Raw genomic sequence first — 55478 nt, 5'->3', positions numbered from 1 at the left:
CCGCTGCATCCAGCCATCCGCCTCCTGCGCCGGACGCCCGGTCAGGCGGGACAGTTCGTCCACCGCCACCGACAGCGATCCTTCCGCCATCGCCGTCTGGGCCCGGCTGACAATCGTCGCCACGCTGTCCCCTTCGGTCGGGCCATCAAGCCGCCGGATCGAGATCAGTCCGGCAATCTGCTCCAGCGCCTGACTCCACCATGCGGTGGTGTCTTCCGGCAGGGCCGCGGCCCGGACGATATCCGCCGCCTGTTCCGACAGGGACTGTTCCAGCACCGACTGGGTGGTCAGCCCATCTTCGGCAAATACCGCGAAGTCTGCGGTCAGGGTCTTCACGTCCAGCGTCGCCGGGGCCACCGCCTGCACCGTCTTCAGCGCCACCGCATAGGGGCGCCCGGCATCCAGCGCCTCGCGCAGCTGCACCACCGCCAGCAACAGGGCCAGCGCCCGGTCCTGACGGCTGACCGCCTTGCGGGCCAGCGCCTCCACCTCCGTCACCCGGTCACCCAGCGTCAGCAGCGCCGAGGCCGGGGCCCGGCTGGCCGCCAGCTCCTCCACCCGGGCTGACAGGGCCTGAAGCTCGCCCGCCATCGCGCCGGGAGCCTTATCGGCCAGATCGGCGACCATGGCTTCCAGCGCCGTCAGCCGTTCCCCGCCGACAGGAGCCGGAGCCGGGGCAGCCGCCGCCGCCCGCAGGGCCGCCTGCATCTGCTCCTGCTGCGCCTGCAACCGGGCCACCACGGCGGACAGGCTCTCGACCTGCCCCGTCAGGGCGGCGACCTGCGGATCCACCGGGCGTGGCGGCATCAGCCGCAGCGCCACCGTGCCCAGCGGGCCCGGCAACGATGGCGCCCACCACGGCAGGGACGCCCATCCGCCCAGCAGCACAAAGGCCCCGGCGACCGTGCTGATCACAATGGTCCGCCCGCGCCGGGACGGTTTCGCAGCGGCGGCGGCCTCAGCCACCGACGGATCCGGGGTCGTGACGGCGGGGTCCTTGCCCCCGGCGGCGGCGGTGCTGTCGCTCATGTGCTCCCCTTTTTCATCTGCGCCACGTCTTCCAGCAGGGCCAGAAGCGCGTCCTGCCGGGGCTGTCCGGCCACGCGGACCGCCTGAAACGGCAGGCCATCCAAGGATTTTGCCACAGTATGACTAAGACAGGCGGCTGTGACGACCCTCAAATGGTCTCTCCCCCCGCAGGCGTCAATCAGGGTGGCAAAGGTCACCGCCGTCCGTGGCGAATACAGCAGCACCGCGTCCACCGCCCCACCGGACAGCGCCTGCTGAAAAGCCGGGCTGAATACCGTTGCGGTCTCGGCCCGGTACAGCACCACCCGCTGCACCGGATATTCCGGGGCCAGCAGGGCGGTCAGATCCCCGGCGCGGTCGCTGCCTGCCACATGCAGCAGCGGCAGGCCGTCCGCCGGATGCACACGGCGGACCAGAGCGGCCAGCACCCCGACATCCCCATCGGCGGAAAGAACAGTATGGAACCCGCATTCCCGCAGGGCACGCGCGGTCTGATCCCCCACCGCATAGGCGGGCAGGCTGCGCAGGGCCTGTGCCTGCGGCGGCGGCAGAGCCCCGGCGGCGCGGTCCAGCATCCTGACCCCGTTGGCACTGGTCAGCAGCAGCCCCCCCACCGCCTGCGGCGGCGGCAGGGGCACCTCCAGCGGCTGAACGGTCAGCAGCGGCTCAATCAGAACCTCATGCCCCATCCCGCGCAGGACCGCCGCCGTGCGGGCGGCATCCTCCTGCGGGCGGGTCACGACGATCCGCAGCGGGATCACCCCCGTCCCCCTCAGGCCGAGGGGGTGGTCAGGAAGCCGTCTCCGGCCCGGGCCAGCAGCCGTTCCGCCACCTGCACGCCCAGCTGCCCGGCATCGGCGCGCGCGCCTTCTCCGGCATCGCTCAGCACTTCCGACCCATCCGGACGGGCCATCAGCCCCCGGAACGCCAGCCGGGTGCCATCCGCCGACAGCTCGGCCAGACCGGCGATCGGGGTGCGGCACGACCCGTCAAGCCGGGCGAGGAAGGCCCGCTCGCAGGTGACGCGGTCGAAGGTGTCCGGGTGATTCAGCGGGGCGAGCAGCGCCTGCGACGCCGCATCATCGGCCCGGCAGGTGATGCCGATCGCCCCCTGCGCCACGGCAGGCAGCATGTCATCCACCGACAGGGTGCCGGTGATGCGGTCGGCCATGCCCAGCCGGTTGAGCCCGGCCTGCGCCAGCAGGGTGGCATCAACCACGCCCTCTTCCAGCTTGCGCAGCCGGGTCTGGACGTTGCCGCGCAGCACCTCCACCCGCAGGTGCGGATAGCGGGCCCGGATCTGGGCCTGACGGCGCAGCGAGGCGGAACCGATCACCGCCCCCGGCGGCAGATCGGCCAGCGACGCCGCCTTCAGGCAGATGAAGGCATCGCGCGGGTCCTCCCGCTCCAGCATGCACGGCAGGATGATGCCGTCCGGCAGCCACGTCGGCACGTCCTTCATGGAATGGACGGCGATATGGATCTCGCCCGCCAGCATGGCGTCGTCGATCTCACGGGTGAACAGCCCCTTGCCGCCGATTTCCGACAGCGGACGGTCCTGCACGGTATCGCCGGTGGTTTTGATGATGACGATCTCAATCGCCCCGTCCACCGCCAGATGCGGGTGGGCGGCGATCAGCCGGTCACGGGTCTCGTGGGCCTGCGCCAGCGCCAAGGGGCTGCCGCGGGTGCCGATGCGCACTTTCGCTGTGGTGTTCATGGTTCCGGTGTTGTAAGGGCTGTAGACTGAAAAACCGGACACACAATACGGAAAGGACCGCCCCGGGTCATGCTGATTCTCGGCATCGAAACCAGTTGCGACGAAACCGCCGCCGCCGTCGTGCGGGCTGACGCCCCAAAAGGCGGGCGGGTGGTGTCGGAAGCGATCCTCAGCCAGCTTGATGAACACCGCCCCTATGGCGGGGTGGTGCCGGAAATCGCCGCCCGTTCCCACCTTGACCATATCGATGCGCTGGTCGCGCAGGCGATGGAGCAGGCCGGGATCGGATTTGCCGATCTCGATGCCCTTGCCGTCACCGCCGGACCCGGCCTGATCGGCGGGGTAATCGTCGGCGTGATGACCGCCAAGGCCATCGCCGCCGTCCACCGCAAGCCGCTGGTGGCGGTCAACCATCTGGAAGGCCACGCCCTGACGCCGCGCCTGTCCGATGATGTGCCGTTCCCCTATCTGCTGCTGCTGGTCTCCGGCGGGCACTGCCAGATTCTGGCTGTGGAGGATGTCGGGCGTTACCGCCGCCTTGGCACCACCATCGACGATGCGGCGGGTGAAGCGTTTGATAAGGTCGCCAAGATGCTGGGCCTCGGCTATCCCGGCGGCCCGGCCCTGCAGAAAGCGGCGGAACGGGGCGACCCGCGCCGGTTTGACCTGCCCCGCCCGATGAAGGGGCGGCCCGGCTGTGATTTCAGCTTTTCCGGGCTGAAGACCAGCGTCCGCCAGACCGTGGAAAAAATGCCGCCCGGCCCGCTGAGTGAACAGGACAAGGCCGATCTGGCCGCCGGTTTTCAGGCGGCGCTGGTCGATTCGGTGCGGGACCGGGTAAAAAAGGCGATTATCCTGTTCAAGGAACTGTACCCCCATGGCACCGCGCTGGTGACCGCCGGGGGGGTGGCCGCCAACGTGCCGCTGCGGGCCAGCCTGAAGGCCTTGGCCGCACAGGCGGATCTGGACTTTGTCGCCCCGCCGCTGAAGTGGTGCACCGACAATGCGGCGATGATCGCCTGGGCCGGGGCCGAGCACCTGCGTCGCGGCGCGGTTTCGTCGCTGGACTTCAAACCCCGCCCGCGCTGGCCGCTGGATCCTGACGCCCCGAAATCCACCGGGGCCGGAGCGGTGAAGGCATAAGAAAACCCCCGGAGAGAAAGCTCTCCGGGGGTTTCGTCTGACCGCCGCCGATCAGCGCGGCTCAAGGCGCAGGGCACCATCCAGACGGATACATTCGCCGTTCAGCATCGGATTGGCGGCAATCTGCACCACCATGCGGCCATATTCCGAGGCCTTGCCGAGGCGGCCCGGGAACAGGGTCTTGGCGATCAGGCTGTCGTACACATCCGGCGGCAGGCCGGTCATCATCGGGGTTTCAAACAGGCCGGGGGCAATGCACATCACCCGGATCCCCTTGGGGGCGAATTCCCGCGCCGCCGGCAGGCTGAGGGAAGCAACCCCGCCCTTGGAGGCCGAATAGGCCGCCTGCCCGATCTGGCCGTCAAACGCGGCGATGGAGGCGGTGTTGACCACCAGACCGCGCTCGTTATCCGCGTTCAGCACGTCCTGCGTCATCATTTCGGCGGCACACTGGCTCATGACGTTGAAGGTGCCGACCAGATTGATCTGGATGGTCCGGGCAAACCCGGCCAGATCCATCGGGCCGTTCTTGCCGACGATGCGCCCGCCATGCACCACCCCGGCGCAGTTGACGTTGATGCGCACCGGGCCGTTGGCCTCCCGCGCCACCGCCAGCGCCGCCTGCACCGACTCCGGGCTGGTGACATCGCAGACAGCCGCGACCGCGCCGATTTCGGCAGCGGTGGCCTTCAGCTTTTCTTCCTGCACGTCGAGGAGGGTGACCTTGGCCCCGGCAGCGATCAACGCTTCCGCCGTGGCGCGGCCCAGACCGGACGCCCCGCCGGTGACGATTGCAGCAAGCCCTTTAACGTCCATGATTGTCTCGCTCCCATACTCGGCTGCCCCGGGAAAAGGCCGCAGCAACAGGCCTCTGGCGGGGATTTTTTTGATGACGGGGTCCCGATGGCCCCATCCGCCGACTGTATGCAGATCAGCGGGGAATGTACACGGTGACGCCACGGAAAGCCGGACCGCTTTTTTGTGGTTTGGCCCCTCCCGGCCCGCCGCGTCATTTTTGAAGCGCATGAACGGTTTTGCCGCAATAAAGGTGCAAAAACGGGGCAAGAAATAAAATTGCGTCGCGTAATTTTATTACCGATAGTCAAGACCTGCAACGCTTGCCCCGCCCCACAGAAATCCCCCCGGCAGAGGCGGACAGAGGGCGGACGGCCAACCCCTGAGGACGATCCAAAAATGGACATCACCACGCTCCGAGACTTTGACGACCACGAACTGGTTCTGTTGGCCCGCGATGCCGACTCCGGCCTGACCGCCGTGATTGCCGTGCACTCCACCGTTGCCGGTCCGGCCTGCGGCGGCACCCGGATGTGGGCCTACGCCACCCATGAGGAGGCGGTGATTGATGCCCTGCGCCTGTCGCGCGGCATGACGTATAAGAACATCATGGCCGGTCTGCCGCTGGGCGGCGGCAAGTCGGTGATCATCGGCAATGCCCGCACCGATAAGTCGGACGCCCTGCTGCGCGCCTTTGGCCGCAAGGTGGAAGCGCTCAGCGGCCGGTACATCGCTGCCGAGGATGTCGGGACCTCTCCCGCCGACATGGCTCTGGTCGGGCAGGAAACCCGCCACGTTGCCGGGCTGACCGGTGGTGCCGGGGACCCGTCACCGTTCACCGCCTTCGGCGTCTACCATGGCATCAAGGCGACGGCGCGGGAACTGACCGGTACCGCGGACCTGAAGGGCCTGAAGATTGCCGTGCAGGGCCTTGGTCACGTCGGCCAGTACCTGTGCCAGCATCTGGCGGCGGAAGGGGCGCAGCTGATCGTCGCCGATCTGGACAGCGACAAGGTTGCCGAACAGATCCGCCTGCACGGGGCCACCGCCGTTGATGCCGGGGCGATCCATGCCGCCGACTGCGACATCTATGCCCCCTGCGCCCTCGGGGCCACCGTCAATGCCCGCAGCATCCCCGAAATCCGCGCCAAGGCGATTGCCGGGGCCGCCAACAACCAGCTCAGCGTTCCCGAAATGGCCGCCGAACTGGCCAGGCGTGGCATCCTTTATGCCCCGGATTACGTGATCAACGCCGGGGGGATCATTTCGGTCTCCGCCGAAGTGACCGGCACCTTCGATCATGCCGCGATCATGGCGCGGTCCGCCGCCATCGGCGACACCGTCAGCAGCATTTTTGCCCGTGCCAAGGCCACCGGTGCCACCACGGCGGATGTCGCCGACATGCTGGCGCAGGAAAAACTGGCGGCCCTGAAGGCAGCGGGTCCGGCACAGGGCACCAAGGCCGCATAAGCAGTTTTTTTGCGCAACAATGGTGCAGCAAAAACAAACCGGGCGGGAGATCACTCCCGCCCGGTTTTCTGTTCAGGGGACCTGCGCCGGATCAGGTCCGGCAGGTCTTGATCCCCAGCGGCAGATAGGCCGGGCACCAGCCGATCAGGCCGGTCAGCAGCGGCACTGCCCCCAGATAGCCCCACCAGCCGACCGTTCCGGTAACCGCCAGTCCGATCAGCACCAGACCGACCACAATCCGCAGCACCCGGTCAATTCCGCCCACATTCTTGCTCATCGATCCCTCCGAAGACTGAACGCCCGGCATCGGGGCGTCCGTTCATGACGGGGCCAGTATCGCGCCCGGCAGGGCCGCTGTCGGTAACTTGATCACACAGCCGGAGAAAACAGGGTGTTACCCCGTCCGGGTCAGGGCAGACAATTCGTCAGGATGCAGAACGGTCAGACGCCCCCGGTGCAGGGCAATCCAGCCCCGCCGTTCAAACTCTTTCAACTGGCGGGAAATCACCTCGCGGGCGCTGCCCAGTTCCGCCGCCAGATCCTGATGGGTGGCCACCACAACGCCATCGGCACCGCAGCGGTTGACCAGCAACGCCGCCAGACGGCTGTCAATGCGGCCAAAGGCCACATCCTCGATCAGCATCAGCAGATCGGAGACCCGGGTGGCATAGGCGGTGAAGGCAAACTCGCGGAACCCTGCCGAGGAGGCCAGAAGCTGGGTAAACACTGGGGCCGGAAGCAGGCCACCGTCAATGTCCTGCTCGGCAATGCCTTCCGCCCCATAATCGCGGTGTGCCATCAGGCAGACGGTGGTCAGAACACAGGTCTGCCCGCCTTCAACCCGGTACAGCACGATTTCCCGGCCGTTTTCCCCCACCTTCTGCACCCGGACGCAGCCATCCCGCACCAGCAGGAAGGCCTGACAGGGATCCCCGTCCGCGAACAGCCGGGTCCCGGCGGGAATCCGCACCGGCCGCACCGACTGGCGCAGCAGGGACTGCGCCGCCGGATCAAGCGCCTGTAAGGCCGGAAACGCCGAAAGAAGGGCAGAAAAATCCATCATGCACCGAAATCCGTCCGCTCAGGGCAGGGGGAGGGGGACCGCAGTGTGCCACAGCCCTCCTCCCGACCTGAAGCCGGATCAGATCGGCCCGCTGTATTTGCTGTCGTAAATCGGCGTCGAGTCGAGTCGTCCGCTCGACAGGATCCGCTTCTGCTCCACGCTGGCGGTCAGGATCGGCTGGGTTTCCGGCGCGACTGCCGGGGTCTTCTCCAGCCGCATATCGACCGCACCGATATCCCGGCCGGAATAGGTCACCCGCAGGGCTCCCTGCTGCTTGGGGTCGGCACTGGTGGTGAACTCAATCCGCAGCCGGGTATTGTCCTGCCCGACCAGCGTGAAGACCTGCTTGCCGTCCTTGGCATTGGCCCGCTGCGCCACGATATCGCCCTGAATATCCCGGGTCGGGTTATTCATGCGCATGATAAGGCCCTGCAAACGGTCCTGAATGTACTGGCCTTCCTTCGACTGGGCCCCGTCGAAATATTTGGCGATATACTGGTTCAGGGCCTTGCCGTCCGGACCGGTCTTTTCCAGCAGCTTGGTGTTGTATTTGACCTTATCCGCCAGCGGCGCATCATCCTTCGGACGCGGCGTCTCCGCCGTCGCGGCGGTGTTCCGGGTCTGGCGGGTCGCGGTGGTGCGGATTCCGGCACGGCTGAGCGCGGCATTGGCCCGTTGCAGGGCTTCCGCCTTCAGTGTCTCTTTTTCAGCATCGCTGAGCTGGGTCTTCGCCGTATTCGACAGCGAAACCGAGCTGGCACTGCCGAACCGACTGGCGCTGGGATCATCGATCCCGGTTTCTTTCGAATACCGGTTGATTGATGCCTGCGGCACCGAAACCGTCTGGGTCTGCCGGTTGCGCAGGGTTTCATAAAGATCATCCGAAGATGTCTGATTCATATAGGTCAGAAGTGATGTGATGGCCATGGCTGTCCCCGGACGCAAGGCTGAACCGACGCACCCGGCAGGCCCCACAACCGGCTGAGCACGTATTACGGATCACACATGCAAGAAGCGAACCACTCCGCTGAAAGTCTTAGAGTCGCAGCACATCGTAACCCAATCATCTCCAGCACCCGGTAAAATCTGCCCACCCCTTCAAACAGAACGGGCGGACGCAATCGCGCCCGCCCGTTATACGACTGCTCCGGCGTGGCCGGGACAGGGTCGGTTTTAGTAACGGTACATGTCCGGCTTGAACGGACCGGCCAGCGGAACACCGATGTAATCGGCCTGCGCCTGCGACAGGGTGGTCAGCTTCACGCCCAGCTTGGCGAGGTGCAGCAGGGCCACCTTTTCGTCGAGGTGCTTCGGCAGCACGTAGACCTGATTTTCGTACTTGTCAGCGTGGTTCCACAGCTCGATCTGCGCCAGCACCTGATTGGTGAAGGACGCCGACATCACGAAGCTCGGGTGGCCGGTGGCGCAGCCGAGGTTCACCAGACGGCCTTCGGCCAGCAGGATGATGCGCTTGCCATCGGCGAATTCGACTTCGTCGACCTGCGGCTTCACATTGTGCCACTTCAGGTTCTTCAGGCCAGCGACCTGAATTTCGTTGTCGAAGTGACCGATGTTGCAGACGATCGCCCGGTCCTTCATCGCCCGCATGTGGTCAACGGTGATGATGTCGATGTTGCCGGTGGTGGTGACGAAGATGTCCCCACGGGCGGCAGCGTCGTCCATGGTGGTGACTTCGTAGCCTTCCATCGCCGCCTGCAGGGCGCAGATCGGATCGATTTCGGTGACGATCACGCGGCAGCCGGACGCACGCAGCGACTCGGCAGAGCCCTTGCCCACGTCGCCGTACCCGGCAACGACGGCAACCTTACCGGCCAGCATGACGTCGGTGGCGCGGCGGATACCGTCAACCAGCGATTCACGGCAGCCGTACTTGTTGTCGAACTTCGACTTGGTGACGCTGTCGTTGACGTTGAAGGCCGGGACCTTGAGGGCACCCTTCTTGGCCATTTCATACAGACGGTGCACGCCGGTGGTGGTCTCTTCCGAGATACCCTTCACGTCGGCCAGCAGCTGCGGGTACTTGTCGTGCATGATCTGGGTCAGGTCGCCGCCGTCATCCAGAATCATGTTCGGGCGCCAGCCGTCCGGGCCTTCGATGGTGGCTTCAATGCACCACCAGAACTCTTCCTCGTTCATGCCCTTCCAGGCGAACACCGGAATGTTGGCAGCGGCAATGGCAGCGGCGGCCTGATCCTGCGTCGAGAAAATGTTGCAGGAGGACCAGCGCACTTCCGCGCCCAGCGCCACCAGCGTCTCGATCAGGACGGCGGTCTGGATGGTCATGTGCAGGCAGCCGGCGATGCGGGCCCCCTTCAGCGGCTGGCTGGCACCGTATTCCTCGCGCAGGGCCATCAGGCCCGGCATTTCGGTTTCGGCGATGACGATTTCTTTCCGGCCCCAGTCGGCCAGGGACATGTCTTTTACCTTGTAGTCGGTAAAGGTCATTGCTGTGCTCCCGCAGCGATAAAAGTCCAGCCTCATGTACCAGAGGCCGGACCACATTGCAAGATCGATATAAGGATATCTTTATATCTTCAATTCAGGACACCGACCCCACCGGGCCAGCCAGTCCCTCAGGCAGCATCGTCCTCGGCCGCCACGGCAGCGATAAAGCGGGCGATCAGCTCCGGGTCCTTCTCGCCGGGTGCCGACTCCACCCCCGAGGACACATCAACCCCGGGTGCACAGGACTGCCGCATCGCCTCGCCCACCGTGTCGGGCGTCAGCCCCCCGGCGAGAAACCACAGTGTGTCCGACGGATCGGACCACTTCAGCATCAGATCCCACGGGAAGCTGACGGCATTACCGCCGGGCCGGTCCGCCCCGGCAGGCGGCTTGGCATCAAACAGCAGGTAATCGGCAATCCCGGCATAGGCCTTCGCCCCGTCCAGATCGGCCGCGGTGGCAACACCGATCGCCTTGATCACCTCCACCCCGTATTCCAGCCGGATATGCTCCACCCGCTCCGGGGTTTCATCGCCATGCAGCTGCACCACATCCAGCCGCAGGATCCGGAACACCGCATCCAGATCCGCATCGGTGGGATCCACGAACAGGCCGACGGTTTTCACCTCGTCCCAGATCTCCGGCGGCAGGTCGGCCACCATTTCCACCACCCGCTCCGGCGTCACCGCCCGCGGGCTTTTCGGGAAAAACACAAAGCCAAGGAAATCGGCTCCGGCCTCGACGGCGGTTTCCACCGCCTCTTCATCGGTCAGGCCACAGATTTTGATCAGAGTCTGGGATCCGGCCATGGTCAGAGGCTCCCGCTCTGGGCATGGCGGATTTCCTGCGCCACCCGGTGAGCGGCCGCCGTCGGCTCCACCGCCGCCGTGATCGGGCGACCGACCACCAGAATATCGGCCCCGGCGTGCAGGGCCTCCGCCGGGGTCATGATCCGTTTCTGGTCATTGGTGGCCGACCACGCCGGGCGCACCCCCGGCACGATCAGCTTAAAGTTCGGCCCGCAGGCCTCGCGCAGCATCGCCGCCTCGTGGGCGGAGCAGACCACGCCGTCAATGCCGCACTCCCGCGCCAGCAGGGCCAGTTCCAGCACCTGATCGGACACGCTGCGCGACACCCCGGTCTCGGACAGATCGGTCTGATCCATGCTGGTCAGCACCGTCACCGCCAGCACCAGCGGCCGGGTGACCAGATGCCGGGCCGCGCCATCGTGCGAAGCATCGACGGCGGCCTTCATCATGTCGCGGCCCCCGGCCCCATGGACGTTGACGATGGCGGGGCGGGCGGCACAGGCCGACCGGATCGCCCCGGCCACGGTGTTGGGGATGTCGTGGAACTTCAGGTCCAGAAACACCGGCACGTCATCACTGGCCTTTGACACCTCCCGCACCCCTTTCGGGCCGTTGGCGACAAAGAATTCCAGACCCAGCTTCACGCCCCCGGCCGCCTCGGCAACCTTGGCGGCCATCGTGGTGGCTTCAGCCACATCGGGCGTGTCGAGGGCAACGAACAGCGGATTGGGGAATGCGGTCATCACGGTCTTCCGGAAAAATCAGTCAACCGTGCCGTTATACCATCCTCCGCCGCGACTGCCAGCCGCCTATGCGGGCACCGCCACCCGCTCCAGCATATCCAGCAGCCGTTCGGTGGCACCGCGCCCGAACCACTGGTCGAGGTCATCCCCTTCCTTCGGGTTCTGCAACATCACCATCAGCTCGCCGAACAGACCATCGCAGAGGGCGACAAAATGCTGCGGCGTCGGCCGGAACACGTTGGGCCACGCCTCGGACCGGACTGTTTCCATAAAGATCGCCCGCACGTCCTCGGTATGCTCAAAGGCACTGACCAGACGGATCAGCGTCTTCAGCAGCAGCAGCCGTGACGGCGGATGCCCCAGCAGGGCCCGCCGCAGTTCGCCGTCCTGCACATTGGGAAACCGGCTGAGCAGACGGCTGGCATCGGCGTTCAGGTCGGAATAGGGCAGGGTGCCCAGCACTTCCCGCAGGAAGACCGCCATCCGGCCCAGACAGTGGCGGGGAAACGACGGGGATCCCTCTTTCCGCTCCGTCACCAGACCATGCGGATAAAATGCCATCACCAGACGCAGCAGAAAATCGGTCCGGCGATCCCACGCCGGGCGCTCGATCGGTTCCGCCCGCAGGGCATCCGCCGCCGCATCCTTGACCATGCGGGTGGCACAGGAGCCACAGGTCACCCGCATCCGGCTGATCTGCCCCTTCAGGTAGTGCTCCGTCTCAGCCTTCAGCCGTTCGCCGCCTTTGGCCTCGGCAACCCGGACGGCCAGCGTCCCGATATCCTCTGCCAGACGGATCATCTCCGGTCCGCCGACGCCTAAGCGGATACGTTCATTTTCCAAGGTCAACACAGGCTCCCCGACAAAGGCCCACCGTCAAAGGTTTCAGGTCTTTTTGATGCTGTCCGTCTGCCGCCTGCCCCGTCGGCCGTACGGACCCTTCCAATTGGTTGAGAACATCACAGGCTTATACAGCTTGGCAATAGAACTTCTGTCTGGGCAGACATGGCACAGACCGGTATTCCCCGGAAGACAACGACCTTGGGTCGCGCCACGCCGGTAAACCCGGCTGTGAAAGCGGTTTTCCCCACTGGCCGGATCGACTACTCTGGCCCCGGTGGCCGGACCTGTTCCCGGCCTCCCTATGCCTTAATCAGGCCCCTTCAGCCGCATCTCCGGAGAGTCCGATGCCCCTGTTCGCGATCCACTGCTTCGACAAGCCCGGCCATCAGCAGGTCCGCCTCGATACCCGCAACGCCCATCTGGACTATGCCAAGGCGTGGGAAGAGCACATGGTTGTCGGCGGCCCGCTGCTGACCCCGGACGGGCAGGGCATGGTCGGATCGATGATCATCATGGACCTGCCGGACCTACAGGCCGCCTATGACTGGTGCGCCAACGACCCCTACGGCAAGGCCGGGCTGTTTGAAAGCGTCACCGTCCGCCCGTACCGCGCCCTGCTCGGCAAGGCCAAACAGGCCTGATCCGGGCCACCTGATCCGGGCTAATCGCGCCCCCGGCACCCCCGCAGGAGCCTGCCATGCCCTTGTGGCTGATGAAATCCGAACCCGAAACATGGTCGTGGGACCAGCAGGTGTCAAAAGGCACCGAGGCCTGGACCGGGGTCCGCAATCATCAGGCGGCAGGCTTCCTGAAGGCAATGCGCTGCGGGGATCAGGCGTTCTTTTACCATTCCAATACCGGCCGGGCAGTGGTGGGGATTGTGACCGTGGTGCGGGAAGCGTACCCCGACCCCACCGATCCCACCGGACGGTTTGTCTGTGTTGATGTGACGGCGGACCGCGCCCTGCCACACCCGGTCACACTGGCGGAGATCAAAACCCGCCCGGATCTGGCCGCCATGGCTCTGCTGAAGCAGGCCCGGCTGTCGGTGATGCCGGTGACGGAAGCCGAATGGGCCGCCGTCTGCCGGATGGGGGGCCTGTGAGTCCCGCGTCCGTCCTGCCCCACCCCCAGCCCGGAGGTTTCAATGCCTGATCCGCTGCCTGATCCGCTGACGGCCCCCCGCCCCCTGTTTCCGCTCGATTCGCTGCGCGATCCGGGATGCCGGGAAGTGGTGGTGGAAACCGCCGGGGACCGCTCCGGCTTTTTCGTGGTGCGGCAGGGGCAGACAGTTCATGCCTATGTCAACGCCTGCCCGCATCAGCGGGTGCCGCTGAACTGGAAGCCCGACACTTTCCTGACCCCGGAGCTGGACGCCATCCAGTGCTCCCTGCACCGGGCCCTGTTCCGGATTGAGGACGGCTACTGTACCGAAGGCCCCTGCGCCGGACGGTCGCTGACCCCGGTGCCGGTGCAGGTTGAGAACGGGATGGTCGTGGTGACTGCCCCGGCCCCATCATCCGTGCCCTGATTCTGCCGTATCCGCCTGTCTATAAAAGGCGGCTCTGTTGACCCCAAGACCATACAGGTTCCGACTGCCATGCCGTCCCTGCTTTCCCTTTTCCCCCGCACCGGCCCCGGCCTGCCCCGGTTTGCGGTGCTGCTGCTGGCCTTTGGCCTTCTGCTCAGCGCCGCCGGAGCCCACGCCGCCGGCACCCCGGACAAACGCCCGGCCGCCGATCTGTTCAAGGCGGCCGGAGCCCTGTTTGAGGGGGCAGAAAAGCGGATCGTTGATGCCGAAACCGGGCGGATCAAAGTAGACGATCAGTCCCTTCAGGACCTGCGCAACCAGTTGCAGGACCAGACCCACGCCTTCACCCCCCTGATCACCGACCTGAACACGGAAAAGCAGGGCGTGACTTCGGAAATGGAGGCCCTCGGCCCCCCGCCGGAGGATAAGAGCACCGAAGCCAAGGATGTGGCGACGGTCCGCCAGCGGCTTGCCGCACAGGCAGCCCAGATTGATGCCGAAATCAAACAGGCCCAGCTGCTGCGGGTTCAGGCCCAGTCGCTGGCCCAGCGCGTGTCCTCGGTGCTGCGCGTCCGGTTTGCCAACCAGCTGTTCAGCCGCGCCCCGCTGCCGCTGAATCCCGGCACCTGGACTCTGGCGGCGCAGGAACTGGACGAACAGTCCTCCGGCCTTGGCAAGTCCGTCGCCACCGCCCAGTCGGTCAACTGGAGCGACCCCGGTGTCCAGTCCACCATCCGCAAGCTGGCGGCGACCCTGATCGTCGGCCTGATGCTGGTGTGGCCGGTGCGGCGCTGGCTGAACCGCCGCCTGCTGCCGTCGTGGAGCGATGACCGTGACCTCGGGTTTTCCGAACGGGTGTGGGTGGCCGGTCGCCGGGCGGTGATCCGGCTGGTGCCGTTTGCCCTGTCTCTGGGCATGGTCAACGCGGTGATTTTCAGTGCCTCCATCCTCAGCCCCAGCAATGCGCAGGTGTTCGGGGTGCTGTCCGGGGCGCTGGTCGGGTTTATCGTCAACTCCAGTCTGGTGTGGGCGGCATTTTCCCCGACCAAACCCGGCTGGCGGGTGGTGCCGCTGCCGGATAAGTCGGCACGGTCGGTCAGCCATCTGATCACCGCCCTGCTGCTGATCCTGATCCTCGACGCCGTTCTGTCCGTCGCCCTGACCCTGTATGACGTGTCGGTTGAAGCGGCCAGCGTGACGCTGTTTGCCGTCACCGTTGCCCTGATGGTGCCGCTGCTGCTGCTGTGCCGGGCCCGCCCGTGGCATGACGACATGGATTCCCGGCTGGTCGGCTACAGCCGCTGGCTGCGCTGGCCGGTTTCGGCCACCGCCATTGCCGCCTTCATCGCCGGGGCGGTCGGCTATGTCGAATTCGGGCATTATCTGGTCACCAATCTGGTGCAGACCCTGGTGGTCAGCGCCATCGCCGTGGTGGTCTACGTCGTCCTGCGCGAACTGCTGAACAGTGCCCTGCGCCGCACCGGCGTCTTCACCGCCGATACCCCGGAACAGGCCGCCGATGAAGACCATGCCCGTGGCGATGCCATGGTGCGGTTCTGGGTCAATGTCCTGATCGGGTCCGCCGTCATCATCCCGGCCTCAATCGTCCTGCTGCTGATCTGGGGCGTCGGGCAGGAAGCGCTGGAATCGGCGTGGCGGCTGTTTGTCGACGGCATCACCATCGGCGGGATCAACCTGTCGGTGATCAACCTGTTCTCGGCGCTGGTAGTGTTCGCGGTCCTGCTGTTTGCCACCCGTCTGGTGAAAAACGTGCTGGAAACCCGGGTCCTGCCGATGACCCGGCTGGATATCGGCCTGCAACACTCCTTCTCCACCTCGGTCGGCTACATCGGCACGGTGGTCGCGGTGCTGGGGGCGGCCTCCACCCTTGGCTTCGGCCTGTCCAATCTGGCGATCGTCGCCGGTGCCCTGTCCGTCGGTATCGGTTTCGGGTTGCAGACCATCGTCAACAACTTTGTCTCCGGTCTGATCCTGCTGTTTGAACGGCCGATCAAGGTCGGGGACCGCGTGGTGGCAGGGGGAGCCGAAGGCTACGTCCGCAAGATCAAGGTGCGTGCCACCGAAATTGAAACCTTCGACCGCTCCACCGTCATCATCCCGAACTCGGCCCTGATCACCGCCCCGGTCACCAACTGGTTCCTCAACAACCGCTTCGGGCGCGGCGTCATCAATATCGGTGTCGATTACACCGCCGATCCGGAGCAGGTCCGCGAGATCCTGCTGGACTGCGCCCGGGCCCATCCGCGGGTGATCCAGTCCCCGGCGTCGCCCAGCGCCTTCCTGATGAACTTCGGCGACAGCGCGCTGGAATTTTCCCTGCGCTTCCAGCTGGATGACGTGGAAGTCGCCACCTCCGCCGCCAGCGAAATCCGCATCAATATCCTGAAGCGGCTGCGGGCGGAGAACATCGGCATCCCCTTTCCGCAGCGGGAAGTCCGGGTCCTGAACGAGGGTGACAAGGCCCTCTGAACCAATCCCTTTTCCCCATAAGCAACGGGCGGCCCCGACAGGAGCCGCCCGCTTTTTTTTTCTCTGGCCTCAGATCAGCCCGCCAGCGCGGCCCGGAAGCGCAGCCGCATGTAATCGGCCCACCAGCCGCCCGACGAATCGCGCAGGGCCGGGGCCATCGCCGCCTCGGCCTCTTGCAGGATCGCCTGCTGTTCAGCCCCCTCCAGACCGGCGACAAACGGCCCGGCGAAGGTTTCCAGCCAGCCGGTCATTCCGGTCGGCAGCGGCGTCGGCCGGGGGACCAGTGCAATTTCCTCAATCCGGAAGCCATGCTGTTCCAGCAGGGCCGAATATTCCTGCACGGTCGGGAAGTACCACGGATTGCGCGGGGCCGGATCAATGCCCCGGCGGTTCAGGGCTGCGGTCATGGCGGTCACCACCGCTGCCACATTGCCGAAACCGCCAAACTCGGCGACGAACCGCCCGCCGGGCACCAGCGCCCGCGCCACACCGGCCACCACCGCTTCGGGGCGGGTCATCCAGTGCAGGGCGGCATTGGAAAACACCGCTTCGAAGCAGGCGGAGAAGGTCAGGGCGTGCCCATCCATCACCTCCGCCGTCAGGCCCCGGGCCCGGGCGGCGTCAATCATCGCGGCGGATCCGTCCACCCCGGTCACCACCGCCCCGCAGGCCGCCAGCTTTTCCGTCAACGCCCCGTCACCACAGCCGAGATCAAGGATCCGCTCCCCCTCCGCCGGGGCCAGCAGGGTCAGGACCGGAGCCCCGAGGACCGGCACAAATCCGGCATTGGTCTGATACCGCCCGGCGTCCCAGATCTGGCCTTTGCCGGTCTGCGGTGATGCTGCGCTCATGGGGGGACTCTCCTGCGTATGGTCCATGCTGCCTTCTGCATACAGGAACGGGGGTGGATTGCTCCACCCCCGTTCTGCTGTTTTTTTCAGGACGGCCGTTATTTGCGGCGGGCCAGCGGCTCGTTCGGCTGCAACTCGGCATCCCACGGGAACTGCAGCCAGGTGGTCTGTTCGATCGGCACCACGAAGGTATCGACCGCGTCCTGCCCCTGCGGCTTGGCATAGACGGTGGCGACATGCGCCTTCGGCAGCAGCTTCTTCACCAGACGGGCGGTGACGCCGGAGTCGACCAGATCGTCCACCACCAGCCAGCCTTCACCATCGCCGACCAGATCCTTCTGGACGTCTTTGATGACAGTGGGGTCGCCCTGCACCCGGTCGTCGTAGGAGACGATGGAGATACAGTCGATCAGACGGATATCCAGCTCGCGGGCCAGAATCGACGATGGAATCAGGCCGCCACGGGTGATGGCGACAATGCCCTTGAACGGGGCCATCTGCACCAGCTTGTGGGCCAGCATGCGGGTATCGCGGTGAAACAGTTCCCACGCGATCGGGAGGTAACGGCTGGCGGTATAGTCTTTCATCTCAGGGCTTCCGGGTTGAAGGAGGTCGGGGAAACGCCGGTCAGCCCCCCGTCAGCGGGGATCTGTGGGCGGAAAGTCCGGCCTGCGAAATTTTCGTGCTTTACCAGAAGCGCGTCATTTTAAACAATGGCGCCAAATTCGGAAGCCCCCTCAACGGGCAGGGATGCCCAAAAATGCATCCCTGCACCCGATCCGGGGACTCCGGAGCTTTTGGGCCTTGCCCAAAAACCAGACTGAGCGAACGGGACCGTCGATGCTGCATACCGCCTCTGCCCTGCGTGGCCTGATCGCCGCCCCCCACCATCTGGCCGCCCAGAGTGGCCTTGCCGTCCTGCGCGACGGCGGCAATGCCATCGAAGCGATGGTGGCGGCAGCGGCGACTATTGCCGTGGTCTATCCGCATATGAACAGTCTGGGCGGGGACGGATTCTGGCTGATTCATGAACCCGGCCGCCCTCCGGTCTCCATTGACGGCTCCGGGGCGGCGGCCCGGCAGGCCGATCCGGCGCTGTACCGGGGCAAGGGTTTTTCCGCCATGCCGCTGCACGGCCCGCTGGCCGCCTGTACCGTGGCGGGTACGGTGTCCGGCTGGCAGTCGGCGCTGGAAATTTCCAGCGGGCGCTGGGGCGGGACCCTGCCGCTGGACCGCCTGCTGGAAGACGCGATTCACTATGCCCGCCACGGCTTCCCGGTGGCGTCGGCGCTGCATCAGATGGCCCGGCGGCAACGCCCGGTGCTGGAAGCGGTGCCGGGCTTCCGCGATTTCATGCTGATCGGCGGATCGGTCCCGGCGGAAGGGGCGATCCTGCGCACCCCGGCGCTGGCCACCACGCTGGAGCTGCTGGCCCGCAACGGCCTTGATGATTTTTACCGGGGCGAAATTGCCCGGCGGATTGCCGCCGATCTGGCCCGTTGTGGCAGCCCGCTGAAGGCCGAGGATCTGGCCCGCCACCGCCCGGTGCGCCGCCGCCCGCTGGCAACGCAGGTTGACGGCGGCATTTCACTGTTTAACGCCCCGCCGCCGACGCAGGGCCTGACCGCCCTGATGATTCTGGCGCTGGTTGACCGCCTGAACCCGACCGAGGCCGAGGGCTTCGACCATGTCCATGCCATCGTCGAAGCCACCAAGGTGGCCCTGAAGGTCCGCAACGCCCACATCACCGACCCGCTGAGCATGGAAGTCCACCCCACCACCTACCTGCACGACTCGGTACTGGACCGGCTGGCAGACGGCATTGACCGCCACAGGGCGGCCCCATGGCCGGCCCGGCTGGGGGACGGCGATACGGTCTACCTGTGCGCCGCCGACGGCGAAGGGCGGATGGTCAGCTTCATCCAGAGCGTCTACCACGGCTTCGGCTCCGGCGTCGTTCTGCCCGAGACCGGCATCCTGTGGCACAACCGTGGTGCCGGATTCACGCTGGAACAGAATCATCCCAATTGCCTGAAGCCGGGCCGCAAACCGATGCACACGCTGGCCCCGGCGATGGCCAAGTTCCGCGATGGCCGGGTGATGGCCTTTGGCACCATGGGCGGAGACGGGCAGCCACAGACACAGGCCGCCCTGTTCACCCGCTACGCCCGCTTCGGGCAGTCGCTGCAACAGGCGGTGTCCGCCCCGCGCTGGGTCTTGGGAAAAAGCTATGGCGACTCCAAGCCCCATGACCTGAAGCTGGAAAACCGTTTCTCCCCGGCGCTGTACGCCGCGCTGGAACGGGCCGGACATGAGAATACCGTTCTGGGAGCATTCGAGGACATCATGGGGCATGCCGCCGCCGTGGTCCGTCATCCCGATGGCCTGCTGGAAGGGGCGGCCGACCCGCGCAGCAACGGGGTGGTCGCTGCCTTCTGATCCGGGAGGCACATCCATCCCGGTCCCGGCGGTCAGGGGCTGTGGGAAATCACCCCGCCCCGGGTCAGGGAGGCCGCCTTGATCAGGGCAAACACCGGCAGGCCGGGGGTTAAGCCCAGATCCTGCACCGCCGCCCGGGTGATGCGGGCGGTCAGGCATCCGTCCCCGGCCACCGACAGGGTGGCATCGACCGTGCCGCCACTGCCGGTTTCCAGACCGGTCAGGGTGGCCGGAACGATATTGCGGGTGCTGATCGCCTGTGGCCGTTCCAGTGCCAGCGCCACATCGCGGGCAAAAATCCGCACCCGGACCGACTGACCGGGCACCATGGCTGTCTGCGGGGCCTCCACCCCGATCCACAGCGGCCCGGCTGCCGTCCGCACGCGGACACTGTCGGCGCCGACCTCCTCGACCGCAGCGGACAGGACGGTTGCCGGATCCTGCACACCGGTCAACGGCCACAGATCCCGCCGGTTGAGCAGGGTTTCCACCGGCCCCTGTGCCGCCACCTGCCCCCGGCTGATCAGCACCAGCTCATCCGCCAGCCGCAGCACCTCGTCCATGGCGTGGGTGACGTAGAGGACCGGGATCCCGAAATCCTGCGGCAGACGCGCCAGAAACGGCAGGATATCCGCTTTGCGGGCGGCATCCAGCGCCGCCAGCGGCTCGTCCATCAGCATCAGATGGGGCGAGGACAGCAGGGCCCGCCCGACGGCCACCCGCTGCCGCTCCCCCCCCGACAGCGAGGCCGGGCGGCGGTCCAGCAGGGCGGTCAGCCCCAGCATCTCCGCCACCGGCTCCAGGGTCAGCCGCCGTTCGGCTGGTCGGCACAGCCGCCAGCCAAACAGCAGATTGCTGCGCACCGACAGATGCGGAAACAGCCGGGCATCCTGAAACACCATCCCCAGCCGCCGCTGCTTCGGCGGCAGATTGACGGTGGCAGCCTGCCCGGGCTGGCGGGAAAACAGGGTCTTTTCCCCCAGCCGGATCAGGCCCCGGTCCGGGGTCTGCAATCCGGAAATCAAAGACAGCAGACTGCTTTTCCCGGCCCCGGAGGGACCGAAGACCGCCGTGATCCCCGGTGCGCCACCCCCAACCGACAGAGCCAGCGACAAAGCCAGATCCCCTTGTTGCCGGGCAACATCAACGGTGAGCATCAGCAGACTCCTTCCTGATCGGGGGACCGGTCTTTCCGATCCCCCGCAGCCTGCCCTTAAATCAGCGGCACGCCAAGGGCCCCCGGCTGATCAATCCCGATCGGGCTGCCATCACTGCTGACCAGCGCCCCGGAAGCCCCGGTTTTCCCGACATCGAGCTGGAACGACGCGTTCTGGACATTTTCCGCAGCCCGCTCCGCCCACTTCTCGATTTCCTTTTCCTTGGCCGGATAGGCTTTCTTCCAGCGGCGGGCGGCTTCCGCCACCTTGGACAGGGAATCCGCCTTAGCGATGGCACTGGTCTTATCGTAATTTTCCGAGAAGGTCGGATCTTCGTTGATCGCCTTTTCGATCAGTTCCTTCATCCGCGGCTCGCCCCGCACCTTCAGCGTCCCATCCTGCGCCTTATAGACGCTGATGTTTCCGTCCACCGGAATCCGGCTGCGCGACAGGATGCTGTTAAGCTGATCGCCCAGCGCCCGCACCGACTGCCGCAGCGATCCGGTGAAATCGTAATTGCCGTCCTTATCCGGGGTCAGGTGCAGCGCCTGTCCGGCAAGGGCAACCTTGGCCTCGATTCCTTTCAGGGTCGCTTCCGTCTGCGCGCTGTCGGACAGGGTGGTGACACTGGCCGCCCCGGATCCGGACACCGCAGACGCCCCGGCCTGCGACGTCAGCAACGGATCCTCGTCCGACGACCCGGCTTTGGCGGCGTAGGGGGTGCGGGACATCGCCTTGGTCCAGATATCCCGCGATGAGGTGATGGCTTCAGCCATGATTCTTATGCTCCGGCACAGTATCAGACCATCGGCTGATGGTCTGGGGGAAGACCGGAACATTAGCAATAACAAAGCCATACCGGCCGGAGACCGGAAAAACCCTAATAATCAAGGGAGCCCTTTGGATTTCTACGCCTGAAATCAGGTGCAAACATGCAAACCTCTCAGGCACCACCTTCCCGCACCCGGCATATTCTGCCGCCGGAAGGGAACAGGTAGGCAATTCATTCACCCTAAGGTTTTCTCAGTCAACCGGGATTTCCTCCGGGCTGACCCGGCGGCGGCACCCCCAGTCCCCCAGCGCGGTGTTCAGGTCATCGACCACAAAAAACCGGGCGGCATCGCGGTCGTAGCCGGAGGCGATCAGGTCGTCATACTCGGTGTAAACATGGCGGGCATGGGCCACCAGAGACAGCCATGCCGCCGCCTCCGCCGAGGCCATCCGCAGCCCGCGGCTGTGCAGAGCATGGTCCAGCACCGCCCCTTCATCATAGCGGGGCAGATCCGGCACCAGACGGCGCAGCACCGCCTTCAGGTCATCAACGCGGGACATGTGCGGGCCTTCCTTCCATTTCACGGCGGCACTGTCGCGCCAATCCTGCCGCAGGCCAAGAAAAACCATGCGCCGCCCCGATCCTGTGGCATAAGGGGGGCACTCTGCCAACGGAACCCAGACCCCCATGATACGCTTTGAGAACATCACCAAACAGAACGGCCACCGGATCCTGTTCGTCGAGGCCTCCGCCGCCCTTAACCGGGGGGAAAAGATCGGCCTTGTCGGCCCCAACGGCGCGGGCAAGACCACGCTGTTCCGGCTGGTGACCGGCGAGGAAGCCCCGGATGAAGGGCAGGTCTCGACCGAAAAGAACGTATCGGTCGGCTACTTCAATCAGGATGTCGGCGAAATGTCCGGCCGCAGTGCGGTGGCCGAGGTGATGGACGGGGCCGGGCCGGTCAGCGCCGTGGCGGCGGAACTGGCGGAACTGGAAGTCGCCATGTGCGATCTGGAGCGCGAGGATCTGGACGCCGTGATCGAACGCTACGGCGAAGTACAGGCCCGCTTCGAGGAACTGGGCGGCTACGCGCTGGAAGGCCGGGCCCGCGAGGTGCTGGACGGCCTCAGCTTCAGTCAGGAGATGATGGACGGCGACGTCGGCCTGCTGTCCGGGGGCTGGAAGATGCGCGTGGCGCTGGCCCGCATCCTGCTGATGCGCCCCGATGTCATGCTGCTCGACGAACCGAGCAACCATCTGGATCTGGAAAGCCTGATCTGGCTGGAAGGCTTCCTGAAGACTTACGACGGGGCCCTGCTGATGACCTCGCATGACCGCGAGTTCATGAACCGGATCATCAACAAGATCATCGAAATCGACGGCGGCACCCTGACCACCTATTCCGGTGATTACGAATTCTACGAACGGCAGCGGGCGCTGAACGAAAAGCAGCAGCAGGCCAAGTTCGAACGGCAGCAGGCGATGCTGGCCAAGGAGCTGGAATTCATTGAACGCTTCAAGGCCCGTGCCTCGCACGCCGCGCAGGTGCAGAGCCGGGTGAAGAAGCTCGACAAGATCGAACGCTTTGAACCGCCGAAGCGCCGTCAGGTGGTGTCGTTCGACTTTGCCCCGGCCCCGCGCTCCGGCGAAGACGTGGCGGTGCTGCGCGGCGTGCATAAGGGCTACGGCAGCAAGACCATCTATCAGGGCCTTGACCTGACGATCCGCCGCAAGGAGCGCTGGTGCGTGATGGGGGTCAACGGGGCCGGGAAATCAACCCTGCTGAAGCTGATCGCCGGAGCCAGCCAGCCCGATGCCGGGACCGTCACCATCGGGGCCAGCGTGCGGATGGGCTACTTCTCCCAGCATGCCATGGAAACGCTGGACGGCGACAAGACCATCTTTGAAACCCTCGACACCCAGTTCCCGCAGGCGAACCAAGGGGTGCTGCGGGCACTGGCCGGGTGCTTCGGCTTTTCCGGTGATGACGTGGAAAAGCCGTGCCGGGTGCTGTCCGGCGGGGAAAAGGCGCGGCTGGTGATGGCGATCATGCTGTTCAACCCGCCGAACTTTCTCGTGCTGGACGAACCGACCAACCACCTTGACCTTGATACCAAGGAAATGCTGATCAAGGCGCTGGCCGCCTATGAAGGCACCATGCTGTTCGTCTCGCACGACCGGCATTTTCTGGCTGAACTGTCCAACCGCGTGCTGGAACTGACCCCGGAGGGGATCCACCAGTACGGCGGCGGCTACACCGAATATGTCGCCAGCACCGGGCAGGAAGCCCCGGGGCTGCATCACTGAGGCTGACCGGCGGAATCGCATGAACGGGGCGGGGCTGATCCGGAAGGGTTGGCCCCGCATCGCTTCAGGGTGCTTCCGACACGCGGAACCACCGCCGTTGCGGATTGGCGCATGCAGGGAAGACAAAGCAAAACCGCCCGGCTTTTTCAGCGCGGGCGGTTTCAAATCTGGCGGAGAGGGAGGGATTCGAACCCTCGATACGGTTTCCCGTATACACACTTTCCAGGCGTGCGCCTTCAACCACTCGGCCACCTCTCCATATCTTATCCGGCAATGGGTTATGCAGGTTGATTGCCCCGAGAACCGGACCGCTTCAGGTGTTCCCCGTCGCGAGGCCGTTTAGATATCCGACCGGGCTGATGATTGCAAAGGCTTTTTTCAAACCCGATGATCTTTTTTTGATCCGCCGCTTTTTTCGGGAAAACTTTATAGATTTTTTAGGGCACTCCGGTGACACTCTCACCCACCAGTAGAAGGTCGCCCGCTTAAGTCAGGGTTTGCCGCTGGCCGGTCTCCCCCACAGTCAACGGGACCCGTCCGGCACTGACCCTTCGCAGAGGCACTCCGGCGGCCCGGCCCGGTACACGGGCGTATCGACCCTCTCGCGACGCGGGGATCATCATGATGGGACGGTTCTTCGGATGGCTTATGCTTGGACTGGCCTTTCTGGCCGCGTCCGCTGATGCAGTGCTTGCCCTTGGCTCGGCAGGGCACGACAGCCTCGCCACCGGCGAGATCCTGACCCTTCTGGCCGGGCAGACCCCACAGATGCCCGACCCCCTCCACACCCGCTTCCCGGTGGCGCTGACATCGTGGCTGCTGCAACTGCCGGCCTGGACCGTGATGGGGGGCCTTGGCATTTCCCTGCTGCTGCTGTTCCGCCCCAAGCACCGGAAAATGCTGTTCGTCACCCACAACCGCCGCCGGTCCCTGCGCTGAACCGCGACGGTCGGAGGCACACAGCCAACCCTGATACCTGACTTTTTTACACGCCTATCATCACGAAGGGCTTTCGTCCGGCGGGCCAGACCGTTACATAAGACAGCAGTCGCATTGCCCTGCCGGACAGACCATGCCATCCTGCACCGGCCCGGGTGTATCCCGGTGATCCGGCCCGCCTGGCGGACCCGGCACTGCGGAGTGACATAGACATCAGCCCGGCTGCCCCCTCCGCAGCCGCAGCCAGTAAGGAAAGGGCCGTCCCGTGCCATCGAGAATCGAGCAGCTCTGCGTCGAAAAGGGCATGAAGATGACCGAGCAGCGCCGCGTCATCGCCCGCGTCCTGTCGGATGCCTCCGACCATCCGGACGTGGAAGAGGTGTACCGCCGCGCCACTGAAATTGATCCGAAAATCTCCATCGCCACGGTCTACCGCACCGTGCGCCTGCTGGAGGAAGCGGAGATTCTGGCCCGCCATGATTTTGGCGACGGCCGCGCCCGGTATGAAGAAGTGCAGGACGAACATCACGATCACCTGATCGATGTGAAGTCCGGCAAGGTGATCGAGTTCCACAACGACGAGATCGAGGAACTCCAGCGCCGCATCGCCGCCAGCCACGGTTTCAAGCTGGTCGGCCACCGGCTGGAACTGTACGGCGTTCCGATGGACGATCAGGACTGATCATCCCCCGGCGTTCCCCGGCCCGATGTTCCCCCGATTGCCATGAAAGGGCCACAGGTTTCTGTGGCCCTTTTGCCGTAAAATACGGTACATCTGATGGGCTTTTGCCCGGTGCCGCCTCCTGTCCGGGAGGGCGGGCATCCGATGATTCTATGCGTCCCACCCTCTGCGCGCCCGCATCGGGCCGCCGCACCGACAGGATAGACAATGGCCGCGTTTGATGCCCTGACCGAAGGGTCTCAGGAAATCCGTCTTGCCGAAAATGACCGTGAAATCGCTGCCGCACAGGCGCTCCGGTACCGTGTGTTCTACGATGAGATGGGGGCCAAGCCGACCGCCGGAATGGCTGCCGCCCTGCGGGACTTTGATGATTTTGATGCCGTCTGCGACCACCTGCTGGTGATCGACCGCAACCGTGGCAGCGGCGCCGACGGCATTGTCGGCACCTACCGCCTGATGCGGCGCAGCAATGTCGCCAAGATCGGCCGGTTCTATTCGGTTTCGGAATACGACCTGAGCCCGGTGCTGACCTATCCCGGCGAAATCCTCGAACTGGGCCGTTCCTGCGTCGATGCCGCCTACCGCAACAAGCTGACCATGCAGTTGCTGTGGCGCGGGATCGCCGCCTATGTGTTCCATCACAAGATCGAGCTGATGTTCGGCTGTGCCAGCCTGCACGGCATCGACCCGCAGAAGCTGGCCCTGCCGCTGTCGTACCTGTATCACTATCACCGTGCGCCGGAGGCCCTGTGCCCGAAGGCCCTGCCGGACCTCTACACCCCGATGAACCTGCTGCCGAAGGAAGAGATCAACCCGGTGCGGGGGCTGGCATCGCTGCCGCCGCTGGTGAAGGGCTATCTGCGGCTGGGCGGCTTTATCGGCGACGGCGCGGTGATTGACCGCCAGTTCAACACCACCGATGTCTGCGTCATCGTCAAGACCGACATGGTCTCGGACAAATATTACAAGCACTACGACCGTACTGCCCGCCCGGAATAAGCCTGATGTTCTCTGTCCTCTCCGCCGCCGTGCGGCTGCTGCTGTACGTCCTGTGGACCCTGCTGATGCTGCCGGTGTACTGCACCGCACTGGCGACCAAAACCGGCTACCGGAAGATTTCCTGCTTTTACTGGCGGATGACGGCGGACCATGTGCTGCGGATGAAGGTGGTGGTGCGCGGCAACATTGCCCCCCAGCGCCCGCTGCTGTGTGTTGCCAATCACGTCAGTTATCTCGACATCATTGCCCTCGGCAGCTTTGTTGAAGGCAGTTTCGTCGCCAAGGCCGAGGTGCGCGGCTGGTTCGGCTTCGGGTTTCTGGCCCGGCTGGCCCGCACGGTGTTCATCAACCGCCGCCAGTCGGCCGCCGCCCGTAGCCGTGACCAGATCACCGATGCCCTGCGCCGGGGCGAACCGCTGATCCTGTTCCCGGAAGGCACCTCTTCTGACGGCAACCGGGTCCTGCCGTTCCGCAGCAGCCTGTTCAACGTGGCGGAGCAGGAGGTTGACGGCCAGCCGGTGACGGTCCAGCCGATCTCCATCGCCTATACCCGCCACTGGGGGGTGCCGATGGGCTACGGCCTGCGGCCGCTGTATGCCTGGTACGGCGACATGGATCTGGCCAGCCACCTGTGGGAGGTGCTGGTCGAAGGCGGCTTCACCGTCGAAATCGACCTGCTGGAACCGATGACACTGGCCCAGTGCGGCGACCGCAAGGCACTGGCCCGCCAGTGCGAGGCCGCCGTCCGCCGGGGCATGAACGGAGCCCTGACCGGCCACCCCGTCACCCTGAGCACCGAAACCGGCGAATAAACGCAGCCCGAACAGCAACAGCCCCGGATCCGTTCCGGGGCTGTTGCTGTTTCAGGAACCGGGACTGACGTGCGGGGGCGTCAGCATTCGACGACGTTGACCGCCAGCCCGCCCTGCGAGGTTTCCTTATACTTGCTCTGCATATCCAGACCGGTCTGGCGCATGGTTTCGATCACCCGGTCCAGCGAGACTTTATGAGTACCGTCCCCGCGCAGGGCCAGACGGGCGGCATTGATCGCCTTGACCGCCCCCATGGTGTTGCGTTCGATACAGGGCACCTGCACCAGCCCGCCGATCGGGTCACAGGTCAGGCCGAGATTGTGCTCCATACCGATCTCGGCGGCGTTTTCCACCTGCGCCGGGGTGCCCCCCAGCACCGCCGCCAGTGCCCCGGCCGCCATGGAACAGGCCACCCCGACTTCGCCCTGACAGCCGACTTCCGCCGCCGAGATCGAGGCCCGGGTTTTGTACAGCGCCCCGATGGCCGCCGCCGTCAGCAGAAAATCCTGCACCCCGCTGGCGGTCGCGCCCGGACAGAACCGCTCGTAATAGGCCAGCACTGCCGGAATCACCCCGGACGCCCCATTGGTCGGCGCGGTCACCACCCGGCTGCCAGCGGCATTCTCCTCGTTGACCGCCAGCGCATACAGATTGACCCAGTCGAGCACGGTCAGCGGATCGCGCATCCCGGCTTCCGGCTTGCCGACCAGCTCCCGGTACAGGTCGTTGGCCCGCCGCCGCACATTCAGGCCGCCGGGCAGGATCCCGGTCTGGGCACAGCCCCGGTCGATGCAGGAAATCATCGCATCCCGCACCCGCTTCAGGAAATCGCGGGTCTCGGCCTCCGGCCGCCAGACCAGTTCATTGGCCAGCATCACCTGCGCAATGCTTAAGGACTCGCGCTCGCAGATGTCCAGCAGCTCCGCCGCCGAGCTGTAGGGGTAAGGATGGAAGACGTTGGATCCCGGCGTGATCGCCGCATCCTCATCCCCATCCGCGACCACAAAGCCGCCGCCGACGGAATAATAGTCCTGTTCCCGCAGCAGCACGCCGTCGGCATCAAAGGCCTGAAAGCGCATGCCGTTGGGATGATCGGGCAGCACATCGGCGTAATGCCACAGCAGGTCCTGCGGCTCATTGAAGGCAATGTCCTTTTCCCCGGCCAGCCGCAGGCGGCCGGTGGTGCGGATCGCCTCGACAATCCCCGGCGCGGCATCGGGGTCCACCTTGCTGGGGCGCTGGCCGGACAGGCCGAGCAGAACCGCCTTGTCGGTGGCATGGCCGACCCCGGTCAGGGCCAGCGATCCGTACAGCCCGGCCTGCACCCGGACCGTCCGGCCCAACAGGCCCCGGCGGATCAGCCCCTGCGAAAAGCGGAACCCCGCCCGCATCGGCCCGACCGTATGCGAGGACGACGGCCCGATGCCGATGGTGTAGAGATCAAACACACTGAGGTTGGTGGCTGCGCCAGCGGCAGACGGCGGCACAGCGGCCGGAACGGTTTCCAAGACGGCATCTCCCCATCGCGGGCGATACGCCCACGGTCTGGATGATGCCCCTCTCTGTCCTTTGACCTGAGACATTCCCGGCCGATCCGGGTTGACCTTCGGTGGAGCTGTCTCCGGTCCGAAAACCGGCAGCCCTCTCTCCAGAGCCTCAATTCGCCTGTAGTACGGGGGCCTGAGAGGTTCCGGGGCGGTTGCTCCTTCGGCGTGATCCGGCCGGGCCGGTCACTCTCCCACAGGGGTCGTCTGAGGTATCATCATGTGATTACAATGAGCCGGGATTTTCCCGGCTCCGGTCACGCTACGGGGCTTGCCATCCCCCGTCAAGGGGGCGAGAGTCAGATGCAAAATCACTGATAGACTGACAGTTACAGCCCCCTCCCCCAGCCCGGAGACCGATGATGCCCCAGCCCGCCCCTTCCCGCCTGCGCCCCCGCCTGCGCCTGAAGGACGGCCCGGTGCTGGTGCTGGGCCCCGGCCGGGTTGACCTTCTGGAGGGCATCAAACGGACCGGCTCCATCTCCGCCGCCGCGCGGGAGATGGACATGTCCTACCGCCGGGCGTGGCTGCTGGTGGACTCCCTCAATCTCAGCTTCCGCACCCCGCTGGTGGAAAGCGTGACCGGCGGCCAGCGGGGTGGCGGGGCCCATCTGACCGCCGCCGGGGAACAGGTGGTCGCCCTGTACCGGCAGATGGAAGACGACACCCGCCGCGCCATTGCCAGCGCACAGGCGGCGCTGGAAGCACTGCTGCCCCCCGGCTCTCCTGATCCCTGATCCCTGCCTCCTGCCCCTTCCCCACCGGCAAAAGCAAAGACGGATCCTGTTGGCAGTCCGGCGGCGCTTACCCTTGCCACCCGCTATATCCGCCTGTATATCAAAAAGCGTTATAGTCAGGCGGATATAGAATACCGCCCTCTCTCCGGGAGTCCGAGATGGCCAAGCGTTCCTTCCTGTCCCTGATCGCCGCCGTGCTGATCGGCGTCAGTGCCCAGACCGCTCACGCGGATGTGCTGGTGTTTGCCGCCGCCTCCACCAACGAGGCAATGACCGAAGCCGCCGCAGCCTTCAAAGAGCAGACCGGCATCCCGGTGATCACCTCCTTCGGATCGAGCTCCACGCTGGCGAAACAGATTGAACAGGGCGCTCCGGCACAGGTGTTCCTGTCCGCCAATGTGGAATGGGCTGACTATCTGGAAAAAGCCAACGCCCTGAAGGCCGGGGGCCGGGTTGACTATCTCGGCAACGCGCTGGTGCTGGTCGCCCCGGCCGGATCGAAGGCGGTTGATCTGGCCACCACCCCGATTGCCACCCTGCTGAACGGTGGCCGTCTGGCCGTCGGCGATCCCGATCACGTCCCCGCCGGGCAGTATGCCAAAAAGGCCCTGACCGCCCTGAAGCAGTGGGAGGGTCTGGAGCCGCAGCTGGCCCGCGCCAGCGACGTGCGCGGGGCGCTGGCACTGGTGCAGCGGGGCGAGGCCCCCTACGGCATCGTCTACAGCACCGATGCTGCCAGCCTGAAGGATGTTGCCATCGTCGCGACCTTCCCGGCGGACAGCCACCCGAAGATCGTCTACCCGCTGGCCCTGACCAAGGCCGCTGATGGCGATGCCGACCGCTTTGCCGCCTTCCTGCAACAGGACAGGACCCGGGCGATCTTTGCCCGGTACGGCTTCACCCAGCCCTGATCCGGGACCTGTCCCGACACCCCATCAGGCACCCGGAAGGTAATTCCGGGTGCCTGATGCTTTTCATGGCCGCAGGGGGCAGGCCCGGTTACAGTCAGGCCGCTCCGGTCTTCAGCCGCTGAAACCGTATCCTGCTCTTCTGGCCTGCCTCTCCGGGATTTCCGCGTCGATGGACAGTTCCCTCCTGACCCCGCTGACCCTGTCCGCCACAGAGGCCGAGGCGGTGCGCCTCAGCCTGCGGGTGTCGCTGTGGGCGGTCAGCGGCAGCCTGCCTCTTGCCCTGCTGTGCGCCTGGGTGCTGGCCCGCCGCAGCTTTCCCGGCAAGGTCCTGCTGGATGGGGTTATCCATCTGCCACTGGTCCTGCCGCCGGTGGTGGTCGGTTATCTGCTGCTGCTGCTGCTGGGGCGGAAGGGGCCGGTTGGCAAGATCCTGCTGGAAACCTTCGGGGTGACGCTGGCCTTTACCTGGCAGGGGGCCGCCGTCGCCGCTGCGGTGGTCAGCTTTCCACTGCTGGTCCGTGCCCTGCGGGTGTCGCTGGAAACCCTTGACCCGGGTCTGGAAGCCGCCGCCCGCACCCTGGGGGCCGGGCCGCTGCGGGTATTCCTGACCGTCACCCTGCCCTTGATGGCCCCCGGCCTGATCGGCGGCACCATTCTCGCCTTCGCCCGGTCCCTGTCGGAATTCGGGGCCACCATCACCTTTGTGTCCAACATTCCCGGTCAGACCCGCACCCTGCCGGTGGCCCTGTACACCGCCGCCCAGACCCCGGGCGGGGACTGGGCGGCGTTACGGCTGTGTGTTCTGTCGGTCTGTCTGGCGTTTGTCGCCCTGCTCGCCTCGGAAGGTCTGAGCCGGTTCCTGAAGCGTCGGATCAGCGGGTAAGGCAGGAGGCCCGGCACCGCAGCAGCGCCGGGACCGCCAGCAGCAGGGCGGACAGTGCCCAAGCCAGCGCATCGTCGTTCTTAAAGGTCTCCAGCACCACCACCCCGGCGGTCATCGCCACCACGGTGGCCGCCAGCCAGCGGTCTTCCGGCCGTTCCGGCACCACCGCCGCCGACCGCCGGACCAACACCAGCAGCAGCATGGCCACCGCCACCCCGAGAATCGCCGTTGCCGGGAAATCACGGTAGCGCCCGCCGAAGGCCAGCCCGACCGCCGTCACCGTGGTGGAGAACAGGGTCAGCCGGTACAGCCATCCGGCCAGCCCCGACACCACCGGCTCCGCCTGACGCAGCAGCGACAGGAACACCACCGGCCCCAGAACCGCCAGCGCAATCGACGCCCCATGTTCACCCCACTCCAGCGGGGAGCGGGCAGAAAAGACGGCATGACGGACACAGAACACCGCCAGCACCCCGGCGGCCAGCCCCCCGGACAGGCTGATCAGCCAGCCGGTGGCATCGGCCTTCCGTCCCCCGGTCAGGGCGGCGGCAAGACCGATCCCCAGCCCGACGGCAACAGACGCCAGCAGCCAACGCAGCCAGTCCGCCACTTCAACCACCGGCCCGGTCAGCGTCACCTTCGGGGTTCCGCCTTCGCCCAGCACGCCCCAGAAGCCGCCGGTGGTGCCTTCCAGCTGGCGCTTCCACGGCTGGTCGGTGGCCTCGATCAGATTGGCCCGCCAGCCTTCGGCGGTGGTCATCTGCAACACGCCGCGGATGAACCGGGTTTCGTTGACCAGACTGGCTTCCGCCGCCTCGCGCTGACGCCCGGTGGACGGCCAGCCGATTTCCCCGACCAGAATTTCCTTGCCCGGAAACTCCGCCGCCATCTGGTCATGGATCTGTTTCACATGGACCAGCGCCTCGCTGATGTCGGACGGATCATCTTCCCAGTACGGCAGAAGATGGATGGTGATGAAGTCCACCGCGTCCTTCAGCGCCGCGCCATGGCGGCGCCAGAACTCCCAGACATCGGCGTAGGTCACCGGCTGCTCGACCCGGGCGTTGACCTCGCGGATATAGGCCGCCAGCGGTTCCGCCGCCTGTTCCCGGCGCAGCAGCACCTCGTTCCCGACAATCACCCCGGTGATGGTTTTCGGATAGGCGTGGGCCAGTTCCACCACCTTCTCCAGTTCCTTGCGGTTGGCGGCATCCTCGGCCCCGATCCACAGCCCTTGCAGAACCGTCATCCCCAGACGCTCGGCAACCGCCGCAACCTTGTCCAGACCATTGCTGGTGGCATAGGTGCGGACGCAGGGGGTGAAGGCCGACAGATGCCGCAGGTCTTCCTCCAGCCGCTGTTCACTGACCATGAAGGTCTTGTCAAACGGGGTCTCGCTGCCCCGGAACGGGGCATAGGACACACACTGCGCCCGGGTGACCGGCGCATCGGGCACCGCCACCGGCTGCCCCAGCCGCACCCAGCTGCCCAGCGCCACCGCCGCGCAAACCGTCAGAACCGCTGCCACAAAACCACGGCCGATCATGCGTCGCCCCTGTCATAAGAAAGACTGTCTGGTCCGGGTTGCTTACGGCAACCCCGGCTGCCGGAAAAGCGAAAACTTGCATCCCCTGCCCCGGTCCCGGCATTTTAGGGGCAGGCCGCCCGGTCTGCCGCGTTTTTCCGCTGAAAGGGTTCCCGATGTCCGCCTTCTGGGATGGTAAGTTTTCCGGTGATGCCTACGCCTATGGCACCGCCCCCAACGCCCACCTGCTGGAACAGGCCGATCACCTGTTTCTCGGCGCAAAGGTGCTGGTGCCGGGGGATGGCGAGGGGCGGAACGGGGTGTGGCTGGCCCGGCAGGGGATGGACGTGCTGTCGGTCGATGGCTCCGCTGTCGGGCTGGACAAGGCCCGCCGCCTTGCCGCCGCCAGCAACGTGCCGCTGAAAACCCAACAGGCCGATCTGTTGGCGTGGGACTGGCCGGAAGCCGCTTTTGACGGTGTGGTCTCCATCTTCCTGCATTTTTCCGCCGCCGACCGCCCGCGGATGCATGCCGCCATGGCCGCCGCCCTGCGCCCCGGCGGCATCCTGATTCTCGAAGCTTTCCGGCCCGGCCAGCTTGAATACAGCAGTGGCGGCCCCAAAGACCCCGACCTGCTGTACCGCGCCGAAGACCTGCGCGCCGATTTTGCCGGACTGCGGATTGATCTGCTGGAAGAGGGGGACTGCGTCCTTGACGAAGGGCCGCTGCATCAGGGCCCGGCCGCCACCGTCCGCCTGATTGCCCACAAGCCTTCGGAAGGGATCTGACATGACAGACCAGACCCTGTTGACCCGCGTTCTCACCCACAATCCGGCGGTGCGGGCTGCCCTTGAGAAAGTCTATCCCGGGGTGATGACGTGCCCGGACTGGATGACCCTGTCCGACGCCCTCGGCAACGGGGCCGTCGATACCGTGGTTTCCGCCTTTCTGGGCAACAAGTCAGAACGGGTGATGCTGGCGGCCCTGCTGATGAAGGCTGACTTCGCCACACAGGCGGTGGAGGTCAGCGGCACCTTCTGGGTGGCGTGGGGCGGGCTTGACCGCCGCAACCGGGGCCTGCTGCTGGCCCTGCTGGACGAGGATCTGGAAGACTGACCCCCGGCCCCCGATCCCCCCACCGGCGGCAGGGGTGTGTGTCGGTTGCCGCTCCGGGCCGCCTGTGTTACAGCCTGTGTCAACGATCCGTAATGACTCTTGCCGGAACCCGCGCATGACCGTCCACACTCCCGCCCCGCATGCTCCGTCTTTGGCCCCGTCTCCGGTCCTGCCCGCCGTGCTGGCAACCGGGGACGGCAGCAGCCGCGACTGGACCCAGCCACGCCATGACTGGACCCGCGAGGAGATCGAGGCCCTGTTCGCCCTGCCGCTGATGGATCTGCTGTATCTGGCGCAGACCGTGCACCGCGCCTGGTTTGATCCCAACAGCGTCCAGCGCTCGACGCTGGTTAACATCAAGACCGGGGCCTGCCCGGAAGACTGCAAGTACTGCTCGCAGTCCCGCACCGCCAAGGCCAAGCTGAAGATCGAACCGCTGATGGGCGTCGAGGAGGTCCGTCAGGCCGCCGTGCGGGCCCGCGACACCGGGGCCACCCGCCTCTGTATGGGCGCGGCGTGGCGATCCCTGAAGGAACGTGACCTGCCGGTGATCGTGGATATGATCAAGGCGGTCCGCTCCGAAGGCCTCCAGACCTGCATGACGCTGGGCATGCTGAAGCCGGAACTGGCCGATGCCCTGCGGGAAGCCGGTCTGGATTACTACAACCACAATGTCGACACCTCACCGGAACATTACGGCAAGATCATCGGCAGCCGCACCTATCAGGACCGTCTGGATACCCTGAAGGCGGTGCAGGATGCCGGGATCAAGGTGTGCTCCGGCGGGATCGTCGGTCTGGGCGAAAGCCGTTCCGACCGTGCCGGTATGCTGCACACCCTGTCAGCCCTGTCGCCGCACCCCAACAGCGTGCCGATCAACATGCTGGTCAAGGTCGAAGGCACCCCGCTGGCCGATGAAGGCATCACCAGCGATGTCGACGACATCGAATTCATCCGCACCATCGCCGTTGCCCGCATTCTGATGCCGCGCTCGGTGGTCCGCCTGTCGGCCGGGCGTCATGCGATGTCCGTCAGCACGCAGGCGCTGGCCTTCATGGCCGGAGCCAATTCGATGTTCTACGGCGAAGAGCTGCTGACCACCGAAAACAGCGCCATGACCCGCGATAACCAGATGTTCGAGAAGCTGGGCATCACCGCCATGGCCCAGAATCGGAACGACTGAGAAATCCACGACCGAGTGCTCTGGCCGTTCCGGTCATGAAAAAACGGGGGCATGAAAAAACGGGGGAAAGCATCGCTTTCCCCCGTTTTGCATCAAAAACCCGATCCTCAGTTCTTACGGATGTAATCCAGGAAGTTGCCGACTTCCTTCGACAGGTCGCTGGCGCGGTCGGTCAGGGTCAGCGCCGCGGCATGCACCTGCTTTGACGCACTCTGCGCATTATCGGCCACCGTCACCACATGGGTGATGTCCTCGGACACCTGCGTGGTGCCCTGCGAAGCCTGCTGGACGTTGCGGCTGATTTCCTGCGTCGCCGCGCTCTGCTCCTCGATCGCCGAGGCGACCGTCACCGCGACGGTATTAACCTGATCAATGGCATGGCGGATCTCGTTGGTCGCCTCGACCGTCGCCCGGGTGGCAATCTGCACCGCCTGAATCTGGCGGCCGATCTCCTCGGTGGCGCGGCTGGTCTGCTGAGACAGTGCCTTGACCTCATTGGCCACCACGGCAAACCCCTTCCCGGCATCCCCGGCACGGGCTGCCTCGATGGTGGCATTCAGGGCCAGAAGGTTGGTCTGGCTGGCGATGTCATTGATCAGGCTGACCACCTCACCGATGCTGACCGCCGACTGGTTCAGGGTGGCAATCGCCTCCTGCGCCCCTTCGACCCGGGTCACCGCCTGCGACGACAGCACCGAGGCATCTTCGATCCGCTGCGCGATCTCGCTGATCGACGCCGTCAGTTCCTCCGCCGCACTGGCCACGGTCTGCACATTGGCCCCGGCCTGCTCCGCCGCGCTGGCCACACTGGTCGACCGCGTCCCGACCTCCTGCGCCGTATCCTGCAACAGCCCGGACAGCTGTTCCAGCTCCTTCGCCGCAACGGTCACCGCCCCGGCGACATCCTGCACCTTGCTCTGGAACTGGTCGGCCATCTGGACGTACTTGGTCACGTCTTCCCAGTTCAGCATCGGGCCGACATAGGTGCCTTCCTGATCGAAAATCGGGATCACCGTATTTTCGATCACCAGACCGCCGAGGGTAAACTTACCCTTATAGGGCAGCTTGGACGGATCCCGCAGCATGCGGTCGAGAAACTCTGAACGCTGATGGAAGCTGGTGATCGGCCGCCCCACCACCTCCTCGGCCTTGCAGCCGAGGGCATCCTCGACCTGACGCAACAGCGCCAGCGCCGAGGAGTTGATGTAGGTGACCCGCAGATCCTTCGGTTCGCAGATCATCACCTTGGCGGGCTGCTCATCGACCATCTGCTTCAGCTCAAACGCCCGGATCACCGCACTGCGCAGGCCTTCAATCCCCCGCGCCAGTTCGCCGATCTCATCGCCGCGCGCCTGCCCGCTGACCCGGGTATTGGGGTGCCCGCCGGCGATCTTGCCCAGATCCACCACCAGCTGGCGGACCGACCGGGTGATATCCCGCGAGATGATCAGGGCCAGCACCGCCAGACCGACCATCACCACCGCGGCAAAAATCACCAGCGTGTTGCGGACCACCGCAAAGTGGGCTTCCAGATCGTCCACATAGACCCCGGCCCCGATCACCATCGGCCAGCCGGGAACGGTGCTGACATAGCTGATCTTGCGAAGATCAGCCCCGCCTTTCACCTTCGGGAACCAGTAGTCAACCTGACCTTCGCTCTGTGTCCGCGCGACATCGAGCATCATTTTGACATACAGATTGCCTTTCTGGTCCTTCAGCCCGGACATGTCAGTCCCGACCAGAGACGGATTCTGGCCATGGGCCAGTGCCTTACCACTGCCATCCAGAACGAACAGATAGCCGGTGCCGCCATCAAAGCGGACACTGCTGACACTGTCCAGCCAGCGGCGCTGAGCATCTTCCGGGGTCAGGGTGCCTGCCTTGACCGGGCCCGCCTGAAGGCCCTGCGCCATACTCTGGGCCCCCTGAATCACGTTGCGCAGCATGGTCACCCGGCCATCGACAAGGTCATCATGCAACACCGTCAGCGAGCGCCACAGAATCACCGTCAGCGCCAGAGCTGACAGCAGCAGGATCCCCAACAGTTTTAGACTGATTTTAATGCGGCCCATGGTAACGTCTTCCCCTCCGTACACGGACATATGATCGACTGCGTACCCGCGTTGATCATAGCGTTGTTGCAGGACAGGGAAAGTCATAAATAAAACTATATGTGTACTGTCACTGGGCAGAAGCATGTGCCGTGGTTTATCTCCGCCCCCGGCACACACCCCCTGATCATCCTCCAGTTTTTAATTATTCCGCATGTAATTCAGGAATTCGGCGACCTCCCGGCGCAGACTGTCGGAGCGGTGAGTCAGTCCGGTTGCCGCCTCCTGCACCCGCATTGCCGCCTCTTTTGCCTCAGACGCCACCTGCACCACAGTGGTGATATCGGTGGACACCTGCGTGGTCCCGGTCGAGGCCTCCGCCACATTGCGGCTGATCTCACCGGTGGCGGCCGCCTGTTCCTCAATGGCGGCGGCAACGGCCGTCGACACCTGATTGACCTGATCAATCGCGTCCCGGATCTGCTCCGTCGCCTGCGTAGAGGTCCGGCTGGCCTGCTGCACCCCCTCAATCTGGCGGACGATATCCTCCGTGGCCCGGGCAGTCTGGGTGGCAAGGGATTTGACCTCATTGGCCACCACCGCAAAGCCTTTCCCGGCCTCTCCGGCCCGGGCGGCCTCAATGGTGGCATTCAGGGCCAGAAGATTGGTCTGGCTGGCGATTTCGGAAATCAGCCGGATCACCTCGCCGATGCTGGCCGCCGAGCGGTTCAAAGAGTCCATGGCCTCCTGCGCCGCCCCGACCCGCTCAACGGCCTCCTGCGCGGTCCGGGTTGACTGCTCCACACTCCGGCCAATCTCGTTGATCGACGCCGACAGTTCCTCTGCGGCACTGGCGACGGTCTGCACATTCACGCCCGCCTGTTCCGCCGCCGCCGCGACGCTGGCCGAACGGTCCCCGACCTGTTCCGCCGTCGCCTGTAGGGCAGTGGACAGGCGTTCCAGATCCTGCGCCGACTCGGCAACGGCATCGGAGACCGCCTGAACCTGTTTCTGGAAGTTATCGGCCATCTGAACGTATTTGGTGGCATCGTCCCAGTTCAGCATCGGCCCGATATATGCGCCATCCTGATCGTAAATCGGGATCACCGTGTTTTCGATGACGTGATCCCCCATACTGAACTTGGACCGCAGCGGCAGGCGGGACGGATCCCGCAGCAGGGCATCAATCTGGTCTTTATGACGGCGGTGGAAGATCGACACCGGCTGCCCGACCACCTCATCGGCCTTGCAGGGCATCAGATGTTCCACCCGGCGCAGCAGATCCATGCTGGCCTTGTTGACATAGGTGATGTTCAGGGTTTCGCGGTCGCACAGCATCACCCGGGCCGGTTGCTCATCCACCATCTGGTTCAGCTGGAACGCCCGGCGCACCGTCTCCCGCAGGGCGATGATGGCGCGGCTGATTTCCCCCAGTTCGTCCCGCCGTCCGGTCGCCGGGATCGTGCCCGGAATCCGTCCCTCGGCCAGCGTGCCGATTGCCCGGCTGAGCCCGGAAACCGCGGCGACGATGTCATGGGAAATGCTCCAGGCCAGCAGCAGCGCCAGAACCACCATGACCGCCACCGCAATCACAAAGGTCTTCACCGCCGTAGCGAAAGCGGCATCGACATCATCAACATAGACACCGGTGCCGATCACCACATTCCAGTCAGGCACCTTCATCACGTAGCTGACCTTGCGCAGCGGCTCTTTCTGGCCGGGCTTGGGATACCAGTAATCAACCCGGCCCTGCCCGTCCTTCAGGGCAACCTCCACCATCTTCTGCACGAAGAAGGTGCCGGTCTGGTCCTTCAGGCCCGCCGCACTCTGGCCGATCCGGTCCGGTGCCACCGGCATCACCAGATAGATCACCTTGTCATCGACAGCAAAAAAGTATCCGGTGCCGTTGTCATAGCGCATGGCGCTGACGGTCTCCCGCCATTGGGCCTGCACGTCCGCCAGCGGACGCCCGGCCTTCTGCACCTGCTCTTTGTGCAGGGTCTGCGCCAGCGTTACCGCCCCCTGCACCACATTCCGCAGCATGACCACGCGGCCGTCGATCATGGCGTCGTACTGGTTTTTCAGGGCGAACCCCACCAGAACCAGCAACGGCAGCAAAATCCCCAGTGTCATTGCCAGAAGTTTTGCCCGGATCGACCACAGACGTTTCATGCGTTCTCTCCCGATTGTTCGGCCCGGTCGGATCTTCCTGACGGAAGCAGCTTCGACGCAGCGCAACATTTGCATTATTCCAATGCATTAAGATGGAATAATATTATAAAAACAACATCCTTCCAAGCTTTTCCCACCTGCCCTGCCGGAGTGTTCCGGCTGCGCAGAAAACACATTCATTTTCGTGTTGTTTTTATTGATATACGCACCACATAAGTATAATAAGGTCTTCAGACCATCCATAACCGTCCCGACGACAGGGGGAAAGCGGATGTCCACTCCGCAGCGCGTACTGCTGATCATCACCGGTGGAATCGCCGCCTATAAAAGTCTGGATCTGATCCGCCGCCTGCGGGAGCAGGGGGTTGCCGTGCGCTGCGTGCTGACCGAAGGGGCAACCCAGTTTGTCACCCCCCTCAGCGTCGCCGCCCTGTCGGAAGAGAAAGTCTATCAGGATCTGTTTTCCCTGACCGATGAGGCTGAAATGGGCCACATCCGGCTGTCGCGGGAAGCCGATCTGCTGGTGGTCGCCCCCTGCACCGCCAATATGATGGCGAAGATGGCGGCCGGTCTGGCCGATGACCTTGCCTCCACCGTGCTGCTGGCCACCGACAAACCGGTGCTGATCGCCCCGGCGATGAACCTGTATATGTGGGCCAGTCCGGCGACACAGGCCAATCTGGCCACCCTGCAAAGCCGGGGGATCCGCGTCGTCGGCCCCGGCAGCGGTGTGCTGGCCTGCGGTGAGGTCGGGGCCGGACGGATGAGTGACGTCCCGGATCTGGTTCAGGCGATTCTCGCCGCCCTGCGCCCGGTGGAGAAACCGCTGGCCGGAAAAACCGCCCTTGTCACCAGCGGCCCGACCCACGAGCCGATTGATCCGGTGCGCTATATCGCCAACCGCTCTTCCGGCAAACAGGGGCACGCCATCGCCGCCGCTCTGGCCGACCTCGGGGCCGATGTCACGCTGGTCAGCGGGCCGGTCACGCTGCCGGACCCGGCAGGCGTGCGGGTGGTGCGGGTGGAATCCGCCCGGGATATGCTGGCGGCCTGTCAGGCTGCCCTGCCCGCCAGCGGCCTCCTTGATGTGGCCGTCTGCGCCGCCGCCGTCGCCGACTGGGGGGTGGATGTCGCCCCGCAGAAACTGAAGAAGCAGGACGGTGCCGCCCCGCCCGCCATCGCCCTGCGCCCCAACCCGGATATTCTGGCCACCCTGTCCGCTGCCGGGCCGCAGCGGCCCCGGCTGGTGGTCGGCTTTGCCGCCGAAACCGAATCCGTCATCGACCACGCCGTCGCCAAGCGCGCCCGCAAGGGCTGCGACTGGATCTGTGCCAACGATGTGTCTTCCGCCACCGGTACCTTCGGCGGCGACCGCAACACCGTGCACCTGATCAGCGCCGATGGCGTGGAAAGCTGGCCGGACCTGCCCAAAACCGACGTTGCCACCCGGCTGGCACGCCGGATTGCCGAAACCCTGATCTCCCCCTGATTCATTCCGGATCCCGATCACCATGACTTCTGCCGTCACTGTTTCCGTCGTCCGCCTGCCGCACGGCGCTGACCTGCCCCTGCCGTCCTACGCCACCGCCCATGCTGCCGGGATGGACCTGCATGCGGCGCTGGAAGCCCCGGTGACGCTGGAGCCCGGGGCCTGGGGCCTGATCCCGACCGGGCTGGCGATTGCCCTGCCCGACGGCTACGAGGCGCAGGTCCGCCCGCGCTCCGGCCTTGCCGCCAAGAATGCCGTCACCGTGCTGAATGCCCCCGGCACCATCGATGCCGATTACCGGGGCGAGGTGAAGGTGATCCTGATCAACCACGGTCAGGCCCCGTTCGTGATCGAACACGGGATGCGCATTGCCCAGATGCTGATCGCCCCGGTGACCCGCGCCGTGTGGGCCGAGGTGGCCGATCTGTCGGAAACCGAACGTGGGGCCGGGGGCTTCGGCTCCACCGGCACCACAACCCTGTAAGGCCGGAGATCCGCCGATGCTTCGCCCCTCCAAAAAAATGCTGTTCGCCATCGAAGCGGTCCTCGATATCGCCTATCACGCGGGCGGGGAACCGGTGCAGAGCCGCGAAATCACCCGGCGGCAGGAAATTCCCCGCCGCTATCTGGAACAGACCCTGCAACATCTGGTGCGGTCCGGGGTTCTGGTCGGGGTGCGCGGCCCCAAGGGCGGCTACCGGCTGGCGCGGGAGCGGCGGCGGATCACCATCGGTGAAATTGTCCGCGTCATGCAGTCGCTGGAAGAGTCGGAAGATATCTATCAGGATCTGCCGGGGTCGCCGCTGGGCCTCGGCGTGGTCCGCCCGATGTGGCAGGACCTTCAGGAAGACCTGATGCAGCGCCTTGATACCATCACCATTGATGACCTGTGCATGAAAGCGTGGCGCGACGGCGTCGGCAGCGAAGCCGAGGAAAAGATGGATTTCACCATCTGACGCCCCTTGCCCTGCCCGCCTGAAGACCACATTTTGCGGTTCAAACGCCACCGATGCGTGGTATTATATCTTAAATTCACACCCAGATCAGGGGAATTAAATGACTGAGACCACCGCTTCCTTCCGTGGCCGGATTTATGACGATATTCTCGCCACCATCGGGGCCACTCCGCTGGTCCGCGTCAAGCGGCTGGCCGCCGATGCCGGGGTTAAGGCCGATATCCTCGGCAAGTGCGAGTTCTTTAACCCGCTGGCCTCGGTGAAGGACCGCATCGGTCTGGCCCTGATCGAAACCCTGGAAGCCCAGGGCAAAATCACCCCGGGGGCCACCATCATCGAGCCGACCTCCGGCAACACCGGGATCGCGCTGGCCTTCGTCTGCGCCGCCAAGGGCTACAAGCTGATCCTGACCATGCCGGAAAGCATGTCGATCGAACGCCGCAAGATGCTGAAGCATCTGGGTGCGCAGATCGAGCTGACCCCGGCCGCCAAGGGCATGAAGGGCGCCGTCGCCCGCGCCGAGGAACTGGCGCAGGAACTGCCGAACGCTATCATTCCGCAGCAGTTTGAAAACCCGGCCAACCCGGCAGTGCACCGCGTCACCACCGCCGAGGAAATCTGGGCCGACACCAACGGCGGCGTTGATGTGCTGATCTCCGGCGTCGGCACCGGCGGCACCATCACCGGCGTTGGCGAAGTGCTGAAGGCCCGCAAGCCCGGCGTGAAGGTGATCGCGGTGGAACCGGAAGACAGCCCGGTCCTGTCCGGCGGGGCCCCCGGCCCGCACAAGATTCAGGGCATCGGCGCCGGTTTCGTGCCGGGCGTGCTGAACACCGGCGTGTTTGACGAAGTGATCCAGATCGGCAACGAAACCGCCTTCGCCACCGCCCGCAAGGCCGCCAAACTGGAAGGCCTGCCGGTCGGGATCTCCGGCGGGGCCGCACTGGCGGCGGCGCTGGAAGTGGCGGCCCGTCCGGAGTTCGAAGGCAAGCAGATCGTCGTGATCCTGCCGAGCTTCGCCGAACGCTACCTGTCGACCGCCCTGTTCGAAGACGCCTGATCGGCTCTCGACAGGCACCGGTTTCCGGTCCATATCGGGGGGAGGGTCCAGCCGGACCCTCCCCTTCCGTTTTTCCGGGACAGAGACCCTTCTGATGTCATTCAGCGAAGAGCAGATCCGCCGCTATGCCCGCCATATCCTGCTGCCCAATGTCGGCGGTACCGGGCAGGAAAAGCTGCTGGCGTCGAAAGTGCTGCTGATCGGGGCCGGGGGGCTGGGGTCGCCGCTGGCGGTGTATCTGGCCGCCGCCGGGGTCGGCACCATCGGCATCGTCGATGACGACACCGTCGATCTGTCCAACCTGCAACGCCAGATCGCCCATACCACCGACCGCATCGGCATGGCCAAGACCGCCAGCGCCGCGCAGGCGATGCAGGCCATCAACCCGGACATCACCGTGCACCAGCACCGCATGCGGCTGGATGCCGGAAATGCCGCCGAGCTGTTTGCCGGATACGACCTGATCGCCGATGGCTCCGACAACTTCGGGACCCGTTTTCTGGTCAACGATGCCGCCTTCTTTGCCCGCAAAACACTGGTCAGCGCCGCTATCCTGCGCTTTGACGGCCAGTTATCCACCTACAAACCCCATGCGGGCGGCCCCTGCTACCGCTGTATCTTCCGCGAGCCGCCGCCGCCGGGCCAGATCCCGTCCTGCGCCGAAGCCGGAATTCTCGGTGCGGTCGCCGGGGTGATGGGCACCCTACAGGCGACGGAGATCCTGAAGGAACTGCTGGGCATCGGCGACAGCATGGCCGGACGCCTGATGATTTATGATGGCCTGTCCGCCGCCTTCCGCACCGTGCGGGTCAAGCCGGACCCCGGCTGCCCGCTGTGTGGCCCGGCCCCGACAATCACCCATCTGCAACAGCCGGAAGAAGCCCCGGCCTGCGGCCTGCCATAACCCTCTCCTCCCCCTTTTTCCCCAAAGCAAACGGGCCCCGCACGACCGTGCGGAGCCCGTTTTGCATACCGGCCACCGTGTGATCAGCGGGAATTCTGGCGGCGGTTATAAGCCAGCTGGTCCGGGGTCAGCTGGAACCCGATATAGACCGGCATGTCCTTGGTCTTCATGTCCTTGAGCGGCAGGGTCAGGCGGACTTCCTCATCCCGGACCATCATGGTGACCACATTGGTCTGCGGATACTTGAACTGCACCGGCATCACCTGCTTGGCCGACTCCGCCGGATAGAAGGCAGGAATCGCAACAAAATAGTCCATCCTGTTGTCCGGCGCGGTTTCCGCCGGGCCTTTGCTGATGGCGAACAGCACCTTCATCCGCATGTTGATGGTGGTGCCTTTTTCCTTGTCCTTCACAAAAGTGCAGTCGCCGGTGTAGTCGGCGATTTCCACGGTATAGACCACGTCGGTCAGATCGCGGCCCGGACCATCGCGGAACACCGTCATCTTGGCGGTATCGCGGTCGATCCGCACCTGCGGGCAGGCCTGTCCACCGCTGGGATCATCCTTCTGGGCGAGGGAGCAGGCGGAAACCGTCAACGCCAGCCCCGCAACAGCCCCGACGCGCAGCATGGCCCCAACGTGCCCGACGGACAGGTTCAGCATTGTCATCTCCTTACGCTCCGGCGGCAGAGGATCAGTCCGCGCCGCCGCATCCCGCAGCAACCGGCCTTGGTGTATCCGGTTTCCCGCATCAGGGCAACCCGACCGCAGCCGGGGTCAGCCCCCCGCCACCGTCATACCGTCAATCCGCAGGCTGGGCGCATCGGTCCCATGCCGCAGGTCCAGATCGCTGGCCGGAGTCAGGGAGCGGAACATGTCCTTCAGGTTCCCGGCAATCGTCACTTCGTTGACGGCATAGGTGATCTCGCCGTTCTCAATCCAGAATCCGGCCGCCCCGCGGGAGTAATCCCCGGTCACACCGTTGACCCCATGCCCGAACAGATCAACCACCAGCAGGCCTTCCTTCAGCTCCCGGATCATCTCTTCCGGGCTCTGGGTCCCGGCCTCCATCCACACATTGCTGACCCCCGGCGACGGGGCCGAGGAGGTGCCACGGGCGGCGTGGCCGGTGCTGGCCAGCCCCAGCTGGCGGGCAGAGCGCAGATCCATCACCCAGGTGGTCAGCACCCCGTTATCAATCAGGGCCCGGCGGCGGTTGGCAATGCCTTCGGCATCGACCGGGCGGGACCGCAGCCCCCGGGCCCGGTGCGGATCCTCGATGATCGACACCCCCGGCGCGAACACCTCGGTCTCCAGCGCATTCTTCAGGAACGAGGTCCCCCGGGCGATGCTGGCCCCGTTGATCGCCCCGCACAGGCTGCCGACAATGCCCCGGGCCATGCGCGGATCAAAGATCACCGGCACCCGGCAGGTCTTGATCCGCCGCCCACCCAGACGGCGCACCGCCCGTTCCCCGGCCCGGCGGCCGATCAGGGCGGCATCCTCCAGATCCGCAACATAGACCGCCGTGGTGTAGTCGTAGTCGCGTTCCATGCCGCTGTCGCCGTCCCCGGCCAGCGCCACCGCCGACAGGGACGACCCCGACGACCAGTAGCTGTGGGCAAACCCGTTGGAGGCCACCACCGACACCAGAGACCGTCCCCACGAGGCTTCCGCCCCTTCGGAATTGGTGACGCCGGACACCGACCGCGCGGCATCCTCCGCCGCCGCCGCCATGGCAATCAGCTGGTCCGCCGTCAGTTCAGTCGGGTCATCGCCGTCAATATCCGGCATCGTGGTCGCCAGCTGATCCGGGTCGGCCAGACCGGCGAAGGGATCTTCCGGCACCGCCTTCGCCATGGCAATCGCCCGCTCGACCAGCGCCGACAGCGCCTCGCGGCTGCGGTCGCCGGAGGAGACGATCGCCTGCCGTTTGCCGATCAGCACCCGCAGGCCGATATCGCCGCCTTCCGAGCGTTCCAGCGTTTCCAGCTGACCCAGCCGCCATGCCACCGACACCGACTGGCCATCCACCAGAATGGCATCGGCGGCATCAGCCCCGGCCCGGCGGGCATCGGCGATCAGATCTTCCAGCAGGGACAGGGTGTTGGCAGAGGCGTCGGACATGAAAGCTCCCGGTACGGACGGCACAGTCAGGACCGCCACTCTGCCCCAAACAATGCCGCGAGAAAACCGCTATCTCTCCCCTCGCATTCCGGCGCCGATCGCCGTATGGTCCCCGGCCATGAGCGTGCATCCGATTCCCTATTCCGATCCGCTGACAGCCTTCGCGCCCTTCGCCGGGCAGGACGGGGCTGTCCTGCTCGACTCCGCCGCCACCGCCGGGGGACGCGGGCGCTGGACCTATCTGTGCCTTACCCCGCAGACGGTTCATCTGGATCCGGCAGACCCGTTCACCACCCTGACCGACGCCCTGCGCCCCCTGTCCCCGGCGCAGGATGCCGCTGACGGCCTGCCGCCGTTCCGGGGCGGACTGGCCGGGTGGCTGTCCTATGAGGCCGGACGGCATCTGGAAGCCCTGCCGGTCCCGAGGCCGGACGACCTCGGGGTGGCCGAGACAGCCTTTGGCGTTTACCCGGTGGTTGCCGCCTTTGACACGGCCCGGCAGCAGGCGATGGTTCTCGGCCTGCCGGGCTTTGACGCCGCCGCCGCCGCACTGGCAACCCGGCTTTCCGCCCCCCTTGCGCCGCTGCCGCCCCCGGCCACCGCCACGGTGCCGATGCGGGCGGAACTGTCCCGGGATGAGGCGGCGCGCCGGATCCGGCAGGTGATCGACTATATTTATGCCGGGGATATTTTTCAGGCCAACTGGACCCAGCGCTTTCTGGCGGAGGGCCTGCCCGCCGGGGTGACGCCGCTCGACCTCTACCGCCGTCTGCGCGCCCTGTCCCCCGCCCCCTTTGCCGCCTGCCTGAGCTTTGGCGGGGCCCATGTGCTGTCGGCCTCGCCGGAGCGGTTCCTGCGGGTTGATCCCGACGGACGGGTGGAGACCCGGCCGATCAAAGGCACCCGCCCCCGGGGCACCACCCCGGAAGACGATGCCCGTCTGGCCGCCGAACTCTGCGCCAGCGAGAAAGACTGCGCCGAAAACCTGATGATCGTTGACCTGCTGCGGAATGACCTGTCGCGGGTGTCGCAGGTCGGGTCCGTCCGGGTTCCGGTGCTGAACGGTCTGGAAAGCTTCGCCAGCGTCCACCATTTGGTGTCGGTGGTGGAAAGTCGCCTGCGCCCGGGCGACTCTGCGGTGTCCCTGCTGCGGGCCAGCTTCCCCGGCGGCTCGATCACCGGGGCCCCGAAGATCCACGCCATGGAACTGATCCACGCGCTGGAACCGGCCCGGCGCGGCCCCTACTGCGGGTCGGTATTCTGGATGGGGCCGGACGGGGCGTTTGATTCCTCGATCATCATCCGCACACTGGTGATCGGCGGCAATGGCCGTATCGCCGCACAGGCGGGCGGCGGCATCGTCGCCGACTCCGAGCCCATGGCGGAAGTGGACGAAGCCCTGACCAAAGCCCGCGCCATGATCCGCGCCGTCAGCGGACAGGATACGCCGCTGCCCCCGGCCTGAAGCACGGCGCAGACTCCCCTCTCCAGGACTCAGTGATCAGTCAAACAAAAACCCCCGCATCACCGGGATGCGGGGGTTGAGTGTCGCTGTCTGAAGCGTCCGCCGATCAGCGGACGTAGAGATGGACTTCGTTGGAGGAGGCCCCACCGCTGGACATCGCCGACATGCGGATGCGGTCCGCCCCGACGCCCATGTCGGTCAGGGAGCGCATCACCTGCTCGGCACTGCGGCGGGCATTGGCGGCGGCCATCGCCGACTGCCCGGCCCCACCGGTGGACGGACTGACCGCCACCAGATCGAACACGGCATTCGGGCGGCGTTCCACCGCACGGGACACAGCCTGATACAGCTGCTGTTCATAGGACACATTCGGGCGGTCGAAGCGGATCACCACCAGCGGGCGGCGGTCCCCGGCCATCCCCTGCGGGGAGACAAGGCCGGTATCCTGCGACACCGCGTTGCCGCGGATCATCGCCTGATTGCCGATCGACGCCCCGTAGAGCTGGCCATTCTTCACGCCCAGCGCCAGAGTATTGAGGTTGGACCGTTCGTTGCCGATGTAGCCCTGCTGGCGGGAAATATCCTGCGACAGTTCCGACAGCAGACGTTCAATCAGCACCACGGTCTGGTTTGTTTCCACTTCCAGCGTCTGGAGCTGGCGGTGGTCTTCATCAACCGCCCCGCTGAGGCTGTAGGCGGCACGGATGCTGTCCAGCAGGTAGACGGTCATCGCGCTGTCAGAGGAAACCGTGGTCGCCAGCTGGTTCAGCGCGGCGACATCCATGTTCAGCCGGTCCAGCTGCGACTGGGCGCGGGACCACTGATTGTGCAGCTCCGGATTGCCCGGAGTGGTGCCGACCTGAAGGCGGGCATTCACCGACGCCACGGTCTCGTGATAGACGCGGCTGTCGTTGATGGTCTGCATCCGCAGCGACTGGAGCTGCTGGTTGCGCTGCCGGATCACACCCTGCAAATTGGAAAGTTCGGCCCGGAAGGTCTGCACCTTCTGGCCGACAAAGGTTCCGGTCGGCTGACCCGGGGTGACAGACTGCGGCACAAAGCTGCTGCTGCCAAGGCTGGGCGGCTGATCGAGGGAGCTCGACTGGATGCCGGGCTCGCCGCCGAGGGACGGGAACAGAGCATCGTTGGCGAAAGAACACCCGGCCAGCGCCATGGTCACGCCGAGAACCAGAACACGCGACTTCGACAGCGACATCGAATTCCCTTTTGTTTTGCCGCCTTTAGTCCCGGCGTACCTCCCCGGGCGGCGGACGGAGCGCCGGGAAACGACGGGTTAAATTGATTCGGCAAGGACTTGGCGGGACAAATCCCCCCGCACGGTGGAGGGGAGTGTACTGAAAGGGGATGCCCGTAACAAGCCGCAATTATGCCATGGATTATGACAAGGACGCGGGGGTTTCCCGCTCCTATGCCTTCCCTGTTTTTCGTATGACCATTGTCGCAGAAAAAATCAATGCCGCAGTCGCAACAATCGCCGGACCGGCAGGCAAATCCCACGTCAGGGAGGCCCCGAGACCACCGCTGACGGCGGTTACCCCGATCCCGGCGGCCAGCACCGCCATCTGCTCCGGCGTCCGCGACAGGCCACGCGCCGCCGCCGCCGGAATGATCAGCAGGGCGGTGATCAGCATCACCCCGACAATCTTAACCGCCACTGCGATGGTCAGCGCCATCAGCAGCATGAAGGCCAGCTCGGCCCGGGCCACCGGCAGCCCTTCCGCCTGCGCCAGATCGCGGTGCACCGTCGCCGCCAGCAACGGCCGCCAGACCGCCGCCAGCACCCCCAGCACGGCGGCGCAGCCGAGCCAGACCTGTAACAGGTCGATGCGGTCAACCGCCAGAATATCGCCGAACAGCAGGCCATGCAGATCAATCCGCACCGCCCCGAGGAAGGCCAGCGCGATCAGCCCGAACGACAGGGCGGCGTGGGAAAAAATCCCCAGCAGGGCATCGCTGCCCAGCCGCTTCTGCCGGGCAAAGGCGGTCAGGAACGCCGCCATGATCAGCCCGGTGGCGACAATGGTCGCCTGCACCGGCACCCGCAGCACCGTGCCCAGCGCAATGCCCAGCAGGGCGGAATGGGACAGCGCATCACCAAAGTAGGCCATCCGCCGCCAGATCACGAAACAGCCGAGCGGCCCGGCCGCGACGGCCACCGCCAGACCGGCCAGACCGGCGCGGACCACAAAATCATCCAGCAGCCCGGCCATGTCAGTCATGAGAATGTCCTCCGGCACAGCGGGAACCGGCCCCGGAGGGCGGGGACAGGGGTGGGGGCGGAAAATGGGCATCGTGCGATGGCAGGGAACAGGGATCGTCCTGCCCCGGCGCATGGCCGGAATGGTCATGCCCGCAGGACACCAGTCCCGGCTGTACCGTCCCGTCCGGACCGTGCACATGATGGTGGTCGTGGCTGTACAGCGCCACATGCCCGGCGGCCTCGCGCCCGAACAGGCGCTGATAGGCCGGATCCTGCGCCACCGCCTCCGGGTGGCCGACACAGCAGACGTGGTGATGCAGGCAGATCACCCGGTCGGTGGCCGCCATCACCACATGCAGGTCGTGGGAAATCATCAGCACCCCCATGCCGTGGCGGCGGCGCAGCCCGGCAATCAGGTCATACAGATCCAGCTGACCCCGGAAATCCACGCCCTGCGCCGGTTCATCCAGAATCAGGATATCCGGCTGCCGCAGCAGGGCCCGCGCCAGCAGAACCCGCTGCATCTCGCCGCCGGACAGGGTCTGGACCGCCGCCTCGGTCAGGTGGGCCGCCCCGGTTTCCCCCAGCGCCGCCTGCACCGCCGCATCCCCGGCCCGCTGCCCCAGCGTCATCAGCCGACGCACCGTCAGCGGCAGCAGGGATTCCGTATGGAAGCGCTGCGGCACATACCCGATGCTCAGGCCGTCCGTCCGGCGGACCTGCCCGGCGTCCGGGCGGTCCAGACCGACCAGAATGCGCACCAGCGTGGTCTTTCCGGCCCCGTTCGGTCCGACAATGGTCACGATCTCGCCCTGCCGGACCTCCAGATCGACCGCATCCAGAATCAGCCGCCCGCCATGGCGGACCGAGACCCCGTCCGCCCGCAGCAGCGCCGTCATGGTGCGCCCCCGGAACAGGCGGGGCAGATCCCCTCGACCTCGACCACCGGGGCCTGCACCCGGAACCCCAGCTCCGCCCCGGCAGCCCGGATCGCGCTGTCAATGTCCGGCGACCGTGTTTCCGCCACCTGCCCGCATTCCCGGCAGATGAAGAACTGGGCCCCATGCTCGCCGCCGATATGGGCGCAGCCGATAAAGGCGTTCAGACTGTTCAGCCGGTGGGCCAGACCATGCTCGATCAGGAAATCCAGCGCCCGGTATACCACCGGCGGTGCCGCCTTGCGGCCATCGGCATTCAGCCGGTGCAGCAGATCATAGGCGCTGACCGGGCGGTGATCGGCCCACAGCAGATCCAGCACCTCGCGCCGGGCCTGCGTCAGCCGCGCCCCCTGCCGGGCACAGACATCCTCCGCCCGGCGCAGGGCATCGTGGCGGCAATGGTCATGATCATGATGCGGGGGCGGAAACAGCCCTTCTTCATCGGCAGACGGCGGTACAGGCGGCATCGAGGAATCCCGGCGGCAAGGGTCAGGCAACAGCCGGTGGCCTCCCGGTCAGGTCTGCCGGGCTTGCCATCGCGACTGTTATAACATAACATTCTTCCAGTGTAGCACACATCCCCGGCGCTGACGAGGCCCCAGCCCCAACGCCTTCTCTGCCTTTCCTCCCTGCCGTAAGGACCCCCTGCATGTCCCGCCTCTCCATCACCCTTGCCGCCACCGCCCTGTCGGCGACCCTGACCACCGCTGCGCTGGCCGACACCACTCCGGTCGTTGTCACCAGCATCACCCCGGTCTATGCCCTTGCCGGAGCCATTATGGACGGGGTCGGCGAGCCGGTCCGCCTGATCCCGCAAGGCCAGTCCCCGCATACCCATACCCTGAAACCGTCCGATGCCCGCGCCGTCAGCAAGGCCGATGTCATCTTCTGGGTCGGGCCGGAACTGGAAGCCGCCCTGCCCAAGACCCTTGCCACCGCCCCGAAAACCGCACAGGTGGTGCCCCTGCTGCGGTCGCTGGGCGACGCCGCCCTGCCGCTGCGCGACGGCGAGAACTGGGAAGGCGGCCATGACCACGATCACGGGCATAGCCATGGGCACGACCACGGCAAAGCCAAAGGTCACGATGACCATGACCATGAGGAGGGCGGGCTTGACCCCCATGCCTGGCTGGACCCGCAGAATGCCAAGGCCTGGGCGGCCACCATCGCCGCCACCCTGTCGGCTCGGGATCCGGCGCACGCCCCGCAGTATGCCGCCAATCTGGCCAAAACCGAACAGCAGCTGGCGGCGCTGGAAAGCCGCCTGAGCCAGATGATGGCTCCGGCGGCAGCCCAGAAGGTTCTGGTGTTCCATGATGCCTACCAGTATCTGGAGCGCCGCTTCGGACTTCAGGTGATCGGGGCCCTCACCATCGACCCCGACCGCGCCCCCAGCGCCAAGCACATCAAGGCCCTTCAGGCCAAAGTGCAGAAAGACGGCGTGTCCTGCCTGTTCGCCGAACCGGAGTTCCCCGATGCCCTGCTGCGGACCGTCGCGCAGGGTGTGACGGCCAAAGTGATCAGCGTCGACCCCGACGGCGGGGCCCCCGGCAAGGGCTTTGCCGCCTATGAAGCCGCCATGCTGGGGGTTGCCCAGTCCATCAGCACCTGCAAGCCGGGAGCCTGAACCATCTGGTGTTCCGGGATGCCGCTGTCCGGCGGCGGCATCCCGGGATCCGACAAAAATCTTTCATGATGCTGCATTTTTCTGTTGCAGAGGTCCGCCGGGACCAATATAAAGCCGGTCCTCGGCCGAGACGATCGGCAGGGTCGGCAGCGATGCCGGATAACAGATACCTCTGTGCGCCCGTAGCTCAACTGGATAGAGCACTTGACTACGAATCAAGAGGTTGGAGGTTCGAGTCCTTCCGGGCGCGCCATTCCGAGGGCCGGAGCCTAAAGCTCCGGTCTTTGCTTTCCCCCTCTTCCGGCACCGGCCGGATCCGGGCGAACCATCGGAACAGCGCAGGGTCTGTTGTCTGCCGTCTGTCGGGTTACCTCTGTGCGCCCGTAGCTCAACTGGATAGAGCACTTGACTACGAATCAAGAGGTTGGAGGTTCGAGTCCTTCCGGGCGCGCCATTCCGAAAGCCGGAGCCTAAAGCTCCGGCTTTCGTCTTTTCCGGCACGTCCCAGTGCACAATCCCAAAAAAATATCCCCCGGACCCGCCACGGCCAGACCGGGGGACAACGACAGGCAGACGGGTTACGCCAAACGGGTCAGCACCCGGTCCAGCGCCGTCACCAGTTCCGTCACATGCGGGGCCTTGAACGCCAGGGGCGGACGGATCTTCAGGGTGTTGGAGGCGATGCCGCAGACGCCGATCAGAATGCCGTCCCGGGCCATCTCGTCCATCACCGCCTTGGCGAGGGCCGTTGCCGGGGCCTTGGTGCCCCGGTCCGTCACCAGCTCCACCCCGTGATACAGACCGATGCCCCGGATATCGCCAACCACGGCATGGCGGCGCAGGCCGTCCAGCGCTGCCGCCAGATCAACCCCCAGCGTCGCCGCATGATCGGGCAGGCCTTCGCTCTGGATGGTCGACAGCACCGCCAGCCCGACCGCCGCCGACACCGTATTGCCGCCGAAGGTATTGAAGTAGCGGGACCGCGCGCCGAAGACATCCAGAAGATCTTTCCGGGTCACCACGCCGCCGACCGGATGGCCGTTGCCCATCGGCTTGCCCAGCGTCACCAGATCCGGCACCAGACCGGGCTGATGCAGGAAGGTCCACAGTTTTCCGGACCGGCCGAAGCCCCCCTGCACCTCATCGGCGATAAACAGCCCCCCGGCGGCCCGGACCGCCGCCACCGCCGCATCGAGATACCCGACCGGGCCGACGTGAATACCGTCGCTGGCGAAGGTGGTGTCCACCAGCAGGGCCGCCACCTGCACGCCGGACCGGCGCAGATCCTCTGCCGCCGCTGCCACCGCCGCCCCGAAGGCGGCCCCGACATCGCCCGACTGATGATAACTGTCCGGGGCCGGAACCGTCCGCACCTGCGGGGCGGTGCCGATCCCCAGCGACGGCGACATCCCGGCCAGCAGCGCCGTCACCCCGTGATAGGCATTCTCGGTCACGATCACCCCGGTCCCGCCGGTCACCGTCATCGCGATGCGCAGGGCCAGATCATTGGCCTCGCTGCCGCTACAGGTGAACATGGCGTGGTTCAGCGGATCCGGGAAGGTGGCGGTCAGGGCCTCGGCATAGCGGAGGATGGTGTCATGCAGATAACGGGTGTGGGTGTTGATCAGCCCAGCCTGCCGGGTCAGCGCCTCCACCACCGCCGGATGGGCATGCCCCAGCACCGGCACATTGTTATAGGCATCCAGATACCGCCGCCCGGCGACATCAAACACCTCCACCCCGCTGCCGCGCACCAGCGCCAGCGGCTCGGCATAAAACAGCCGGTAAGCCGCACCCAGAACGCTGCGCCGGTCCAGAAGCGATGCAGTCATCTTTCTTACTCCTCTTCGCCCCGGTAAAAGGCGGTCCAGTTGATGGCGGCGCGGTTCTTCCACACCGGATACAGGGTATTCAGCAGGGTCTGCGCTTCCTGACTGCTGCGCAGGATATAGGCGCTGTTGTCAGGGAACAGGTCGGCCCGCCAGCGGGTGATCAGGATCCGCCCCATCAGCCGCGCCAGCACAAAGTCCAGCAGCAGGTCGCATTCTTCCGGCAGCAGCGGCATTACGGCATCGAAGGCGGCGGCCACCACCCGCAGGTTCCACAGCGGATCCTCCCCGGCAATCTGATAGGAGGCCGCCACCGCCAGCTCACTCAGCAGCGGGGCGTGAATCATGTCGCCGAAATCAACCACACTCAGCAGGCCGCCGGTAAAGCCCGGCGGGAACAGCAGGTTGCTGCGCGACAGGTCGTTGTGGATCACCTGATGCCGCAGTCCGGCAATCCGTGGACTGACAGCGGTGATGAAATGATCGAGGAAAGTGGCAACCTGATCGCGCGTCACCGACGGCGGCAGACCATCCACCAGCGGCAGCAAGGCGCCGATCTTGCACAGGTCCCACAGGTTCAGCCGCCGCGCCGCCGGATGGTCAAATCCGGACAGGGCCCGGGTCACCTCTCCGGCGGTCCGCCCGACAGCCCGCCGCTGAAGGTCATCAACCGGACGGACCGACAGCGGCTCTCCCGGCAGATAGGTATAGCAGCGGGCGCGGACCGACAGGCCCGAGGCTGTCCGCGTCCGCAGGATCATCGCGCCGTCTTTGGTCCGCCGGGCCGTGGGCAGGGTCAGCGGCCCGGCCTGTGCCGCCAGCGCATTCAGCACCTGCGCCTGCATTTCGGCCTCGGCATCCGGTTCCAGCGGGTTGATCACCTTGAACACCACGGCGGACCCATCGGCGGATGTCAGCACAAAATTGGCGTCCCGCTCCCCGGTCAGCCGCCGCACCGCGCCGGAGACGCCATAATGCTCCGCCACCAGCGCCGCCGCTTCGTCCTCCGTCACCGCCGGGGGCGGTGTTTCAAACAGCGGCCGGGCGTCATCAAGCAGGGACACAGCAGGCATCGGCACACACTCCGGCAGGGGTGGGGAAGTCCAGACCTCCGTTTTGACATATGATGCATCATATTTCAATTCGGCAAATTCCACCGCGCCGAACTGGTGCCCCGGGCGGAACTGCGGTACACCCGAAGCAAGATCCGAAAGACCCGCCAAAGATCCGCCAGAAACCCTGAGAGTGCTGATGACCGACGGCCTGCCCCCCATCGCCTACGAGACCCTGAATACCCGGGTCTACAGCACCCTGTGCGATGCGATCATCAAGGGACAGTTCAAACCCGGGGACCGCCTGAAAATCCGCGATCTGGCACAGCGGCTGGGTACCAGCGTCACCCCGGTGCGCGATGCGATCCTGCGGCTGACCCATGACGGGGCGCTGGTCTTTCTGTCTCCCCGTGATATCCGGATTCCGGTGCTGGGGATGGATCAGTATCTGGAGATCCGCAACATCCGCCTGCGGCTGGAGGCTCTGGCCGCCGAGACTGCCGCCCGCAAGGCAACGCCGGAGGATCTGGACCGGCTGCGCACCCTGATCACCCGCAATGAACAGGCCATCGCTGACGGCAATATCCCGCTCGGGCTGGAACTGAATCAGGCCTTCCATTTCGAGCTGT

54 protein-coding genes, 3 tRNA genes and 1 riboswitch (2 of these 58 cut by a window edge) are annotated in these 55478 nt (G+C 65.6%); of the genes, 28 read left to right on the top strand and 29 right to left on the bottom strand.

The genetic code is table 11. The features are described from left to right. The 3 genes in view from FHS48_RS10755 to hemC are tightly spaced (at most 11 nt apart) and all read right to left on the bottom strand, a layout consistent with a single transcriptional unit that may run on beyond the window. Positions 1-1029 carry the 5' portion of a COG4223 family protein gene (locus FHS48_RS10755; protein WP_184263563.1) on the bottom strand. The gene continues 135 nt to the left of window position 1, outside the view, so only the first 1029 of its 1164 coding nucleotides appear in the window; the start codon lies at positions 1027-1029; the stop codon falls past the left edge of the window. Next, positions 1026-1790 carry a uroporphyrinogen-III synthase gene (locus FHS48_RS10750; RefSeq protein WP_184263562.1) on the bottom strand — a complete coding sequence of 255 codons (765 nt, stop codon included), beginning with the start codon at positions 1788-1790 and terminating at the stop codon, positions 1026-1028. The genes FHS48_RS10755 and FHS48_RS10750 overlap by 4 nt, the downstream gene beginning before the upstream one ends. A gap of 11 nt (positions 1791-1801) precedes the next feature. After that, positions 1802-2749 carry a hydroxymethylbilane synthase gene (gene hemC, locus FHS48_RS10745; RefSeq protein WP_184263561.1) on the bottom strand — a complete coding sequence of 316 codons (948 nt, stop codon included), beginning with the start codon at positions 2747-2749 and terminating at the stop codon, positions 1802-1804. 69 nt (positions 2750-2818) lie between these two features. On the opposite strand from hemC, the gene tsaD reads away from it, so the two are divergent. Continuing rightward, positions 2819-3892: a tRNA (adenosine(37)-N6)-threonylcarbamoyltransferase complex transferase subunit TsaD gene (gene tsaD, locus FHS48_RS10740; protein ID WP_184263560.1), complete on the top strand. Its 1074-nt coding sequence runs from the start codon at positions 2819-2821 to the stop codon at positions 3890-3892. 51 nt (positions 3893-3943) lie between these two features. Here tsaD and FHS48_RS10735 read toward each other — a convergent pair whose 3' ends face one another. Continuing rightward, positions 3944-4708 carry an SDR family NAD(P)-dependent oxidoreductase gene (locus FHS48_RS10735; protein ID WP_184263559.1) on the bottom strand — a complete coding sequence of 255 codons (765 nt, stop codon included), beginning with the start codon at positions 4706-4708 and terminating at the stop codon, positions 3944-3946. 378 nt (positions 4709-5086) lie between these two features. Here FHS48_RS10735 and FHS48_RS10730 point away from each other — a divergent pair, with 378 nt between their 5' ends. Further along, positions 5087-6157: a Glu/Leu/Phe/Val family dehydrogenase gene (locus FHS48_RS10730; RefSeq protein ID WP_184263558.1), complete on the top strand. Its 1071-nt coding sequence runs from the start codon at positions 5087-5089 to the stop codon at positions 6155-6157. A gap of 91 nt (positions 6158-6248) precedes the next feature. Here FHS48_RS10730 and FHS48_RS10725 read toward each other — a convergent pair whose 3' ends face one another. From FHS48_RS10725 to FHS48_RS10695, 7 genes are all read right to left on the bottom strand, one after another. Next, on the bottom strand, positions 6249-6434 hold the full coding sequence (locus tag FHS48_RS10725) for a YgaP family membrane protein (RefSeq protein WP_184263557.1): 186 nt from the start codon (positions 6432-6434) through the stop codon (positions 6249-6251). A 117-nt stretch (positions 6435-6551) separates the two neighbouring features. Further along, positions 6552-7220, bottom strand: a complete 669-nt coding sequence (locus tag FHS48_RS10720) for a Crp/Fnr family transcriptional regulator (protein WP_260402431.1) — start codon at positions 7218-7220, stop codon at positions 6552-6554. 78 nt (positions 7221-7298) lie between these two features. Further along, a complete protein-coding gene (locus tag FHS48_RS10715) occupies positions 7299-8147 on the bottom strand; it encodes a hypothetical protein (RefSeq protein ID WP_184263556.1) in 849 nt (282 codons plus the stop codon). 246 nt (positions 8148-8393) lie between these two features. After that, entirely contained in the window at positions 8394-9686 is a 1293-nt protein-coding gene (gene ahcY, locus FHS48_RS10710) for an adenosylhomocysteinase (protein ID WP_184263555.1), read from the bottom strand. Positions 9687-9814: 128 nt separating this feature from the next. Beyond that, a complete protein-coding gene (locus FHS48_RS10705) occupies positions 9815-10495 on the bottom strand; it encodes a phosphoribosylanthranilate isomerase (protein WP_184263554.1) in 681 nt (226 codons plus the stop codon). 2 nt (positions 10496-10497) lie between these two features. Then, positions 10498-11238 (bottom strand): orotidine-5'-phosphate decarboxylase, encoded by a 741-nt coding sequence (pyrF, locus tag FHS48_RS10700; RefSeq protein WP_184263553.1) that lies wholly within the window; start codon positions 11236-11238, stop codon positions 10498-10500. Positions 11239-11304: 66 nt separating this feature from the next. Beyond that, positions 11305-12039 carry a hypothetical protein gene (locus tag FHS48_RS10695; protein ID WP_184263552.1) on the bottom strand — a complete coding sequence of 245 codons (735 nt, stop codon included), beginning with the start codon at positions 12037-12039 and terminating at the stop codon, positions 11305-11307. 386 nt (positions 12040-12425) lie between these two features. Between FHS48_RS10695 and FHS48_RS10690 the strand changes: the two genes are divergently transcribed. From FHS48_RS10690 to FHS48_RS10675, 4 genes are all read left to right on the top strand, one after another. Further along, a complete protein-coding gene (locus tag FHS48_RS10690; protein ID WP_184263551.1) occupies positions 12426-12722 on the top strand; it encodes a YciI family protein in 297 nt (98 codons plus the stop codon). Between the two features lie 56 nt (positions 12723-12778). Continuing rightward, complete coding sequence (locus FHS48_RS10685) at positions 12779-13186, top strand: EVE domain-containing protein (RefSeq protein WP_184263550.1); 408 nt, start codon at positions 12779-12781, stop codon at positions 13184-13186. A 42-nt stretch (positions 13187-13228) separates the two neighbouring features. Continuing rightward, entirely contained in the window at positions 13229-13612 is a 384-nt protein-coding gene (locus tag FHS48_RS10680) for a Rieske (2Fe-2S) protein (protein ID WP_184263549.1), read from the top strand. Positions 13613-13681: 69 nt separating this feature from the next. After that, positions 13682-16102 (top strand): DUF3772 domain-containing protein, encoded by a 2421-nt coding sequence (locus FHS48_RS10675; RefSeq protein WP_184263548.1) that lies wholly within the window; start codon positions 13682-13684, stop codon positions 16100-16102. A gap of 74 nt (positions 16103-16176) precedes the next feature. Here FHS48_RS10675 and FHS48_RS10670 read toward each other — a convergent pair whose 3' ends face one another. Together FHS48_RS10670 and gpt are read right to left on the bottom strand one after the other, a co-directional pair. Further along, positions 16177-16953: a class I SAM-dependent methyltransferase gene (locus FHS48_RS10670; RefSeq protein ID WP_184263547.1), complete on the bottom strand. Its 777-nt coding sequence runs from the start codon at positions 16951-16953 to the stop codon at positions 16177-16179. Positions 16954-17051: 98 nt separating this feature from the next. Further along, on the bottom strand, positions 17052-17540 hold the full coding sequence (gpt, locus tag FHS48_RS10665; protein ID WP_184263546.1) for a xanthine phosphoribosyltransferase: 489 nt from the start codon (positions 17538-17540) through the stop codon (positions 17052-17054). Positions 17541-17793: 253 nt separating this feature from the next. Between gpt and FHS48_RS10660 the strand changes: the two genes are divergently transcribed. Continuing rightward, positions 17794-19392 (top strand): gamma-glutamyltransferase family protein, encoded by a 1599-nt coding sequence (locus tag FHS48_RS10660; protein WP_311769121.1) that lies wholly within the window; start codon positions 17794-17796, stop codon positions 19390-19392. A gap of 32 nt (positions 19393-19424) precedes the next feature. Here FHS48_RS10660 and modC read toward each other — a convergent pair whose 3' ends face one another. From modC to FHS48_RS10645, 3 genes are all read right to left on the bottom strand, one after another. Next, entirely contained in the window at positions 19425-20549 is a 1125-nt protein-coding gene (gene modC / locus FHS48_RS10655) for a molybdenum ABC transporter ATP-binding protein (protein WP_184263545.1), read from the bottom strand. Between the two features lie 56 nt (positions 20550-20605). Continuing rightward, positions 20606-21325: a hypothetical protein gene (locus tag FHS48_RS10650; RefSeq protein ID WP_184263544.1), complete on the bottom strand. Its 720-nt coding sequence runs from the start codon at positions 21323-21325 to the stop codon at positions 20606-20608. Positions 21326-21572: 247 nt separating this feature from the next. Next, a complete protein-coding gene (locus FHS48_RS10645; protein ID WP_260402430.1) occupies positions 21573-21950 on the bottom strand; it encodes a DUF2293 domain-containing protein in 378 nt (125 codons plus the stop codon). A gap of 58 nt (positions 21951-22008) precedes the next feature. Between FHS48_RS10645 and FHS48_RS10640 the strand changes: the two genes are divergently transcribed. Further along, positions 22009-23628, top strand: coding sequence for an ABC-F family ATP-binding cassette domain-containing protein (locus FHS48_RS10640; RefSeq protein WP_184263543.1), 1620 nt, complete (start codon positions 22009-22011; stop codon positions 23626-23628). A 168-nt stretch (positions 23629-23796) separates the two neighbouring features. Here the strand turns inward: FHS48_RS10640 and FHS48_RS10635 are convergent. Continuing rightward, positions 23797-23886 (bottom strand) — tRNA-Ser (locus FHS48_RS10635). 390 nt (positions 23887-24276) lie between these two features. On the opposite strand from FHS48_RS10635, the gene FHS48_RS10630 reads away from it, so the two are divergent. From FHS48_RS10630 to FHS48_RS10615, 4 genes are all read left to right on the top strand, one after another. Continuing rightward, positions 24277-24567 (top strand): hypothetical protein, encoded by a 291-nt coding sequence (locus tag FHS48_RS10630; RefSeq protein WP_184263542.1) that lies wholly within the window; start codon positions 24277-24279, stop codon positions 24565-24567. Positions 24568-24832: 265 nt separating this feature from the next. Continuing rightward, positions 24833-25249: a Fur family transcriptional regulator gene (locus FHS48_RS10625; RefSeq protein ID WP_184263541.1), complete on the top strand. Its 417-nt coding sequence runs from the start codon at positions 24833-24835 to the stop codon at positions 25247-25249. A gap of 207 nt (positions 25250-25456) precedes the next feature. Then, positions 25457-26248, top strand: a complete 792-nt coding sequence (locus FHS48_RS10620; protein ID WP_184263540.1) for a GNAT family N-acetyltransferase — start codon at positions 25457-25459, stop codon at positions 26246-26248. 5 nt (positions 26249-26253) lie between these two features. Next, on the top strand, positions 26254-27060 hold the full coding sequence (locus tag FHS48_RS10615; RefSeq protein WP_184263539.1) for a lysophospholipid acyltransferase family protein: 807 nt from the start codon (positions 26254-26256) through the stop codon (positions 27058-27060). A gap of 80 nt (positions 27061-27140) precedes the next feature. Here the strand turns inward: FHS48_RS10615 and FHS48_RS10610 are convergent, their stop codons facing one another. Further along, positions 27141-28568 carry an L-serine ammonia-lyase gene (locus tag FHS48_RS10610; protein WP_221443463.1) on the bottom strand — a complete coding sequence of 476 codons (1428 nt, stop codon included), beginning with the start codon at positions 28566-28568 and terminating at the stop codon, positions 27141-27143. 150 nt (positions 28569-28718) lie between these two features. After that, positions 28719-28811: riboswitch (glycine riboswitch) on the bottom strand. A 155-nt stretch (positions 28812-28966) separates the two neighbouring features. Here FHS48_RS10610 and FHS48_RS10605 point away from each other — a divergent pair. The 3 genes from FHS48_RS10605 (at position 28967) to modB (ending at position 31135) form a co-directional block, all read left to right on the top strand. Next, positions 28967-29341 (top strand): winged helix-turn-helix domain-containing protein, encoded by a 375-nt coding sequence (locus FHS48_RS10605; RefSeq protein WP_184263655.1) that lies wholly within the window; start codon positions 28967-28969, stop codon positions 29339-29341. Positions 29342-29499: 158 nt separating this feature from the next. After that, on the top strand, positions 29500-30252 hold the full coding sequence (gene modA / locus FHS48_RS10600; RefSeq protein ID WP_184263538.1) for a molybdate ABC transporter substrate-binding protein: 753 nt from the start codon (positions 29500-29502) through the stop codon (positions 30250-30252). A 169-nt stretch (positions 30253-30421) separates the two neighbouring features. Further along, positions 30422-31135 carry a molybdate ABC transporter permease subunit gene (gene modB / locus FHS48_RS10595; protein ID WP_184263537.1) on the top strand — a complete coding sequence of 238 codons (714 nt, stop codon included), beginning with the start codon at positions 30422-30424 and terminating at the stop codon, positions 31133-31135. Here modB and FHS48_RS10590 read toward each other — a convergent pair. Next, a complete protein-coding gene (locus tag FHS48_RS10590) occupies positions 31125-32681 on the bottom strand; it encodes a glycoside hydrolase family 17 protein (protein ID WP_184263536.1) in 1557 nt (518 codons plus the stop codon). The genes modB and FHS48_RS10590 overlap by 11 nt on opposite strands. Positions 32682-32836: 155 nt before the next feature. On the opposite strand from FHS48_RS10590, the gene FHS48_RS10585 reads away from it, so the two are divergent. From FHS48_RS10585 to bioB, 3 genes are all read left to right on the top strand, one after another. Then, complete coding sequence (locus FHS48_RS10585; RefSeq protein WP_184263535.1) at positions 32837-33448, top strand: class I SAM-dependent methyltransferase; 612 nt, start codon at positions 32837-32839, stop codon at positions 33446-33448. A 1-nt stretch (position 33449) separates the two neighbouring features. Further along, positions 33450-33776 (top strand): hypothetical protein, encoded by a 327-nt coding sequence (locus FHS48_RS10580; protein ID WP_184263534.1) that lies wholly within the window; start codon positions 33450-33452, stop codon positions 33774-33776. A gap of 115 nt (positions 33777-33891) precedes the next feature. Then, positions 33892-34959 (top strand): biotin synthase BioB, encoded by a 1068-nt coding sequence (bioB, locus tag FHS48_RS10575; protein ID WP_184263533.1) that lies wholly within the window; start codon positions 33892-33894, stop codon positions 34957-34959. A 107-nt stretch (positions 34960-35066) separates the two neighbouring features. On the opposite strand, the gene FHS48_RS10570 is transcribed toward bioB, so the two are convergent. Both FHS48_RS10570 and FHS48_RS10565 read right to left on the bottom strand, forming a co-directional pair. Continuing rightward, positions 35067-37031, bottom strand: coding sequence for a methyl-accepting chemotaxis protein (locus FHS48_RS10570; protein ID WP_184263532.1), 1965 nt, complete (start codon positions 37029-37031; stop codon positions 35067-35069). Between the two features lie 180 nt (positions 37032-37211). Continuing rightward, on the bottom strand, positions 37212-39182 hold the full coding sequence (locus FHS48_RS10565) for a methyl-accepting chemotaxis protein (RefSeq protein WP_184263531.1): 1971 nt from the start codon (positions 39180-39182) through the stop codon (positions 37212-37214). Positions 39183-39453: 271 nt separating this feature from the next. Here FHS48_RS10565 and coaBC point away from each other — a divergent pair, with 271 nt between their 5' ends. From coaBC to FHS48_RS10540, 5 genes are all read left to right on the top strand, one after another. Further along, a complete protein-coding gene (gene coaBC / locus FHS48_RS10560) occupies positions 39454-40671 on the top strand; it encodes a bifunctional phosphopantothenoylcysteine decarboxylase/phosphopantothenate--cysteine ligase CoaBC (RefSeq protein WP_184263530.1) in 1218 nt (405 codons plus the stop codon). 22 nt (positions 40672-40693) lie between these two features. Then, positions 40694-41155 carry a dUTP diphosphatase gene (dut, locus tag FHS48_RS10555; protein WP_184263529.1) on the top strand — a complete coding sequence of 154 codons (462 nt, stop codon included), beginning with the start codon at positions 40694-40696 and terminating at the stop codon, positions 41153-41155. Between the two features lie 16 nt (positions 41156-41171). After that, positions 41172-41627, top strand: a complete 456-nt coding sequence (locus FHS48_RS10550) for an RrF2 family transcriptional regulator (protein ID WP_184263528.1) — start codon at positions 41172-41174, stop codon at positions 41625-41627. A 100-nt stretch (positions 41628-41727) separates the two neighbouring features. After that, a complete protein-coding gene (gene cysK, locus FHS48_RS10545) occupies positions 41728-42687 on the top strand; it encodes a cysteine synthase A (RefSeq protein ID WP_184263527.1) in 960 nt (319 codons plus the stop codon). Between the two features lie 94 nt (positions 42688-42781). Next, positions 42782-43591, top strand: a complete 810-nt coding sequence (locus FHS48_RS10540; RefSeq protein WP_184263526.1) for a HesA/MoeB/ThiF family protein — start codon at positions 42782-42784, stop codon at positions 43589-43591. 83 nt (positions 43592-43674) lie between these two features. Here the strand turns inward: FHS48_RS10540 and FHS48_RS10535 are convergent, their stop codons facing one another. After that, a complete protein-coding gene (locus FHS48_RS10535) occupies positions 43675-44253 on the bottom strand; it encodes a hypothetical protein (RefSeq protein WP_184263525.1) in 579 nt (192 codons plus the stop codon). A gap of 114 nt (positions 44254-44367) precedes the next feature. Next, complete coding sequence (locus tag FHS48_RS10530) at positions 44368-45717, bottom strand: TldD/PmbA family protein (RefSeq protein WP_184263524.1); 1350 nt, start codon at positions 45715-45717, stop codon at positions 44368-44370. 118 nt (positions 45718-45835) lie between these two features. Between FHS48_RS10530 and pabB the strand changes: the two genes are divergently transcribed. Beyond that, positions 45836-47182, top strand: a complete 1347-nt coding sequence (gene pabB / locus FHS48_RS10525) for an aminodeoxychorismate synthase component I (RefSeq protein ID WP_184263523.1) — start codon at positions 45836-45838, stop codon at positions 47180-47182. A 106-nt stretch (positions 47183-47288) separates the two neighbouring features. Here the strand turns inward: pabB and FHS48_RS10520 are convergent, their stop codons facing one another. From FHS48_RS10520 to FHS48_RS10505, 4 genes are all read right to left on the bottom strand, one after another. Beyond that, on the bottom strand, positions 47289-48398 hold the full coding sequence (locus tag FHS48_RS10520; protein WP_184263522.1) for a hypothetical protein: 1110 nt from the start codon (positions 48396-48398) through the stop codon (positions 47289-47291). A gap of 211 nt (positions 48399-48609) precedes the next feature. Further along, on the bottom strand, positions 48610-49422 hold the full coding sequence (locus tag FHS48_RS10515; protein WP_184263521.1) for a metal ABC transporter permease: 813 nt from the start codon (positions 49420-49422) through the stop codon (positions 48610-48612). Then, the gene (locus FHS48_RS10510) at positions 49415-50302 is read right to left on the bottom strand and encodes an ATP-binding cassette domain-containing protein (RefSeq protein ID WP_184263520.1); all 888 of its coding nucleotides are present in this window, start codon (positions 50300-50302) and stop codon (positions 49415-49417) included. The genes FHS48_RS10515 and FHS48_RS10510 overlap by 8 nt, the downstream gene beginning before the upstream one ends. Then, on the bottom strand, positions 50299-50808 hold the full coding sequence (locus FHS48_RS10505) for a Fur family transcriptional regulator (protein WP_184263519.1): 510 nt from the start codon (positions 50806-50808) through the stop codon (positions 50299-50301). The genes FHS48_RS10510 and FHS48_RS10505 overlap by 4 nt, the downstream gene beginning before the upstream one ends. Positions 50809-50990: 182 nt before the next feature. Here FHS48_RS10505 and FHS48_RS10500 point away from each other — a divergent pair, with 182 nt between their 5' ends. The 3 genes from FHS48_RS10500 (at position 50991) to FHS48_RS10490 (ending at position 52422) form a co-directional block, all read left to right on the top strand. Further along, positions 50991-51968, top strand: coding sequence for a zinc ABC transporter substrate-binding protein (locus tag FHS48_RS10500; protein WP_184263518.1), 978 nt, complete (start codon positions 50991-50993; stop codon positions 51966-51968). Between the two features lie 176 nt (positions 51969-52144). After that, positions 52145-52221 (top strand) — tRNA-Arg (locus tag FHS48_RS10495). Positions 52222-52345: 124 nt separating this feature from the next. Beyond that, positions 52346-52422, top strand: a tRNA-Arg gene (locus FHS48_RS10490). Between the two features lie 124 nt (positions 52423-52546). Here the strand turns inward: FHS48_RS10490 and FHS48_RS10485 are convergent. Together FHS48_RS10485 and FHS48_RS10480 are read right to left on the bottom strand one after the other, a co-directional pair. After that, positions 52547-53800, bottom strand: coding sequence for an aspartate aminotransferase family protein (locus tag FHS48_RS10485; RefSeq protein ID WP_184263517.1), 1254 nt, complete (start codon positions 53798-53800; stop codon positions 52547-52549). Between the two features lie 5 nt (positions 53801-53805). Further along, a complete protein-coding gene (locus tag FHS48_RS10480) occupies positions 53806-54870 on the bottom strand; it encodes a phosphotransferase (RefSeq protein WP_184263516.1) in 1065 nt (354 codons plus the stop codon). 178 nt (positions 54871-55048) lie between these two features. Between FHS48_RS10480 and FHS48_RS10475 the strand changes: the two genes are divergently transcribed. After that, a protein-coding gene (locus tag FHS48_RS10475; protein ID WP_184263515.1) for a GntR family transcriptional regulator crosses the window boundary here: on the top strand, positions 55049-55478 show its 5' portion. 245 nt of this gene lie beyond the right edge of the window; only the first 430 of its 675 coding nucleotides appear in the window; the start codon lies at positions 55049-55051; its stop codon lies off the right edge, out of view.

Origin of the sequence: Novispirillum itersonii (assembly GCF_014205675.1) — a bacterium.
GTDB classification, from domain to species: Bacteria; Pseudomonadota; Alphaproteobacteria; order Rhodospirillales; family Rhodospirillaceae; genus Novispirillum; species Novispirillum itersonii_A.
Note: the sequence above shows the minus strand (reverse complement) of the source record. Positions and strands in the feature narration are given on the sequence as shown.

What these genes read in the sequence shown, in the direction of transcription:
- modC (WP_184263545.1), bottom strand. Translation starts at nt 20,549, where the DNA reads ATGCTCACCGTTGATGTTGCCCGGCAACAAGGGGATCTGGCTTTGTCG.
- FHS48_RS10715 (WP_184263556.1), bottom strand. Translation starts at nt 8,147, where the DNA reads ATGGCCATCACATCACTTCTGACCTATATGAATCAGACATCTTCGGAT.
- FHS48_RS10550 (WP_184263528.1), top strand. Translation starts at nt 41,172, where the DNA reads ATGCTTCGCCCCTCCAAAAAAATGCTGTTCGCCATCGAAGCGGTCCTC.
- FHS48_RS10640 (WP_184263543.1), top strand. Translation starts at nt 22,009, where the DNA reads ATGATACGCTTTGAGAACATCACCAAACAGAACGGCCACCGGATCCTG.
- FHS48_RS10485 (WP_184263517.1), bottom strand. Translation starts at nt 53,800, where the DNA reads ATGACTGCATCGCTTCTGGACCGGCGCAGCGTTCTGGGTGCGGCTTAC.
- FHS48_RS10480 (WP_184263516.1), bottom strand. Translation starts at nt 54,870, where the DNA reads ATGCCTGCTGTGTCCCTGCTTGATGACGCCCGGCCGCTGTTTGAAACA.
- FHS48_RS10690 (WP_184263551.1), top strand. Translation starts at nt 12,426, where the DNA reads ATGCCCCTGTTCGCGATCCACTGCTTCGACAAGCCCGGCCATCAGCAG.
- FHS48_RS10695 (WP_184263552.1), bottom strand. Translation starts at nt 12,039, where the DNA reads ATGATCCGTCTGGCAGAGGATATCGGGACGCTGGCCGTCCGGGTTGCC.
- hemC (WP_184263561.1), bottom strand. Translation starts at nt 2,749, where the DNA reads ATGAACACCACAGCGAAAGTGCGCATCGGCACCCGCGGCAGCCCCTTG.
- FHS48_RS10580 (WP_184263534.1), top strand. Translation starts at nt 33,450, where the DNA reads ATGACAGACCAGACCCTGTTGACCCGCGTTCTCACCCACAATCCGGCG.
- FHS48_RS10645 (WP_260402430.1), bottom strand. Translation starts at nt 21,950, where the DNA reads ATGGTTTTTCTTGGCCTGCGGCAGGATTGGCGCGACAGTGCCGCCGTG.
- FHS48_RS10540 (WP_184263526.1), top strand. Translation starts at nt 42,782, where the DNA reads ATGTCATTCAGCGAAGAGCAGATCCGCCGCTATGCCCGCCATATCCTG.
- FHS48_RS10630 (WP_184263542.1), top strand. Translation starts at nt 24,277, where the DNA reads ATGCTTGGACTGGCCTTTCTGGCCGCGTCCGCTGATGCAGTGCTTGCC.
- FHS48_RS10510 (WP_184263520.1), bottom strand. Translation starts at nt 50,302, where the DNA reads ATGACGGCGCTGCTGCGGGCGGACGGGGTCTCGGTCCGCCATGGCGGG.
- FHS48_RS10520 (WP_184263522.1), bottom strand. Translation starts at nt 48,398, where the DNA reads ATGTCGCTGTCGAAGTCGCGTGTTCTGGTTCTCGGCGTGACCATGGCG.
- FHS48_RS10605 (WP_184263655.1), top strand. Translation starts at nt 28,967, where the DNA reads ATGCCCCAGCCCGCCCCTTCCCGCCTGCGCCCCCGCCTGCGCCTGAAG.
- FHS48_RS10530 (WP_184263524.1), bottom strand. Translation starts at nt 45,717, where the DNA reads ATGTCCGACGCCTCTGCCAACACCCTGTCCCTGCTGGAAGATCTGATC.
- FHS48_RS10585 (WP_184263535.1), top strand. Translation starts at nt 32,837, where the DNA reads ATGTCCGCCTTCTGGGATGGTAAGTTTTCCGGTGATGCCTACGCCTAT.
- gpt (WP_184263546.1), bottom strand. Translation starts at nt 17,540, where the DNA reads ATGAAAGACTATACCGCCAGCCGTTACCTCCCGATCGCGTGGGAACTG.
- coaBC (WP_184263530.1), top strand. Translation starts at nt 39,454, where the DNA reads ATGTCCACTCCGCAGCGCGTACTGCTGATCATCACCGGTGGAATCGCC.
- tsaD (WP_184263560.1), top strand. Translation starts at nt 2,819, where the DNA reads ATGCTGATTCTCGGCATCGAAACCAGTTGCGACGAAACCGCCGCCGCC.
- FHS48_RS10725 (WP_184263557.1), bottom strand. Translation starts at nt 6,434, where the DNA reads ATGAGCAAGAATGTGGGCGGAATTGACCGGGTGCTGCGGATTGTGGTC.
- FHS48_RS10590 (WP_184263536.1), bottom strand. Translation starts at nt 32,681, where the DNA reads ATGATCGGCCGTGGTTTTGTGGCAGCGGTTCTGACGGTTTGCGCGGCG.
- FHS48_RS10675 (WP_184263548.1), top strand. Translation starts at nt 13,682, where the DNA reads ATGCCGTCCCTGCTTTCCCTTTTCCCCCGCACCGGCCCCGGCCTGCCC.
- FHS48_RS10680 (WP_184263549.1), top strand. Translation starts at nt 13,229, where the DNA reads ATGCCTGATCCGCTGCCTGATCCGCTGACGGCCCCCCGCCCCCTGTTT.
- ahcY (WP_184263555.1), bottom strand. Translation starts at nt 9,686, where the DNA reads ATGACCTTTACCGACTACAAGGTAAAAGACATGTCCCTGGCCGACTGG.
- FHS48_RS10705 (WP_184263554.1), bottom strand. Translation starts at nt 10,495, where the DNA reads ATGGCCGGATCCCAGACTCTGATCAAAATCTGTGGCCTGACCGATGAA.
- FHS48_RS10670 (WP_184263547.1), bottom strand. Translation starts at nt 16,953, where the DNA reads ATGAGCGCAGCATCACCGCAGACCGGCAAAGGCCAGATCTGGGACGCC.
- FHS48_RS10620 (WP_184263540.1), top strand. Translation starts at nt 25,457, where the DNA reads ATGGCCGCGTTTGATGCCCTGACCGAAGGGTCTCAGGAAATCCGTCTT.
- bioB (WP_184263533.1), top strand. Translation starts at nt 33,892, where the DNA reads ATGACCGTCCACACTCCCGCCCCGCATGCTCCGTCTTTGGCCCCGTCT.
- pabB (WP_184263523.1), top strand. Translation starts at nt 45,836, where the DNA reads ATGAGCGTGCATCCGATTCCCTATTCCGATCCGCTGACAGCCTTCGCG.
- modB (WP_184263537.1), top strand. Translation starts at nt 30,422, where the DNA reads ATGGACAGTTCCCTCCTGACCCCGCTGACCCTGTCCGCCACAGAGGCC.
- FHS48_RS10505 (WP_184263519.1), bottom strand. Translation starts at nt 50,808, where the DNA reads ATGCCGCCTGTACCGCCGTCTGCCGATGAAGAAGGGCTGTTTCCGCCC.
- FHS48_RS10500 (WP_184263518.1), top strand. Translation starts at nt 50,991, where the DNA reads ATGTCCCGCCTCTCCATCACCCTTGCCGCCACCGCCCTGTCGGCGACC.
- FHS48_RS10735 (WP_184263559.1), bottom strand. Translation starts at nt 4,708, where the DNA reads ATGGACGTTAAAGGGCTTGCTGCAATCGTCACCGGCGGGGCGTCCGGT.
- FHS48_RS10565 (WP_184263531.1), bottom strand. Translation starts at nt 39,182, where the DNA reads ATGAAACGTCTGTGGTCGATCCGGGCAAAACTTCTGGCAATGACACTG.
- FHS48_RS10650 (WP_184263544.1), bottom strand. Translation starts at nt 21,325, where the DNA reads ATGGCTGAAGCCATCACCTCATCGCGGGATATCTGGACCAAGGCGATG.
- FHS48_RS10570 (WP_184263532.1), bottom strand. Translation starts at nt 37,031, where the DNA reads ATGGGCCGCATTAAAATCAGTCTAAAACTGTTGGGGATCCTGCTGCTG.
- pyrF (WP_184263553.1), bottom strand. Translation starts at nt 11,238, where the DNA reads ATGACCGCATTCCCCAATCCGCTGTTCGTTGCCCTCGACACGCCCGAT.
- FHS48_RS10615 (WP_184263539.1), top strand. Translation starts at nt 26,254, where the DNA reads ATGTTCTCTGTCCTCTCCGCCGCCGTGCGGCTGCTGCTGTACGTCCTG.
- FHS48_RS10720 (WP_260402431.1), bottom strand. Translation starts at nt 7,220, where the DNA reads ATGATGGATTTTTCTGCCCTTCTTTCGGCGTTTCCGGCCTTACAGGCG.
- FHS48_RS10685 (WP_184263550.1), top strand. Translation starts at nt 12,779, where the DNA reads ATGCCCTTGTGGCTGATGAAATCCGAACCCGAAACATGGTCGTGGGAC.
- modA (WP_184263538.1), top strand. Translation starts at nt 29,500, where the DNA reads ATGGCCAAGCGTTCCTTCCTGTCCCTGATCGCCGCCGTGCTGATCGGC.
- FHS48_RS10535 (WP_184263525.1), bottom strand. Translation starts at nt 44,253, where the DNA reads ATGCTGAACCTGTCCGTCGGGCACGTTGGGGCCATGCTGCGCGTCGGG.
- FHS48_RS10660 (WP_311769121.1), top strand. Translation starts at nt 17,794, where the DNA reads ATGCTGCATACCGCCTCTGCCCTGCGTGGCCTGATCGCCGCCCCCCAC.
- cysK (WP_184263527.1), top strand. Translation starts at nt 41,728, where the DNA reads ATGACTGAGACCACCGCTTCCTTCCGTGGCCGGATTTATGACGATATT.
- FHS48_RS10515 (WP_184263521.1), bottom strand. Translation starts at nt 49,422, where the DNA reads ATGACTGACATGGCCGGGCTGCTGGATGATTTTGTGGTCCGCGCCGGT.
- dut (WP_184263529.1), top strand. Translation starts at nt 40,694, where the DNA reads ATGACTTCTGCCGTCACTGTTTCCGTCGTCCGCCTGCCGCACGGCGCT.
- FHS48_RS10730 (WP_184263558.1), top strand. Translation starts at nt 5,087, where the DNA reads ATGGACATCACCACGCTCCGAGACTTTGACGACCACGAACTGGTTCTG.